Annotated in this window: 63 protein-coding genes (2 of these 63 running past the window's edge); 28 read left to right on the forward strand and 35 right to left on the reverse strand. The window is 65.1% G+C overall.

The window, feature by feature from the left end; translation table 11 throughout:
• Nucleotides 1-561, forward strand: partial view of a dihydroorotase gene (locus tag AUL31_RS02165; protein WP_060600941.1) — the 3' portion only. 771 nt of this gene lie to the left of the window's left edge; 561 of the gene's 1,332 nt are visible here — the last part of the coding sequence; its start codon lies beyond the left edge, outside the window; its stop codon occupies nt 559-561.
• Nucleotides 562-587: 26 nt separating this feature from the next.
• Here AUL31_RS02165 and AUL31_RS20190 read toward each other — a convergent pair whose 3' ends face one another.
• The 4 genes from AUL31_RS20190 to AUL31_RS20770 all read right to left on the reverse strand — a co-directional run bounded on the left by AUL31_RS20190 (nt 588) and on the right by AUL31_RS20770 (nt 2,663).
• On the reverse strand, nt 588-1,430 hold the full coding sequence (locus AUL31_RS20190; RefSeq protein WP_073468971.1) for a hypothetical protein: 843 nt from the start codon (nt 1,428-1,430) through the stop codon (nt 588-590).
• Complete coding sequence (locus AUL31_RS02175) at nt 1,411-1,671, reverse strand: hypothetical protein (RefSeq protein ID WP_039192281.1); 261 nt, start codon at nt 1,669-1,671, stop codon at nt 1,411-1,413. The genes AUL31_RS20190 and AUL31_RS02175 overlap by 20 nt, the downstream gene beginning before the upstream one ends.
• A 127-nt stretch (nt 1,672-1,798) precedes the next feature.
• Nucleotides 1,799-2,209: a TIGR02301 family protein gene (locus AUL31_RS02180; protein WP_073468973.1), complete on the reverse strand. Its 411-nt coding sequence runs from the start codon at nt 2,207-2,209 to the stop codon at nt 1,799-1,801.
• Nucleotides 2,210-2,225: 16 nt separating this feature from the next.
• Nucleotides 2,226-2,663: an NUDIX hydrolase gene (locus AUL31_RS20770; protein ID WP_060600635.1), complete on the reverse strand. Its 438-nt coding sequence runs from the start codon at nt 2,661-2,663 to the stop codon at nt 2,226-2,228.
• Between the two features lie 65 nt (nt 2,664-2,728).
• Between AUL31_RS20770 and AUL31_RS02190 the strand changes: the two genes are divergently transcribed.
• Nucleotides 2,729-3,457, forward strand: coding sequence for an SOS response-associated peptidase (locus tag AUL31_RS02190; protein WP_060600946.1), 729 nt, complete (start codon nt 2,729-2,731; stop codon nt 3,455-3,457).
• A gap of 10 nt (nt 3,458-3,467) precedes the next feature.
• Here the strand turns inward: AUL31_RS02190 and AUL31_RS02195 are convergent, their stop codons facing one another.
• Nucleotides 3,468-3,659: a hypothetical protein gene (locus tag AUL31_RS02195; RefSeq protein WP_060600638.1), complete on the reverse strand. Its 192-nt coding sequence runs from the start codon at nt 3,657-3,659 to the stop codon at nt 3,468-3,470.
• A 274-nt stretch (nt 3,660-3,933) separates the two neighbouring features.
• Between AUL31_RS02195 and cysS the strand changes: the two genes are divergently transcribed.
• The 4 genes from cysS (at nt 3,934) to rarD (ending at nt 7,852) form a co-directional block, all read left to right on the forward strand.
• Nucleotides 3,934-5,364 (forward strand): cysteine--tRNA ligase, encoded by a 1,431-nt coding sequence (gene cysS, locus AUL31_RS02200; RefSeq protein ID WP_060600641.1) that lies wholly within the window; start codon nt 3,934-3,936, stop codon nt 5,362-5,364.
• Nucleotides 5,361-6,335, forward strand: coding sequence for a prolyl aminopeptidase (gene pip / locus AUL31_RS02205; protein ID WP_200801659.1), 975 nt, complete (start codon nt 5,361-5,363; stop codon nt 6,333-6,335). The genes cysS and pip overlap by 4 nt, the downstream gene beginning before the upstream one ends.
• On the forward strand, nt 6,332-6,793 hold the full coding sequence (locus tag AUL31_RS02210) for a GFA family protein (RefSeq protein WP_060600644.1): 462 nt from the start codon (nt 6,332-6,334) through the stop codon (nt 6,791-6,793). The genes pip and AUL31_RS02210 overlap by 4 nt, the downstream gene beginning before the upstream one ends.
• A gap of 114 nt (nt 6,794-6,907) precedes the next feature.
• A complete protein-coding gene (gene rarD / locus AUL31_RS02215; RefSeq protein ID WP_060600647.1) occupies nt 6,908-7,852 on the forward strand; it encodes an EamA family transporter RarD in 945 nt (314 codons plus the stop codon).
• A 4-nt stretch (nt 7,853-7,856) separates the two neighbouring features.
• Here rarD and AUL31_RS02220 read toward each other — a convergent pair whose 3' ends face one another.
• From AUL31_RS02220 to AUL31_RS02240, 5 genes are all read right to left on the reverse strand, one after another.
• Nucleotides 7,857-8,462, reverse strand: a complete 606-nt coding sequence (locus AUL31_RS02220) for an LOG family protein (RefSeq protein ID WP_073468974.1) — start codon at nt 8,460-8,462, stop codon at nt 7,857-7,859.
• Between the two features lie 65 nt (nt 8,463-8,527).
• Nucleotides 8,528-9,115 (reverse strand): energy-coupling factor transporter transmembrane component T family protein, encoded by a 588-nt coding sequence (locus AUL31_RS02225; RefSeq protein WP_060600653.1) that lies wholly within the window; start codon nt 9,113-9,115, stop codon nt 8,528-8,530.
• The gene (locus AUL31_RS02230; protein ID WP_060600656.1) at nt 9,112-9,786 is read right to left on the reverse strand and encodes an energy-coupling factor ABC transporter ATP-binding protein; all 675 of its coding nucleotides are present in this window, start codon (nt 9,784-9,786) and stop codon (nt 9,112-9,114) included. Before AUL31_RS02230 ends, AUL31_RS02225 begins: the two co-directional genes overlap by 4 nt.
• The gene (locus tag AUL31_RS02235) at nt 9,783-10,346 is read right to left on the reverse strand and encodes a biotin transporter BioY (protein ID WP_060600660.1); all 564 of its coding nucleotides are present in this window, start codon (nt 10,344-10,346) and stop codon (nt 9,783-9,785) included. The genes AUL31_RS02230 and AUL31_RS02235 overlap by 4 nt, the downstream gene beginning before the upstream one ends.
• A gap of 90 nt (nt 10,347-10,436) precedes the next feature.
• Nucleotides 10,437-11,294: a D-amino-acid transaminase gene (locus tag AUL31_RS02240; protein WP_060600663.1), complete on the reverse strand. Its 858-nt coding sequence runs from the start codon at nt 11,292-11,294 to the stop codon at nt 10,437-10,439.
• Nucleotides 11,295-11,363: 69 nt separating this feature from the next.
• Between AUL31_RS02240 and xylB the strand changes: the two genes are divergently transcribed.
• Nucleotides 11,364-12,818: a xylulokinase gene (gene xylB / locus AUL31_RS02245; RefSeq protein ID WP_060600666.1), complete on the forward strand. Its 1,455-nt coding sequence runs from the start codon at nt 11,364-11,366 to the stop codon at nt 12,816-12,818.
• 60 nt (nt 12,819-12,878) lie between these two features.
• Here the strand turns inward: xylB and AUL31_RS02250 are convergent, their stop codons facing one another.
• The 6 genes from AUL31_RS02250 to AUL31_RS02275 all read right to left on the reverse strand — a co-directional run bounded on the left by AUL31_RS02250 (nt 12,879) and on the right by AUL31_RS02275 (nt 18,620).
• Nucleotides 12,879-13,991 (reverse strand): branched-chain amino acid ABC transporter substrate-binding protein, encoded by a 1,113-nt coding sequence (locus tag AUL31_RS02250; RefSeq protein ID WP_060600952.1) that lies wholly within the window; start codon nt 13,989-13,991, stop codon nt 12,879-12,881.
• A gap of 160 nt (nt 13,992-14,151) precedes the next feature.
• Entirely contained in the window at nt 14,152-14,502 is a 351-nt protein-coding gene (locus AUL31_RS02255) for a DUF6867 family protein (RefSeq protein ID WP_060600669.1), read from the reverse strand.
• Entirely contained in the window at nt 14,502-15,257 is a 756-nt protein-coding gene (locus tag AUL31_RS02260) for an ABC transporter ATP-binding protein (RefSeq protein WP_060600672.1), read from the reverse strand. The genes AUL31_RS02255 and AUL31_RS02260 overlap by 1 nt, the downstream gene beginning before the upstream one ends.
• Nucleotides 15,254-16,228 (reverse strand): ABC transporter ATP-binding protein, encoded by a 975-nt coding sequence (locus AUL31_RS02265; RefSeq protein ID WP_060600955.1) that lies wholly within the window; start codon nt 16,226-16,228, stop codon nt 15,254-15,256. Before AUL31_RS02265 ends, AUL31_RS02260 begins: the two co-directional genes overlap by 4 nt.
• A 29-nt stretch (nt 16,229-16,257) precedes the next feature.
• Complete coding sequence (gene livM, locus AUL31_RS02270) at nt 16,258-17,712, reverse strand: high-affinity branched-chain amino acid ABC transporter permease LivM (RefSeq protein ID WP_082646742.1); 1,455 nt, start codon at nt 17,710-17,712, stop codon at nt 16,258-16,260.
• A 5-nt stretch (nt 17,713-17,717) separates the two neighbouring features.
• Nucleotides 17,718-18,620 (reverse strand): ABC transporter permease subunit, encoded by a 903-nt coding sequence (locus AUL31_RS02275; RefSeq protein ID WP_060600675.1) that lies wholly within the window; start codon nt 18,618-18,620, stop codon nt 17,718-17,720.
• 289 nt (nt 18,621-18,909) lie between these two features.
• On the opposite strand from AUL31_RS02275, the gene rirA reads away from it, so the two are divergent.
• From rirA to AUL31_RS02290, 3 genes are all read left to right on the forward strand, one after another.
• Complete coding sequence (gene rirA / locus AUL31_RS02280) at nt 18,910-19,392, forward strand: iron-responsive transcriptional regulator RirA (RefSeq protein WP_060600680.1); 483 nt, start codon at nt 18,910-18,912, stop codon at nt 19,390-19,392.
• 158 nt (nt 19,393-19,550) lie between these two features.
• Nucleotides 19,551-20,432, forward strand: a complete 882-nt coding sequence (locus tag AUL31_RS02285) for a WecB/TagA/CpsF family glycosyltransferase (protein ID WP_159439780.1) — start codon at nt 19,551-19,553, stop codon at nt 20,430-20,432.
• Nucleotides 20,390-21,169: a polysaccharide deacetylase family protein gene (locus AUL31_RS02290; protein WP_159439781.1), complete on the forward strand. Its 780-nt coding sequence runs from the start codon at nt 20,390-20,392 to the stop codon at nt 21,167-21,169. Before AUL31_RS02285 ends, AUL31_RS02290 begins: the two co-directional genes overlap by 43 nt.
• Nucleotides 21,170-21,178: 9 nt before the next feature.
• Here AUL31_RS02290 and AUL31_RS02295 read toward each other — a convergent pair whose 3' ends face one another.
• Nucleotides 21,179-22,060, reverse strand: coding sequence for a LysR family transcriptional regulator (locus AUL31_RS02295; protein ID WP_060600689.1), 882 nt, complete (start codon nt 22,058-22,060; stop codon nt 21,179-21,181).
• A 106-nt stretch (nt 22,061-22,166) separates the two neighbouring features.
• On the opposite strand from AUL31_RS02295, the gene AUL31_RS02300 reads away from it, so the two are divergent.
• Nucleotides 22,167-23,663 carry a CoA-acylating methylmalonate-semialdehyde dehydrogenase gene (locus tag AUL31_RS02300; RefSeq protein ID WP_060600692.1) on the forward strand — a complete coding sequence of 499 codons (1,497 nt, stop codon included), beginning with the start codon at nt 22,167-22,169 and terminating at the stop codon, nt 23,661-23,663.
• A gap of 73 nt (nt 23,664-23,736) precedes the next feature.
• On the opposite strand, the gene AUL31_RS02305 is transcribed toward AUL31_RS02300, so the two are convergent.
• A complete protein-coding gene (locus tag AUL31_RS02305; RefSeq protein ID WP_060600695.1) occupies nt 23,737-24,951 on the reverse strand; it encodes an NADP-dependent isocitrate dehydrogenase in 1,215 nt (404 codons plus the stop codon).
• Between the two features lie 167 nt (nt 24,952-25,118).
• Here AUL31_RS02305 and AUL31_RS02310 point away from each other — a divergent pair, with 167 nt between their 5' ends.
• Together AUL31_RS02310 and murI are read left to right on the forward strand one after the other, a co-directional pair.
• A complete protein-coding gene (locus AUL31_RS02310; RefSeq protein WP_060600961.1) occupies nt 25,119-25,886 on the forward strand; it encodes an RNA methyltransferase in 768 nt (255 codons plus the stop codon).
• Nucleotides 25,883-26,668 carry a glutamate racemase gene (gene murI, locus AUL31_RS02315; RefSeq protein WP_060600699.1) on the forward strand — a complete coding sequence of 262 codons (786 nt, stop codon included), beginning with the start codon at nt 25,883-25,885 and terminating at the stop codon, nt 26,666-26,668. Before AUL31_RS02310 ends, murI begins: the two co-directional genes overlap by 4 nt.
• Here the strand turns inward: murI and AUL31_RS02320 are convergent.
• Nucleotides 26,652-27,152, reverse strand: a complete 501-nt coding sequence (locus AUL31_RS02320) for a hypothetical protein (protein WP_060600704.1) — start codon at nt 27,150-27,152, stop codon at nt 26,652-26,654. The two genes, murI and AUL31_RS02320, sit on opposite strands and share 17 nt — an antisense overlap.
• A 98-nt stretch (nt 27,153-27,250) precedes the next feature.
• On the opposite strand from AUL31_RS02320, the gene AUL31_RS02325 reads away from it, so the two are divergent.
• From AUL31_RS02325 to AUL31_RS02345, 5 genes are all read left to right on the forward strand, one after another.
• Nucleotides 27,251-27,433 carry a YqaE/Pmp3 family membrane protein gene (locus AUL31_RS02325; RefSeq protein ID WP_039192349.1) on the forward strand — a complete coding sequence of 61 codons (183 nt, stop codon included), beginning with the start codon at nt 27,251-27,253 and terminating at the stop codon, nt 27,431-27,433.
• A gap of 179 nt (nt 27,434-27,612) precedes the next feature.
• Entirely contained in the window at nt 27,613-28,230 is a 618-nt protein-coding gene (rpsD, locus tag AUL31_RS02330) for a 30S ribosomal protein S4 (RefSeq protein ID WP_060600707.1), read from the forward strand.
• Between the two features lie 155 nt (nt 28,231-28,385).
• The gene (locus tag AUL31_RS02335) at nt 28,386-30,353 is read left to right on the forward strand and encodes a putative bifunctional diguanylate cyclase/phosphodiesterase (protein WP_143190107.1); all 1,968 of its coding nucleotides are present in this window, start codon (nt 28,386-28,388) and stop codon (nt 30,351-30,353) included.
• A 37-nt stretch (nt 30,354-30,390) separates the two neighbouring features.
• Nucleotides 30,391-31,251 carry a tRNA 2-thiocytidine(32) synthetase TtcA gene (ttcA, locus tag AUL31_RS02340; protein ID WP_060600713.1) on the forward strand — a complete coding sequence of 287 codons (861 nt, stop codon included), beginning with the start codon at nt 30,391-30,393 and terminating at the stop codon, nt 31,249-31,251.
• A complete protein-coding gene (locus tag AUL31_RS02345) occupies nt 31,248-32,078 on the forward strand; it encodes an inositol monophosphatase family protein (RefSeq protein WP_060600716.1) in 831 nt (276 codons plus the stop codon). Before ttcA ends, AUL31_RS02345 begins: the two co-directional genes overlap by 4 nt.
• Before the next feature lie 70 nt (nt 32,079-32,148).
• Here AUL31_RS02345 and grxD read toward each other — a convergent pair whose 3' ends face one another.
• The 8 genes from grxD to purC all read right to left on the reverse strand — a co-directional run bounded on the left by grxD (nt 32,149) and on the right by purC (nt 37,733).
• Nucleotides 32,149-32,496: a Grx4 family monothiol glutaredoxin gene (gene grxD, locus AUL31_RS02350; protein ID WP_060600718.1), complete on the reverse strand. Its 348-nt coding sequence runs from the start codon at nt 32,494-32,496 to the stop codon at nt 32,149-32,151.
• Nucleotides 32,493-32,753 (reverse strand): BolA/IbaG family iron-sulfur metabolism protein, encoded by a 261-nt coding sequence (locus AUL31_RS02355; RefSeq protein ID WP_039192366.1) that lies wholly within the window; start codon nt 32,751-32,753, stop codon nt 32,493-32,495. Before AUL31_RS02355 ends, grxD begins: the two co-directional genes overlap by 4 nt.
• Nucleotides 32,754-32,829: 76 nt before the next feature.
• Complete coding sequence (gene purL, locus AUL31_RS02360) at nt 32,830-35,052, reverse strand: phosphoribosylformylglycinamidine synthase subunit PurL (RefSeq protein ID WP_060600720.1); 2,223 nt, start codon at nt 35,050-35,052, stop codon at nt 32,830-32,832.
• Nucleotides 35,053-35,110: 58 nt separating this feature from the next.
• On the reverse strand, nt 35,111-35,533 hold the full coding sequence (locus AUL31_RS02365; RefSeq protein ID WP_143190108.1) for a hypothetical protein: 423 nt from the start codon (nt 35,531-35,533) through the stop codon (nt 35,111-35,113).
• Entirely contained in the window at nt 35,526-35,930 is a 405-nt protein-coding gene (locus AUL31_RS02370; RefSeq protein WP_244489298.1) for a hypothetical protein, read from the reverse strand. Before AUL31_RS02370 ends, AUL31_RS02365 begins: the two co-directional genes overlap by 8 nt.
• A complete protein-coding gene (purQ, locus tag AUL31_RS02375) occupies nt 35,927-36,610 on the reverse strand; it encodes a phosphoribosylformylglycinamidine synthase subunit PurQ (RefSeq protein WP_060600726.1) in 684 nt (227 codons plus the stop codon). The genes AUL31_RS02370 and purQ overlap by 4 nt, the downstream gene beginning before the upstream one ends.
• Nucleotides 36,611-36,658: 48 nt before the next feature.
• Complete coding sequence (gene purS / locus AUL31_RS02380) at nt 36,659-36,901, reverse strand: phosphoribosylformylglycinamidine synthase subunit PurS (protein WP_060600729.1); 243 nt, start codon at nt 36,899-36,901, stop codon at nt 36,659-36,661.
• Nucleotides 36,902-36,968: 67 nt separating this feature from the next.
• Complete coding sequence (purC, locus tag AUL31_RS02385; protein ID WP_039192380.1) at nt 36,969-37,733, reverse strand: phosphoribosylaminoimidazolesuccinocarboxamide synthase; 765 nt, start codon at nt 37,731-37,733, stop codon at nt 36,969-36,971.
• A 215-nt stretch (nt 37,734-37,948) separates the two neighbouring features.
• On the opposite strand from purC, the gene AUL31_RS02390 reads away from it, so the two are divergent.
• Together AUL31_RS02390 and AUL31_RS02395 are read left to right on the forward strand one after the other, a co-directional pair.
• Entirely contained in the window at nt 37,949-38,266 is a 318-nt protein-coding gene (locus AUL31_RS02390) for a DUF1476 domain-containing protein (RefSeq protein ID WP_060600732.1), read from the forward strand.
• Nucleotides 38,266-39,033, forward strand: coding sequence for an HpcH/HpaI aldolase family protein (locus tag AUL31_RS02395; RefSeq protein ID WP_060600735.1), 768 nt, complete (start codon nt 38,266-38,268; stop codon nt 39,031-39,033). Before AUL31_RS02390 ends, AUL31_RS02395 begins: the two co-directional genes overlap by 1 nt.
• A 21-nt stretch (nt 39,034-39,054) precedes the next feature.
• On the opposite strand, the gene AUL31_RS02400 is transcribed toward AUL31_RS02395, so the two are convergent.
• A complete protein-coding gene (locus AUL31_RS02400) occupies nt 39,055-39,624 on the reverse strand; it encodes an RBBP9/YdeN family alpha/beta hydrolase (RefSeq protein WP_060600738.1) in 570 nt (189 codons plus the stop codon).
• Nucleotides 39,625-39,672: 48 nt separating this feature from the next.
• Nucleotides 39,673-41,124, reverse strand: a complete 1,452-nt coding sequence (cls, locus tag AUL31_RS02405; protein ID WP_073468975.1) for a cardiolipin synthase — start codon at nt 41,122-41,124, stop codon at nt 39,673-39,675.
• Between the two features lie 207 nt (nt 41,125-41,331).
• On the opposite strand from cls, the gene AUL31_RS02410 reads away from it, so the two are divergent.
• A complete protein-coding gene (locus tag AUL31_RS02410) occupies nt 41,332-42,108 on the forward strand; it encodes an endonuclease/exonuclease/phosphatase family protein (RefSeq protein WP_060600741.1) in 777 nt (258 codons plus the stop codon).
• Between the two features lie 32 nt (nt 42,109-42,140).
• Here AUL31_RS02410 and purB read toward each other — a convergent pair whose 3' ends face one another.
• The 3 genes from purB to AUL31_RS02425 all read right to left on the reverse strand — a co-directional run bounded on the left by purB (nt 42,141) and on the right by AUL31_RS02425 (nt 45,575).
• Entirely contained in the window at nt 42,141-43,460 is a 1,320-nt protein-coding gene (gene purB, locus AUL31_RS02415) for an adenylosuccinate lyase (protein WP_060600744.1), read from the reverse strand.
• 70 nt (nt 43,461-43,530) lie between these two features.
• Nucleotides 43,531-44,574 carry a P1 family peptidase gene (locus tag AUL31_RS02420; protein ID WP_060600747.1) on the reverse strand — a complete coding sequence of 348 codons (1,044 nt, stop codon included), beginning with the start codon at nt 44,572-44,574 and terminating at the stop codon, nt 43,531-43,533.
• Nucleotides 44,535-45,575: an ABC transporter substrate-binding protein gene (locus AUL31_RS02425; protein WP_060600750.1), complete on the reverse strand. Its 1,041-nt coding sequence runs from the start codon at nt 45,573-45,575 to the stop codon at nt 44,535-44,537. The genes AUL31_RS02420 and AUL31_RS02425 overlap by 40 nt, the downstream gene beginning before the upstream one ends.
• Nucleotides 45,576-45,774: 199 nt before the next feature.
• Between AUL31_RS02425 and AUL31_RS02430 the strand changes: the two genes are divergently transcribed.
• From AUL31_RS02430 to AUL31_RS02450, 5 genes are all read left to right on the forward strand, one after another.
• On the forward strand, nt 45,775-46,275 hold the full coding sequence (locus AUL31_RS02430; RefSeq protein ID WP_060600754.1) for a flavin reductase: 501 nt from the start codon (nt 45,775-45,777) through the stop codon (nt 46,273-46,275).
• A 21-nt stretch (nt 46,276-46,296) separates the two neighbouring features.
• On the forward strand, nt 46,297-46,605 hold the full coding sequence (locus tag AUL31_RS02435; RefSeq protein ID WP_060600757.1) for an XdhC family protein: 309 nt from the start codon (nt 46,297-46,299) through the stop codon (nt 46,603-46,605).
• Complete coding sequence (locus tag AUL31_RS02440) at nt 46,605-47,315, forward strand: XdhC family protein (RefSeq protein WP_060600761.1); 711 nt, start codon at nt 46,605-46,607, stop codon at nt 47,313-47,315. The genes AUL31_RS02435 and AUL31_RS02440 overlap by 1 nt, the downstream gene beginning before the upstream one ends.
• Entirely contained in the window at nt 47,305-47,895 is a 591-nt protein-coding gene (locus AUL31_RS02445) for a nucleotidyltransferase family protein (protein ID WP_073468976.1), read from the forward strand. The genes AUL31_RS02440 and AUL31_RS02445 overlap by 11 nt, the downstream gene beginning before the upstream one ends.
• Before the next feature lie 121 nt (nt 47,896-48,016).
• Nucleotides 48,017-48,295 (forward strand): hypothetical protein, encoded by a 279-nt coding sequence (locus tag AUL31_RS02450; RefSeq protein ID WP_060600766.1) that lies wholly within the window; start codon nt 48,017-48,019, stop codon nt 48,293-48,295.
• Nucleotides 48,296-48,305: 10 nt separating this feature from the next.
• On the opposite strand, the gene radC is transcribed toward AUL31_RS02450, so the two are convergent.
• Genes radC through AUL31_RS02465 form a run of 3 tightly spaced genes read right to left on the reverse strand, consistent with a single transcriptional unit; the run spans nt 48,306 to nt 51,818 of the window.
• Nucleotides 48,306-49,088 carry a RadC family protein gene (radC, locus tag AUL31_RS02455; protein WP_082646746.1) on the reverse strand — a complete coding sequence of 261 codons (783 nt, stop codon included), beginning with the start codon at nt 49,086-49,088 and terminating at the stop codon, nt 48,306-48,308.
• Between the two features lie 11 nt (nt 49,089-49,099).
• On the reverse strand, nt 49,100-49,942 hold the full coding sequence (map, locus tag AUL31_RS02460) for a type I methionyl aminopeptidase (protein ID WP_060600769.1): 843 nt from the start codon (nt 49,940-49,942) through the stop codon (nt 49,100-49,102).
• 58 nt (nt 49,943-50,000) lie between these two features.
• A complete protein-coding gene (locus tag AUL31_RS02465) occupies nt 50,001-51,818 on the reverse strand; it encodes a PHA/PHB synthase family protein (RefSeq protein WP_060600772.1) in 1,818 nt (605 codons plus the stop codon).
• 148 nt (nt 51,819-51,966) lie between these two features.
• Here AUL31_RS02465 and AUL31_RS02470 point away from each other — a divergent pair, with 148 nt between their 5' ends.
• On the forward strand, nt 51,967-52,338 hold the full coding sequence (locus AUL31_RS02470) for a hypothetical protein (RefSeq protein WP_060600776.1): 372 nt from the start codon (nt 51,967-51,969) through the stop codon (nt 52,336-52,338).
• Nucleotides 52,339-52,463: 125 nt separating this feature from the next.
• A protein-coding gene (locus tag AUL31_RS02475) for an LL-diaminopimelate aminotransferase (RefSeq protein ID WP_060600780.1) crosses the window boundary here: on the forward strand, nt 52,464-53,198 show its 5' portion. The gene runs 474 nt beyond the window's last position; the window shows 735 of its 1,209 coding nt (coding positions 1-735); it begins with the start codon at nt 52,464-52,466; its stop codon lies off the right edge, out of view.

The raw sequence follows: 53,198 nt of genomic DNA on the forward strand, positions 1-53,198 counted from the left end.
CATCACCTGACCATGTCCGACGCGGATTATGCCCGCCTCGGCACCCTGCTGCAGATGAACCCGCCTGTCCGCTCCGAAGCGCATCGCCGCGGCATCTGGCATGGCATTGCGCAAGGCATCGTCGACGTGCTCGGTTCCGACCATGCGCCGCACACGCTGGAAGAAAAGGCCAAGCCCTACCCGGCATCGCCCTCCGGCATGACCGGCGTGCAGACGCTGGTGCCCATCATGCTGGATCACGTGGCAAAGGGGCGGCTGAGCCTGGCCCGCTTCGTGGACCTGACATCGGCCGGACCGCAGCGCATTTTCGGGCTGGCGGGCAAGGGGCGGATCGCCGTCGGCTATGATGCCGATTTCACCGTCGCCGACCTCAAGCGGCGCGAGACGATCCGCAATTCGTGGATCGGTTCGCGGGCGCAGTGGACACCGTATGACGGCGTCGAGGTGACCGGCTGGCCGGTCGGCACCATCGTTCGCGGCAAGCGCGTGATGTGGGAGGGCGAGTTGGCCACGCCGTCGCGGGGCGAGGTCGCCCGCTTCGCAGAGGCGTTGCAGGCCTGACGGGCGTCGCGCCTCAGTCCGTTTCGTCAGTCCGCCATCAGGAAGAATTCGAGCCGCCCCTCGGGCGAGATGCCGACACGGTAGAAATCATAAGCGCCGTTTTCGAGCATGCGCTGGTAGTCGCCGGCCGTGACCAGTTCGAACAGCTCGACAAGCTTCGGCTTGTCGAGCGTCTCCAGCGGAACCTGCGTGAAGTAGGGCCAGACGTAGATTTCGCTGTCGCGTCCGGCATCGACGCGCACATGTCCGCTTTCCAGCACTTCCAACAGGATCGCCATCAGCTCGACGCCGTCGCCGTCGCCTGAATTGGCCTTCAGGAATTCGACCGGGTCGCCGTCCAGCGGAAAGACCGACAGGGCCGTGCCGTCTTCGCCCGGCTCCAGATAGGGGCGCAACTTTTCGATGTCGCCGCTGCGTGCAGCATCCAGGAGCCGTTCCCGCAGGTCGCGGACGGGCTTTGGTAGTTCGTCGTCGCCGTAGAAGACGGGAAGGGGGGCGGAATCGTCGCCGGCCAAAGGCAGCGCATCGGGGGCGCCGGACACGTCGTCGTCGGCGGCCGGCCTGCCTGGCGGCGCGTCCTGATCGCGGATGGAGCCGTCCGGCGTATGGGCCGGCCCGCCCGGCGGCGCGGGCGGCATGTCGGATGGTTCGTCGAAATCGCGCCGGGAGGGCTCGACGATCGTTGGTCGCGCGTCGTCCAGCGGCGGCAGGGGCACAGTCACGATGCCGTCCCGGCGCTGGAATATGCCTTCCTCGGGCTGGATCTGCGAAAAGGCTGCCGCGGGGGCCGAGATGGCGGACATCATCGGCAGCGCCCCGGTTGCTACAAGCAGCGCGAGGGCGAAAGACTTATTGAAGATTGCGTTCACCGCGGAACTCGCCGTGCTCGATCCGGGTGCGCAATGTGTCCATCAGCTCCAGCACTTCGGTTTCCCCATGACGGCGGACAAGCTCCGTCAGGGCCGTGGAGATGGCTGTCTCGGCAAGGATCTCGGCTTCGATTCCGTCCGACATGCCGTCGGCCCAGGCTTCGTTATGGTACTCGAAGGCGACCTGCTTCTTTTCGGCGGCCACCGCTTCGTCCAGTTCGGCCCCATGCAGATCGATCATGTACCAAACCCCTTGCGTTTCGATGCGAACACCCCGTTTAAGCCTCTTTGCTTTTGGAAGGAAAGGGCCCGAAGGACACAAGCTGCCATTAATGTTAAGCTTTTCGGCGTAGCGGCCACCATCGCGCTCATGTGCCGTAGCGCGTTGCGATCTCGGTGGAAAGCTTTGCACCTTCTTTCAGGTAGCGGTCGACGGCCAGTTCCGCCGAGGGCGTACACCGCCGGTAGGTGGACTCGAAAGCGCGATAACCGCCGTTGAAATGGGCGACGAGAATCCGCCGCTCGCTGTCGCTTGGCTTCTGCGTGTCCAGGAGGGCGTTCATGCGCTCGCGCCAGCTCTCGGCGTCGTCCGCGCCACACAGGCTGCGCAGGTAGTGGACGGAACCGAGGATCGTCGACAGCCGCTCCAGCGGCTTCATGTAGGCGGCCGGCGCGGCCGGCACTGCCGGCATCGGTGCAGCCTCCTGCGCCTCGCCCGGACCCGCCAGGGCAAGTACGACGAAGATGGCGGGAAGGGCGTCGCGCAGGCTTTGCATCATGGGTGAAGAATGGCCCCTACAGCCCGCCGCTGGCAAGCGTGCCGCCGGACACAGGCAGTCTTTGTTGTGCCATGGTTACGATCTCGATGAGACCCGGTGTCGTGTCCTCGCTCTCGGCCAGCCGGGCCAGGGCAAAACGATCCACCAATTCGGTGGCGGCTGCGTCGCCGCCTGCCTGCGCCGACCGGTCGACCGGTCCGAAGAACACCGCGATCTCGAAACTCCGGACTCCTTCGCCCGCCTCGATCCTGCACAGGAAGGTGAGCGGGCCTGCTTCGATTCCCGTTTCCTCCAGCACCTCGCGGTGGACCGCCTCGGCCAGGCTCTCGCCCGGCTCGACGCGCCCACCCGGCAGGCTCCAGCGTCCGGCATAGGGTGCGTTGCGTCGCTTCACCAGCAAAACGCGGCCTTGCGGATCGAAGAGACAGGCGGATACGGCAAGCCGCGGCGTCATGCATGATCCTTTCACGATTGGGTCGGTCGCTTGACGGATCGCCATTCGGCCGCCATCTGCCACATATGTGCGGACGCTTTTGCCTGACCCATGAGCCCGAAGATGTGAGCCAACGGTTCGACGTCGCGCTGCCGGACGAGTTTCCGGCGCGATACAATATCGCGCCAACCCAACCCGTCCTGGTCGTCATCGGCGGCAGCGAGCACAGGCCCGAAGCCTGGCAGGCCGGCCGGCAGGCGCTGCTGGCGCGCTGGGGCCTGATCCCGGCCTGGACGCGCGACATCGCCTCCATGCCGCTTCTGTTCAACGCACGCTCCGAGACGGCCGCCGTCCGAAACGCCTTTCGACCGGCATTGACGCACCGGCGGTGCATCGTGCCGGCAAGCGGCTTTTACGAGTGGCACAAGCAGGCGACCCGAAAGGCGATTCCCTATTTCATCCGGCCGGCCGACGGGCAGCCTTTCGGCTTCGCCGCCATCATGGAAACCTATCTTGCCCCCGATGGCAGCGAGATCGACACCGTCGCCATCTTGACGCGGGCGGCTGCGGGGCCGCTGGCCGATATCCACCCGCGCGAGCCCGTGACGCTGAAGCGCAATGCCGAGCAGCTCTGGCTGGATTGCCGCCATGTCGCGCCGGATGCGCTGCAACGCATATTCGACGATGTCGAGGGTGCGGATTGGCAGATCGACGCGGTTTCGGATCGCGTCAACTCGGCGGCGGACATGTCGCCGGATATCCAGCGGCCGCGCCCTGCGCCGGAGCCGCCCGCGCAGGGGCGGCTTGCATTCTGACGCGCGAAGCTCAGTCGACGGCTTCGACCAGATGTCCGGCGTGCGGTGCCGGCTGAACGCCTGCCGAAACGCGGCCCATCCGCGAACCTGCGGCAGCCACCGCCGCGATCCCGATTCCCCGGTACTTCTGCACCAGCTTTACTTCGCTCTCGCGCTCGCGCCTGGAGCGGAATGGGTCATGGGTCTGGTTCTGCGTCTTCATCGTTGGTCTCGTTATCTGTTCGTCCCGGCCTTCGTTAAACTGAACAATTGCGACCGGATAACGGCGAGTATCTCAGTAATATTGCGCGTTACAGCTAACAAAAAGTAAAAGGGCTGTAACGAAGCGTGAACGTCGAATCCTGCGGCCATCGCTGCAAGAAACACGCTTTCGTGTTGCTGCGGGCCAGGGGCGCCCGGGCCCGCCACCTCCGAATTGTCATTGCGGAGAAATCCGGTTAGCAATCGCCGCCTGTCATGACGGGGTATGATGCATCATGGACGACGGGTTTCGCGGGCTTTCGCTGACCAATACGCTGACGCGCCGCAAGGAAGAGTTCCGTCCGCTGGACTGGGCGGATACCGGCCGTGCGGCCGATGCGAAGCAAGTGCGCATGTATGTCTGCGGGCCGACCGTCTACGATTTCGCCCATATCGGCAATGCGCGCCCCGTTATCGTCTTCGATACGCTGTACCGCCTGCTGCGCCACCTCTATGGCGAGGCGCATGTGCGCTATGTCCGCAACATCACCGACGTCGACGACAAGATCAACGCGCGTGCGGCGAGCGAGCATCCGGACCTGCAGTTGAATGAAGCCATCGCCCGGGTGACGGCGGGCACGACGCGGCAGTTTCATGCCGACATCGCCGCGCTCGGGGCGCTGCCGCCGGATGTGGAGCCGCGTGCGACCGACCACATCGACGCCATGAAGACCATGATCGAAACCCTGGTCGACAAGGGCAACGCCTATGTGGCCGACGGTCACGTGCTGTTCCATACGCCGTCCATGCCCGATTACGGAGCCTTGTCCGGCCGCAGCCTGGACGAGATGATCGCCGGCGCGCGGGTGGAGGTCGCGTCATACAAGAAAGACCCGACCGACTTCGTTTTGTGGAAGCCCTCCACCATGGAAGAGCCGGGATGGTCGTCGCCGGCGGGGATCGACGGTCGCGGGCGGCCGGGATGGCATATCGAATGCTCTGCCATGAGCGAGGTGCACCTCGGCCCGGTCTTCGACATCCATGGCGGTGGCCTGGACCTGATCTTTCCGCACCATGAAAACGAGATCGCCCAGTCCTGCTGCGCGCACGGCACCGACCGGATGGCGCAGGTCTGGCTGCACAACGGCTTCGTGCAGGTCGAGGGGCGCAAGATGTCCAAGTCGGAGGGCAATTTCGTCACCATCAACGACATTCTGGCAACCACCAGGATCGGGGGCCGTTCGTGGCCGGGCGAGGTCGTGCGGCTGGCGCTCCTGAAGACGCATTACCGCGAGCCCCTCGACTTCACCCAGGCCCGCCTGGAAGAGGCCCTGCGCGAACTGGATCGATGGGAGCGGATGGCCCGTGCGGCGGGCCTGTCGGCCACCCCAGAGGATGCCGCGCCCGACACGCTCTTCCTGGATGCGTTGAAGGACGATCTGGCCCTGTCGGCGGCCTTTGCGCGGGTGCATGAGTTGTTCGACGGCGGAGAGGCCGCTGCGGCGCTTGCCAGCCTGCGCCTGATCGGTATCGAGCCGCTGCGCGCCGACGCTCTCGACGCCGCATCCCTTGAACGGATCGCCGAGCGTCTCGATCTGTTGAAGCGCAAGGAATTTACGGCAGCCGATGCCATCCGCGATGCGCTTGCCGCCGAAGGCATACTCCTCAAGGATGGGCGCGACGCTGCAACGGGCGAGCGGACCACCAGTTGGGAAAGACGCAGATGAAGGACGGAGCGACACTGCTGTTTCCCGCGATCGAGCCATACCGGCAGGGGCGGCTGGATGTCGGCGGCGGCCACCAGCTTTACTGGGAGCTTTGCGGAAACCCGGACGGCATACCGGTGGTTTTCCTGCATGGCGGGCCGGGCAGCGGGTGCGGCCCCGTGCATCGCAGGCTCTTCGATCCCGGCCGCTACCGTATCCTGCTGTTCGACCAGCGGGGCTGTGGCCGCTCGACACCGCTGGGCCGGCTGGAAGACAACACCACGCACGATCTTGTCGCCGACATCGAGCGGCTGCGCCTGCTGACGGGCGCGGAGCGCTGGCTCGTCTTCGGCGGCTCGTGGGGCGCGACGCTTGCCCTGGCCTATGCGCAGGCGCATCCGCAGAATGTGTCGGGCCTGATCCTGCGCGGCGTGTTCACCGGCCGTCGCAGCGAGCTGGACTGGTTCTACCGCGAAGGCGCAAGCCGGCTCTTCCCCGACGCCTGGGAACGCTTCGTGGCGCCGCTGGATATGGAAGAGCGCGACGACCCCATCGAGGCCTATCGCCGCCTGCTGACATCCGACGATCGCACCGTGCGTGCGCGGGCCGCCCGTAGCTGGACGGATTGGGAAGCCAGAACCGTTTCCATGCGCTCCATGCCGCAGCCTTCGAGCCTCGACGGTCAGGCGGGCGAGGCAACCATCGCCTTCGCCCGGATCGAGAACCACTTCTTCGTCCACCGACTGTGGCTGGAAGAGGGGCAGCTCATTGCCAATGCCGGGGCCCTTGCCGACATACCCGGCACGATCGTGCAGGGCCGTTACGATGTGGTGACGCCGCCGGTGACGGCATGGGATCTGCACAAGGCCTGGCCGCGATCCATATTGCGGATCGTGGAGGATGCCGGTCATGCCTTCTCCGAACCCGGCACGCTGTCGAGCCTGGTCGAGGCGACGAACACTTTTGCCGCCGGGCAGGGGGAGCAGGGATGACGCTGGACAACAGGCCGGTGATGAAGGGCGGGTGCCAATGCGGCGCGGTCCGTTTCACGCTGGAAGGCGCGCTTGGCGATGCGTCCATCTGCCATTGCCGCATGTGCCAGAAGGCATTCGGCAATCTTTTCGCGCCTCTTGTTTCCGTCGGGTCGGCGCGCCTGCAATGGACCAAGGCCGGACCCACCCGCTTCCAGTCGTCCAGCCACGTCATGCGTGGCTTCTGCCCGAATTGCGGAACACCGCTGACCTACGAGGCGCCGGACGGTGTCGCCCTTGCCATCGGCGCCTTCGACGACCCGTCGGCGCTGCGGCCCGTGGTTCAGTACGGCACGGAAGGAAAGCTGCCCTATACGGACGACCTGCCGAAGCTTCCCGGCCGCCCGACGGCCGACGATCATGACAGCCTTGGCTGGCTGGCGGAGTTGAGGTCCTTCCAGCATCCCGATCACGACTGACAGCGGGCTTTATCCATCATCGGGCCTGATCGCAGCCATGACGAGAATGCTTGATGGCGCGCCCGGCATAAGTGGTAGAGCTGCCATCCTGAACGATAGGAAGGCGGCAGCCCGATGGAACAGAGAAGCCCGGCTCCGAAAGTGGTGGAGGCGGAATCAAGTCGTGGATACGCTGCCGCGATCAGTGCCTATCTGATCTGGGGCCTGGTGGTTCCGCTCTACTTCAAATCCCTCTCGCATGTTCCGACTGCCGAGATCGTCGCCCATCGCATCGCATGGGCGGTCCCCTTCGTCGCGATCCTTTTGGCCTGGCGCGGGCGCCTTGCGGGCATGCGCGCGTTTCTGACGCCCACCTATCTTGGCCTTGCCGCGCTGACGGCATCCATCATCACGCTCAACTGGGGTACGTATGTCTATGCCGTCATCAATGGACAGGCGGTAGAGGCGGCACTCGGCTATTACATCAACCCGCTGGTCAGCATTCTGCTGGGGGCGGCATTTCTGGGAGAGCGCCCCACGCGCCTGCAATGCGTCGCTATCGCGCTTGCGGCGATCGGCGTGCTGGTGATGACGGTGATGGCCGGTGGCCTGCCCATCGTATCGCTGATCCTGGCCCTGTCCTTCGGCAGCTATGGCCTGCTGCGCAAGCTCATCCCCATCGGCGCGGCGGAGGGCTTCTTTCTGGAAGTGCTGATCCTGCTGTTGCCGGCGCTTGCCGTCTGCATCTGGCTGATCGCCCATGGCGAAGCACGCTTCGGCGCCAGCACCGGCGAAACGCTGCTGCTGATCGGCTCCGGCCCGATCACGGCAATTCCGCTGATCCTGTTCGCCGCCGGCGCCCGCATGCTGAAACTGTCCACCATCGGCATCCTGCAATACATGGTGCCGACGCTGCTGGTCCTGACGGCGGTCTACCTGTTCGGCGAACCCTTCGGGCTTTGGAGGCTCGTTGCCTTCGCCTTCATATGGGTGGCGCTGGCCATCTATACCTGGTCGCTCATTGCCGATGGCCGGCGTCGCCGGCGATCGCGCAAGGCCGACGCCGTGCCGGGCTGCTGAAGCCTCACAGGCGTTCGATGATTTCCTCGCGGCCGGTGTCCGACGTTGTCGCGGCGGCGGCTTCGATGGACGGGAGGATGTCTTCCACGCGGTCGATGACCAGCGGGCGCACCTGATGCGCCGTGTGGATGAAGCCTTCCGCGGTCATATGGTCGAGCAGGGAGGCCAGCGGACGCCAGAAATCGCCGATATTGGCAATGACGATCGGCTTGCGGTGACGGCCGAGCTGGCCCCAGGTCATGATCTCGACAAGCTCTTCCAGCGTGCCGATGCCGCCGGGCAGGGCAACGAAGGCGTCCGAGCGCTCGAACATCTTGTGCTTGCGCTCGTGCATGTCCTCGGTGACGATCAGCTCGTCCAGGCGCTTCAATTCGCGCTCCGTCGCTTCCATGTCGATCAGGAATCGCGGGATGATGCCCGTCACCTGTCCGCCCGCACGGATGACGCCATCCGACACCGCGCCCATGATGCCGCGCGTGCCGCCGCCATAGACGAGGCGGATGCCGGATCGTCCCATGGCCTCGCCGAGGGCGTATGCTGCTTCGAGATAGTGAGGGGCGTTACCTGCGGAAGAGCCGCAATAGACGCACAGGGAGCGAATCTTTGTCATATCGGCAGAGTCCGCCGCAGCGGGGCTGCAAGTCAAGCGTGGTTTTGCAGTGCGGCATAATGCTTTTAGCTGCGCGCTTCGATGGCCTCGGCCACCTCGTCCGTCATCCTGAGGCTACGGACGATCAATGGCACGGCAAGAGCGATCACGCTGCGTTCCAGGCCGCGGGCGCGCTGCGCTTCGCGGATCTCGTCCTTGATGGCTGCAAGAACAGGTATGAAACGCAGTGTCAGGGATATCGCAAGGGCAACCTTGGCGGGTGGAATGATCCGCGAAAACGGGACAAGGCCGCGCTCGATCGCTGCCGTGATGTCCATGCTGCGCGTCGTCAGGGTAACGAGGTTCGCCGCCAGCACCACCACCGTCAGCCGCAGCAGCGGAACGAAGGCCGATCGCCAGTCACCCAGCACGGCGTGTGTCAGCCCGATCAGCAGCAGGATGGGAAGAAGCCCGCGAAACTGCCGCCAGATCGTGCGTGGCCCCAGGCCGGCCACCCCATAGGCCGCAAGGACCGCGCACAGGCCGGCCGTCGCACTGAGCCAGCCGCCGGCGAGGAACAGCAGCGTGCTGCCAAGCGCCAGAACCGCCAGCTTGGGGCCGGCTTCCATCCGGTGGATGGGGCTGTCTCCGGCCATGTACAGGCCCGCGATCATGCCTGCATGTCCCGATACGCTGCCACGACCGCATCCGGCCGGCCGTCATGCACGACGACGCCTTTGTCGAAGCAGATGACCCGGTCGAAACCGGACAGAAGGGAAAGATCGTGGGTCGCCATCACCACCTGCGCCGGAACCTCGTCCAGCGCCCGCATCAGCATTCGCGTGTTGCGCAGGTCGAGCAGGGTGGTGGGTTCGTCCAGAACCAGGATTCGGGGGCGCAGCACAAGCACGCCGGCCAGCGCGACAAGCTGGCGCTGGCCGCCCGACAACTCGTGCACCAGCCGATCCTCGAAGCCGGCAAGCCCGCGCTCCGCCAGGGCGGCGGCGATGCGCGGCTGCATCTCCGCCTTCGCGATGCCCCGGTTTTTCAGGCCGAAGGCAAGATCCTCGCCGACGGTGGGGTAGACGATCTGGTTATCCGGGTTCTGGAAGACGAAACCGACCTCGCGCCGGATGGCCTTTGCGTCTTCGCGCGTGTCGCGGTCGAAAACACGGACATGGCCTGACGTCGGCAGAAGCAGCCCGTTGATCAGCCGGCACAGGCTGCTCTTGCCCGAGCCGTTGGCACCGACGATGCCGATACGCCGTTGCGTCAACTGCAGGCCGACATGCGACAGGACGGTTGCCCCGCCGCGCGTCAGCGTTACGTCGTTAAAGACGATCAATGGCTTGCGGCGACACGGCCCCGGATCAGCGGGTAGGACCGTTTCACCATCACCACGACGGCTGCGGCGATGCCCGCCTTGATGAGATCGCCGGGGATGAACGCCAGAACCGATGTCGTGAACGCGGACACAAGGTCCATCCCGGAGGCCGCCGCATACCACGGCACGCCGACCGCGTAGACGATGCCGATGCCGCCCGCCACGGAGATGAGAAAGGAAGAAACGAAGTTGAGCCTGCTCCAGGCGCGTTCGGTAAGCCAGCCCGCCACGATGGCGGCGGCGAGCCAGCCGTAGATGAAGCCCGACCACGGGCCCATGAGGTAGCCGAGGCCGCCGCGCCCGCCGGACAGGAGGGGCAGGCCGGCGGCGACCAGCAGGATGAACAGCAGCATCGTCAATCCGCCCTTGCGGGCGCCGAGCACACCGCCCATCAGCATCGGGCCCATGGATTGCGCGGTGATGGGGATGCCGATCAACGGCACGGTCAGCGGCGGAAACAGCCCAAGGACGGCCATGATGGCCGCAAACAGGGCAATCTGAACGATGTCACGCGTTTCCATTCGGATGATGCTCCCCTTGGTAGCGGATGTCTGGCCGTGATCTTGCATAGGCGGCGTTCTGTCGCCAGTGACCGCTGATTGACCGCGAAGTCAAATCGCGGTGCGCAGGGCCTCTTCCATGTAGATGCGGCGCAAGGCCCGGGTTACGGGCCCCGGCTTGCCGTCGCCGATGGTGACGCCGTCGATTTCCGTGACGGGCATGACGAAGGCGCCGGCCGAGGTGATGAACGCTTCCGCCGCGTTTCGCGCCTCGTCGGTAGAGAAGGGGCGCTCCTCAACCGTCAGGCCCTGTTCCGCGGCAAGGCGCAGCAGGCTGGCCCGCGTCGTGCCATGCAGGATGGAGTTGGACAGCGCCCGCGTGACGATGTGCCCGTCAGTGCCGATGATGAAGGCATTGTTGGATGTGCCCTCGGTGACCATGCCGTCCTCGACCAGCCAGGCATCGTCCTTGCCTTGCCGCCGGGCTTCCATCTTGGCCATGGACGGCCACAGGAGCTGCACCGTCTTGATATCGCGCCGTCCCCATCTGAGGTCGGGCACGAAGGCCACCTTCAACCCGGTCTCGATCTCGGGCGATTTCGCCTCGTTCCAGCTTTGGGTGAAGACGACCAGCGTCGGCGGCGTGGTCTCGGGCGGAAAGACGAAGTCGCGGTCGGCGACCCCGCGCGAAACCATCATGTAGACGCCGCCTTCGTTGAGGGCGTTTCGGCGCAGAAGCTCGCGATGGATCTCCAGCAGTTGCTGGTCGTCCGCCGGCGAGGGCAGGGAAAGCTCGGCAAGCGAGCGGCGCAGGCGGCGCATATGCCCGGCAAAATCGATCAGCCGTCCATCGAGCACGCTGGTCACTTCATAGACCGCGTCGGCGAAAAGAAAGCCGCGATCGAAAACGGAGACACGGGCTTCGTCCTCGGGCACATAGGTACCGTTGGTGTAAACGATGCGACTCATGATGAACCCTTGAGCTTGCCTTCGGCTCGTCAGGCTATAAACGATGAAGCCGCATCACGGGAGGCGCTGTTGGCATATTATCTCGGGCTCGATCTCGGTACCTCGTCGCTCAAGGCCCTGTTGATCGACGAGCGGCAGACGGCGGTTGCCACCGCGCACGCGCCGCTGTCGGTACAGCGGCCGCATTATGGCTGGTCGGAGCAGGATCCAGCGAGCTGGATAGAGGCGGCGCGCGGGGCAATCGTCGAGCTGGCCCGTCAGGCGCCGCAAGCCATGGCGCAGGTGAGGGGCATCGGCCTGTCCGGCCAGATGCATGGCGCCACGCTGCTGGACGCCGACCATGCGGTTCTGCGGCCCTGCATCCTGTGGAACGACAGTCGGGCTCACGAGGAGGCGCAGGCCCTCGACGACGACGAGTCGCGCGCCATCACCGGCAATATCGTATTTCCCGGCTTTACCGCCCCCAAGCTGGTCTGGGTGGCGCGCCACGAACCGCAGCTGCGCGAGCGCCTGTCGCATGTCCTTCTGCCCAAGGACTATCTGCGCCTGTGGCTGACGGGCGAATTGCTGTCCGACCTGTCGGATTCGGCCGGAACGTCATGGCTCGATACCGGCGCGCGGCGCTGGTCTGCCCGCATGCTGGAAAAGACCGGCCTCGACGAGACCGCGATGCCGGGCCTTGTGGAGGGCACCGAGGTGGCTGGCCGGCTGCGGGATGAGCTGGCGCACGAACTGGGGCTGCCGGCCGGCATCGTGGTTGCCGGCGGCGCGGGTGACAACGCTGCATCCGCATGCGGTGTCGGCGTGACCCAGTCGGGAACGGGCTTCGTATCGCTGGGCACGTCCGGCGTGCTGTTCACGCCTTCGCGCGGCTACGAGCCGGCACCGGAAACCGCGCTTCACACCTTTTGCCATGCCATTCCGGGCCTGTGGCACCATATGGGCGTGACGCTTTCGGCGGCCGGCTCGCTGGAGTGGCTGGCGGGTGTCGTGGGTCAAACCCCTCAGACCCTGGCCGGCGAAATCGAGCAGGCGCCGGACGAGGCTTCGCGCCTTCTGTTCCTGCCTTATCTGGCAGGAGAACGCACACCCCACAACGACGCGGTCGTCAGGGGCGCCTTCGTCGGCCTCTCGGCCGAGACGACACGGCTGGACATGACGCGGTCGGTGATGGAGGGCGTGGCCTTTTCGATGCGCGCCTGCCAGGAAGCCGGAGGTGGGGCCAAGGGCGACGGACCGTTGATCGCCGTCGGCGCAGGGTCCCGCTCGGCTGCGTGGCTGCAGATCCTGGCGGATGTGCTGGGGCGGGATATCGTCCTGCCTGCGTCGGGTGATTTCGGTGCGGCCTTCGGCGCTGCGCGTCTTGGGCTGTGTGCGGCCGAAGGCGCTTCGCCGGATGACGTCATGACGATGCCGCCGGTTGCAAGCCGCTTCTCCCCGCGCGAGGGGCCGGCAAGTTCCTTCGAGGCGGCCTATCGCCGATACCGGCTTGCCTACCCGATCATACGCAGTCTGATGGTCTGAAACGAAAGAACCGGGGCGGCAAGGCCGCCCCGGTCCGGATAGGTCAGCGATAACGTCCGCTTACTGTGCGGACGCGGTCTCGACGTAGTCGTATGCGCCGTTCTTCCACTCGTAGACGACATAGCCGGGCAGCGTGACGTCGCCCTTGTCGTCGAACTTCAGGTCGCCGATGACGGTGGAGAAGTCACCCGAGTCCAGTGCCTCGACGACGGGCTCGTAGTCCGTAGAGCCGGCGGCCTTGACGGCATCGGCCCAGGCCTGGATCGCCGCATAGGTGTAGAGCGCGTAGCCTTCGGCAGACTTGCCTTCGGCTTCGATTTCCTTGACGACCGGCTCGGCGATCGGGTTCTTGCGCGGATCCGGCGAGAAGGTCATCAGGGTGCCTTCGCCGGCGTCGCCGGTGATCGCCCAGTACTCGTCGGTCACGATGGCGTCGCCGGACATGATCACGGCGGTGACGCCCTGTTCCTTCATCTGGCGGGCGATCAGGCCGGCTTCGGTGTGATAGCCGCCGATGTAGACGAGGCCGATGTCAGCCTGCTTCATCTTCGAAACCAGCGCGGTGTAGTCCTTTTCGCCGGCCGTGTAGGCTTCAACCAGCGAAGGCTTCTTGCCGGCCGCCTCGAGGGCCGCCTGCGTCTCGTCGGCCAGGCCCTTGCCGTAGGCCGACTTGTCGTTGAGGATCGCGACGTTCTTGTCGCCGAAATGCTCGGCGATATAGGCGCCGGCGACTTCGCCCTGCTGGTCGTCGCGGCCGCAGACGCGGTAGATGCCGTCAGCCGGACGCTTGTCGGTGAAATCCGGGTTGGTCGAGGCGGGCGAAATCATCACGATTCCTTCCTCGGCGTAGACCTGGCTGGCCGGGATGGACGAGCCCGAGCAGAAGTGACCGGCCACGAAGACGACGCCTTCCGACGCGTACTGGTTGGCAACCGCCACCGCCTGCTTCGGATCGCAGGCGTCGTCGCCGATCGACAGCGTCAGCTGCTCGCCGTTGATGCCGCCGGCCGCGTTGATATCCTTTACGGCCTGCTCGGCGCCGACGCGAAGCTGCTGGCCGAACGTGGCGTACTGACCCGTCATCGGACCGGCAACACCGATCGTGATGTCGGCGAGAGCCGCGCCGGACAGAACGAGATTGAGGGCCACACCGGCCAAAAGTGCTTTCTTCATCATGACCTTCCCATGTTGTTGACGATCCACCCCGGCAGGCTCTCTGAATGCTGGTGCCGCGCGGTGCCCTTGCTGGATTAAAGACCAGTCCAGGGGATTATGAAATGGGAAAGACGCCGCCGGAAGATTAATTCTTGTGCGGCGTCAATCCGTGCCCAGTTCAAGCTTGCTGGTCGAGGAAGCGGTACTGGCGGGCCATCTGCGACGAGCGGGTACGCCAGCGACCTGTGGCGGCGAGCAGGAACAGAACGACGTAGTCGATCGCCGCATAGTGCAGCGCGATCGGCAGCGTTTCGAACGGAAGGAAGAACGTTCCGTGGAACAGGCTGAAGTGGATGAAGCGGACGGCGATCGTCAGCAACAGGACATAGAAGGCCATGAGCCCCCACCCGCTCCAGGTGAGGGCGGTAGACCGGCCGATCATGTAGGCCATGCCGCCGCCGATGATCGCGGTCACCAGCAGGAATTCGAAAAGGGTGACTTCCCAGAGAAGCGTCATTTCCGGCTGCATCAGTGCCTCCCGCCTTCGAGATAGGCGCTGCGGATTTCTTCACGCGCCAGGAGTTCGCGTCCGGTGCCGGACATCGTTATCGAACCGTTGACCATCACGTAGCCGCGATGCGCCAGGCGCAGGGCATGGAAGGCGTTTTGCTCGACCAGGAAAACGGTCAGGCCCTCGTCTCGATTCAACTGGCGGATCGCTTCGAAAATCTGCTTCACGATGATCGGCGCCAGACCCAGCGACGGTTCGTCCAGAAGCAGAAGCTTGGGACGGCTCATCAGGGCGCGGGCGATGGCAAGCATCTGCTGCTCGCCGCCCGACAAAGTTCCGGCCCGCTGCTCGATACGCTCCTTCAACCTCGGGAAGAGGGTGAAGATGCGTTGCAGATCCTCGTCGAAGTGATCCTGCCCGATCAGGGTGGTGCCCATCTGCAGGTTTTCCATCACCGTCATGCGGCCGAAGATGCGGCGGCCTTCCGGAGACTGGGCAATCTGACGCTTCATGATGTCGTGCGTCGGCAGATGGGTGATGTCTTCGCCGCGATAGACGATCTGCCCGGAACGGGCGCGCGGGTTGCCGCACACCGTCATCATGAGGGTGGATTTGCCGGCGCCATTGGCGCCGATAAGCGTGACGATCTCGCCCTCGTGGACGTCCACGTCGACGCCCCGGAGCGCCTGGATCTTGCCGTAGAACGTCTCGACCCCGCGAATGGACAGAAGCGGCGCTGCGGCCGCCGCGGCGTTGGGATTGACGGCGCTCATCGGGCGGTTCCCTGGTCTAGGTTGGCTTCTGCGATGGCCGCGTCGACGTCGCCCTGCTCGAGCTTCTCTTCCACCGCCTCGACCTCTTCGTCGTCGACGCCCAGATAGGCGGCGATGACGTTGGGGTCGTTGCGGACGCTGTCGGGAGTGCCGTCCGAGATTTTCTTGCCGTAGTCCAGAACCACGATGTGATCCGAAATCTCCATGACGACGCCCATGTCATGCTCGATCAGCAGGATGGACACGCCGTCATCGTCGCGGATCGAGCGCAGCAGGTCGTTGAGCTCGGCGGATTCGCGGGGGTTGAGGCCGGCCGCGGGCTCGTCGAGGCACAGGAGCGCCGGCTTCGTGCACATGGCGCGGGCGATCTCCAGCCGGCGCTGGTCGCCGTAGGAAAGATCGGCGGCCGGGTCGTCGGCACGGTCCAGGAGGGCCGTCCGTTTCAACCAGTCGACCGCAAGGTCCTGCGCCTCTTCCCGCGCACGGCGATAGGAGGGCAGGCCGACCAGCCCGGCGAAGGTGAAGCCCGAAGCCACCATCAGCCGGTTGTGCTGGGCGACGAGCAGGTTTTCGAAAACCGTCATGCCGCCGAACAGCCGGATGTTCTGGAAGGTGCGGGCAACGCCGGCGGTGTGGGTGATCCGGAAGTCGGCCATCCGCTCGAGCAGGAAAAGCTCGCCGCCTTCCGCCTTCATGGTCTGGCGGCCGCTGCGCGTCAGTTCCTCGACTGCGCGGGCGGGTATGCCGCGCCCACGCCGCAGGGTGATGCGCCCCTCGGTCGGCTTGTAGAAACCGGTGACGCAGTTGAACACGGTCGTCTTGCCGGCGCCGTTGGGACCGATGAGCGCGGTGATGTCGCCGCGCCCGACTTCGAAGGACAGGTCATCGATGGCCATGAGGCCACCGAAGCGCATCGTCAGATGCTCGACCGTCAGGACGGGGTCTGCCGTCCAACGCTGGCTGGATGCCATTCTTGTATGTTCCGTATTGGCGATCATGGTCAGTGCCCTTCGCCCTGGGCCACCATGTCGGCGCCGATCTTTTTCTTTTCCTTGTAGACCGCCGATGGCGACCGTGACGACACCAGGCCGCGCGGCTTCCAGACCATGATACCAACCATGGCGACGCCGAAGATCAGCATGCGATACTCGGTCGGGTCGAAATTGGCGCCGAACACGGCCTGCAGAACCGTCAGGTTACGCAGGAGTTCGATGCCGCCGATCATGACGATCGAGGCGATCACCACGCCGATCTGCGAGCCCAGCCCACCCAGAACCACGATGGCGAGGATGATCGCCGATTCCAGGAAGGTGAAGCTTTCCGGCGAGATGAAGCCCTGCCGGGTGGCGAAGAACGAGCCGGCGAAGCCGCCGAACATCGCGCCGGTGGCGAAGGCCGTCAGCTTGACGTTGGTGGTGTTGATGCCCAGCGCGCGGCAGGCGATCTCGTCCTCGCGCAGCGCTTCCCAGGCCCGGCCGATGGGCAGCTTGCGCAACCGCATGGTGACGAAGTTCGTCAGGAGGGCGAGAGCCAGGATGATATAATAGAGGTAGATGAAGCGATGGAGCGTCGAAGGCTCCAGCCCGAAATAGTCCGCGAAGGAGCCTTCGCCCCGCCCGAACTCCAGCCCGAAGAATGTCGGACGCGGAATGCCCAGAAGGCCGTTCGGACCGCCGGTGAACTCGCCCCAGTTCAACAGAACGACGCGGATGATTTCGCCGAAGGCAAGGGTTACGATGGCAAGGTAGTCGCCCCGCAGGCGCAGCACCGGAAAGCCCAGCATCACGCCCCACATGGCGGCGAAAAGGCCGGCCATCGGCAGGCAGACCCAGAAGCCCAGGTCGAAGTTGATGGCGAGCAGCGCGAACGAATAGGCGCCGACCGCATAGAAGGCGACATAGCCGAGGTCGAGAAGACCGGCCAGGCCGACCACGATGTTGAGGCCCCATCCAAGCATCACATAGGTGACGATCAGGATGGCCAGGTCGATCATGTAGCGTTCGCGCCCCGGCAGTACGTAGCCGATGACGAAGGGGAACGTCAGGGCCAGCAGGAACAGCACCGCCGCCAGCACCTTGCCGAAGCGGCTTCCGACGCCCGATAGCGCCTTGCCGCCGCCGAAACGCTCCTTGAGGGGCTTTTCGGCCTGGAAGAGGGTCAGGCTGAGGATGAACCGGATGGCGAAGGCAAGGCCGATGCCGATCAGCCACATGTCCCAGCGATACGACAGGACGAGCCCGCCGGGCGCGATATCCGTGCGCAGCAGCAGGAAGAACACGCCGAGGCCCGCCACGACGGCGGCCGTGATGACCGATTCCTTCAATGCCGTCGCGATCTTGCTGCGCTTGACGGGCTGGGTTGAAAAGGGCGGCTCGCCGCGCATTGCGGCGGCGCGCTGCTCGTTGGTGATCTCAGCCGCTTCCGGGCTGACGTCGACGGGTGTGGTACGGGACATGACGGTCAGACCTTCTCGACGGCGGGGCGGCCAAGCAGGCCCGAGGGCAGGAAGATCAGCACGATCGCCAGGATGGAGAAGGCGGCGACGTCCTTGTACTCGACGGAGAAGTAACCCGACCAGAATGTCTCTATCAGGCCGATCAGCAAGCCGCCCAGCATTGCGCCGGGAAGCGACCCGATACCGCCGAGAACCGCTGCCGTGAACGCCTTAACGCCGGCCAGGAAGCCGATGTAGAAATCGATGACGCCGTAATAGAGCAGGTACATCAGGCCGGCGACCGAGGCGAGCGCCGCGCCCATGATGAAGGTGAGCGAGATCGTACGGTCTACGTTGACGCCGAGCAGCGAGGCCATCTTGGCATCCTGCTCGCAGGCGCGCTGCTGGCGGCCCAGCGAGGTGCGGGAGATGATGAGCGAGAAGACCGTCATCAGCACCAGCGTCAGCACGATGATGGTGATCTGCATGTAGGAGATCTGCACGCCCGGCATGAGCTGGATGCTGCCCTGGATCTGCGGCGGCAGCGGCTTGACGCGCGCGCCCTGCGTCACCTGGACGAAGTTCTGCAGAAAGATCGACATGCCGATGGCGGTGATGAGCGGCGCCAGGCGGAACGAGCCGCGTAGCGGACGATAGGCGATGCGTTCGATGGTCCAGCCCCAGAGCGAGGTGAACAACATCGCCACGATGACGATCAGCAGCAGGATGAGCGGCAGGAACGTCAGCCCGAAAGATATGAGGATGAGAAATGTCGTAAGCGCGATGAATGAGCCGATCATGAACACTTCGCCGTGGGCGAAATTGATCATGCCGATAATACCGTACACCATCGTGTATCCGATGGCGATCAAACCGTAGATCGACCCGAGGGTGATCCCGTTGATCAATTGTTGCAGGAAGTATTCCATATTGTTGTTAGTCCCCCTCGGGCGCATCGCGCCCGCTTCCCGGTTGGCTACAGCATCCCATCCGCCTCAAAAAAAGGCACGATTGAAGTAGCATCATTTTTTATGGGGATGATCAACTGGATTTATGGACTTTGCAATATCATCTAAAGTTTAAAATAGGCTGCGTTGAAAATTGAGTTGAAAACTCCAATTTTATAGTCCGGTATGGTTTAGCGGCCTTTCATTAAGATTGGAATTGTTCTAACAGTGTGGAGCGACCCTTACGCCGCCCCGCTTTCGGAGGAAACCGATGCGCCTCACGCGTCAGACGAACTATGCGATCCGGATGCTGATGTACTGCGCCGCCAACCCTGGAAAGTTGAGCCGGGTGGGTGAAATCGCCGCGGCATACTCCGTCTCCGAGCTCTTCCTGTTCAAGATCCTTCAGCCGCTGGTGGTGGCCGGCTTCGTCGAGACGATTCGCGGCCGTAATGGCGGCATACGTCTGGCGCGCCCCGCATCGGAAATCTCGCTCAAGGCCGTGGTCGTGGTGACCGAAGAAAGCTTTTCGCTTGCCGAATGCTTCGAGACCGGCGCTGTCGATTGTCCGCTGGTGGATAGCTGCGCGCTCAACTCCGCGCTCCGCGAGGCGTTGAACGCCTTTCTCGGGGCGCTCGACAAGCACTCGATCGAGACGCTGGTGGGCGACAAGGGCGCCATCCGCCACCGCCTCGGCATCACCGATCTTCCGCCTGCCGTGCGGCGGACAAACGCGGCCGCTCTGGCCGGTTGAAGCCGGTGCCCGAAGGACGGTCGTAAAACTTCTACCAAAGGTGGATGCAGCCCTTAACCCGAAGTGGTCGAGGGCTTCTTGATGCCACAATGCCGCGAATGCGAAACTTCGTCCGGTTCCGAGGCCTTCCGGCCATCGGCCTTTCCGGAGATGTGATCGTGGACCGCTGCCAGATCCTGGGCGTCACCATCGCGAACGAAACGATCGAGGCCGCCTTCCAGCGGATCGCCGCCCTGATCGACGGTGAGGGCCCACGCTCGCTCTATTTCGTCAACGCGCACACGCTCAACAATGCCTGCGAGGACTCGGCCTACCGGGCGATTCTCAACCGCGCCGATGTCGTCTACGGTGATGGCACCGGCGTTCGCTGGGCCGCGCGTGGTCGCGGCGTGACGCTTCTGGACAACGTCAACGGCACCGATCTCGTCCCGATGCTGCTTAGCCGCGGCAGCGGCATACGATGCTACCTCGTGGGCAGTGCGCCCGAGCGCATCGAGACCATTCGTGCCAACGCGCAGACCATGTTTCCCGGGGTCGACTTCGTCGGCGCGCATCACGGCTATATCGACGCGGCCGCCAGTGAGGCCGTCCTGGCCGACATCCGCCGTTGCGGAGCCAATCTCGTGCTGGTGGGCATGGGCAACCCGTTGCAGGAAAAGTGGATCGACAGGCACCGCGCGGCCCTTCCGTCGGCCTTGACGGTGGCGGTCGGGGGGCTGTTCGAATATTGGGGCGGCGGCTTGGTCCGTGCACCGCGCTGGATGCGCAGCTCCGGCATCGAATGGGTGCATCTGATGCTCCGGCAGCCCTGGAAGGCGCGCCGCTATCTGATCGGCAACCCGGTTTTTATGTATCGCATGTTCCGGACCGCAGCGGCAGAGCGGCGCGTCGGAGCCGTCTTCGAGAGGGGCGCCTCATGCCAGGCCACAGCATTGCAACCAGCCGATGGATCGCCAAAAAGGGCGCCCGAGGCCTCGTCGGTGGACTTGGCCGCGTCGTGCCTTCCCGGCGAGTCGCCGGAGTTGAAATCCGCGTCCTGACCTATCATCGCTTCGGCGAGGACCATCATTCGCCCTTCACGGTCTCGGCTGCCCAGTTCGACCGCGAGATGGGGTATCTGGCCAGCACCGGCAAAGCCGTTTCGCTGGCCGATGTCGAAGCATTCGTTGCCGGAAGGAAAGCCTTGCCCGACGGCTCGGTTCTCGTGACGTTCGACGATGGCGATCCGTCGGTACGCACCGTGGCCATGCCGATCCTGCAGAAGCATCGAGTGCCGTCGGTGGCCTATATCCTTGCCGGCCGCCCGTCCGGCTTCGAGCTGATGAGCTTCGACGAAGTGCGTCAGGTGCAGGATGGCGGCATCACCATTGGCTCGCATTCGATTTCGCACCGCTCGCTCGGCGGGCTGCCTCGCCACGAGGCGCTGGCCGAACTGAAGGATTCGCGTCGGCGCCTGGAAGACGAGATGGGCCGCGAGATCCGCTCCTTCGCCTATCCGTTCGGCACCAGAAACGACATGACGCCCGACGTCATCGCCTGCGCCGAGGAGGCGGGTTACACCTTGGCATTCTCCAGCCTGCACGGGCCGGTGGTGGCCGGAGCCACGCGACGCGAGGCGCTGACGCTGCCGCGCGTGAAGGTGGAGTCCGGCGATCCGGCCTGGCTGTTTCCCGCTTTGTGTGCGGGCGCAATGGACCGCTGGCGCATCGTCGACAATCGCCTGTCGGGCATGCAGAAGCCCGCCGAGTCGCAGGTCGTCACCTCGGCCGCCGCCTGACAAGCCGCGTCAGGCGAAGACCGCCCTTTCATCGTTGACGAGATCGCGGATGCCGTCGGCCACATGGCGGACGGCGGCGGGGTTGGCGGTGCTCTGGTGCGTCACCAGCCAATAGGTTCGGGCGATCGCGATCTCCGGCAGCAGCCGCTGCAGATCGGCCCTGCCGCGCGCCATGAAATGGTGCAGGATGCCGATGCCGCCGCCGGCCGCGACGGCCTCGACCTGGCCGACGGCGGATGAAATCTCGTAATCGGCCTGCCAGCGCAGGCCGGCATCCTCGGCATAGTGCAGCGACCGGCTGTAGACGAGGTCGTCGACATGGCCGATCAGCCGATGCCGCGCCAGTGCCTCGGCATCCTTCGGTTCTCCGTGGGAAGCCAGATAGCCCCGCGCGGCGTAGAGGCCGAGGCCATAGGTGACGAGCTTTCGGGACACCAGCCGCCCCTGGTCGGGCTTTTCCACCGTGATCGCCAGATCGGCTTCGCGCCGCGATAGGGAAAAGGCACGCGCCACCGGCACGAGTTGCAGGGTCAGGCGCGGCTGTCCATCCAGCAGCCGCCACAGCCGCGGCGCCAGGAAGGCCGTGCCGAACCCGTCCGGCGCGCCGATACGCACCGTCCCCGTCAATTGGCCGCCGGCGCTGCGTGCGCTGGCCTCGGCAGCCAGCAACTCGGCCTCGACGCGCTCCGCGCGCGGCAGCAGAGCGGTGCCGGCAGCCGTCAACTCGCAGCCGCCGGACCGGCGCAGGAAGAGACGTTCTCCGAGCGTCAGCTCAAGACGGTCGAGACGCCGCGCAACGGTTGCGTGGTTGAGGGCAAGCCGGCGCGCCGCACCCAGGATCTGCCCGTCGCGGGCAATGGCGAGAAATATCTTCAGGTCGTCCCAGTCCATGGCGGTCGACTATAGTTTCCGCACAACGGTTCTGCGAGTGGTGACATTGAAATAAAGTCACAAGCCGATAGGCTGCGCGGCAACAGGAACGGAGGAGTTTTCCCTCATGAGCAGCATCGGCCATTTCATCAACGGCGCCCGCGTTGCCGGTACATCCGGCCGCAGCGCCGACGTGTTCAACCCGTCGACCGGGCAGGTGAGCGCGCAGCTTTCCCTGGCCAACGCCGCTGACCTGCAGGCCGCCGTGGATGCCGCCAAGGCCGCTCAGCCGGCCTGGGCCGCAACCAACCCGCAGCGCCGCGCCCGTGTCTTCATGAAGTACGTTCAGCTTCTGAACGACAACATGCAGGAACTAGCCGAGCTTCTTTCAGCCGAGCACGGCAAGACCGTTGAAGATTCCAAGGGCGACATCCAGCGCGGGCTGGAAGTGTGCGAATTCGTCATCGGTATCCCGCACCTCCAGAAGGGCGAGTATACCGAGGGCGCAGGCCCGGGCATCGACATGTTTTCCATGCGCCAGCCGGTGGGTATCGGTGCCGGCATCACGCCGTTCAACTTTCCGGCCATGATCCCGATGTGGATGTTCGCGCCGGCCATCGCCGCAGGCAACGCCTTCATCCTGAAGCCATCCGAGCGCGACCCGTCGGTTCCGATGCGCCTTGCCGAACTGATGATCGAGGCGGGGCTGCCCAAGGGCATCCTCAATGTCGTCAACGGCGACAAGGAAGCAGTGGACCTCATCCTCCAGCATCCCGATATCGGCGCGGTATCCTTCGTCGGCTCCACGCCGATCGCCGCCTATGTCTATGGCGAGGCCGCGCGCTACGGCAAACGGGCGCAGACCTTCGGCGGCGCCAAGAACCACATGATCATCATGCCCGATGCGGATCTCGACCAGGCGGCCGACGCGTTGATCGGCGCGGGCTACGGCTCGGCCGGAGAGCGTTGCATGGCGATCTCCGTCGCCGTTCCGGTGGGGCAGGCAACGGCGGACGCGCTGATCGAGCGGCTGATTCCGCGCGTCGAGCAATTGAAGATCGCCCCCTATACCGACGCCACCGCCGATTTCGGGCCGGTCGTGACGAAGGCGTCGCAGGAGAAGATCCTGAAGCTGATCGACACGGGTGTCGAAGAGGGCGCGAAGCTGCGCGTCGACGGGCGCGGGTTCAAGCTGCAGGGCTACGAAGACGGCTTCTATGTCGGCGCCTGCCTCTTCGACGAGGTGACGCCCGATATGGACATCTACAAGCAGGAAATCTTCGGTCCGGTGCTGTCGGTCGTGCGTGCGGCCGACTACGAGTCCGCGCTGGCCCTGCCGATGAAGCACGAATACGGCAACGGCGTCGCCATCTACACCCGTGACGGCGATGCCGCCCGGGATTTTGCCGCCCGCATCAATGTCGGGATGATCGGCGTCAACGTGCCGATCCCCACGCCGCTCGCCTACCACTCCTTCGGCGGGTGGAAGCGGTCGTCCTTCGGCGATTTGAACCAGCACGGGCCGGATTCGATCAAGTTCTGGACCCGGACCAAAACGGTGACGACGCGTTGGCCATCGGGCATCAAGTCCGGCGCGGAATTCTCCATGCCGGTCATGCGGTAACGCAGAGGCGGAAACAAAAAAAGGGGCGTCCCGGCCTGGCCGGGGCGCCCCTTGTCGTTTCAGGCGGCCTTGGTCAGGCAGCCATCGCCTTGGCGAGGTTTTCGTCGATCTTGTCCAGGAAGCCTGCCGTGGACAGCCAGGGCTGATCCGGACCGATCAGCAGCGCCAGGTCCTTGGTCATGTGGCCGGCTTCCACGGTCTGGACGCAGACGCGCTCGAGCGTTTCGGCAAAGGTCTTCAGCTCGGCATTGTCGTCCAGCTTGGCGCGATGCGCGAGGCCGCGCGTCCAGGCGAAGATCGATGCGATCGAGTTGGTCGACGTCTCCTGCCCCTTCTGGTGCTGGCGGTAGTGGCGCGTGACGGTGCCGTGCGCGGCTTCCGCTTCCACCGTCTTGCCGTCCGGCGTCATCAGAACCGAGGTCATCAGGCCGAGCGAGCCGAAACCCTGCGCCACGATGTCGGACTGCACGTCGCCATCGTAGTTCTTGCAGGCCCAGACATAGCCGCCCGACCACTTGAGCGCCGAGGCGACCATGTCGTCGATCAGGCGATGCTCGTACCAGATCTTCCGCTTCTCGAACTCGGCCTTGAACTCGGCTTCGTAGACTTCCTGGAAGATGTCCTTGAAGCGCCCGTCATAGGCCTTGAGGATGGTGTTCTTGGTGGACAGGTAGACCGGATAGTTGCGCATCAGGCCGTAGTTCAGCGAGGCACGCGCGAAATCGCGGATCGAATCATCCAGATTGTACATGGCCAGCGCGACGCCGGAGGAGGGCGCCTTGAACACCTCGTGCTCGATCGTCTCGCCGTCGTCACCGACGAACTTGATCGTCAGCGTGCCCGAGCCGGGAAACTTGAAGTCGGTGGCGCGGTACTGGTCGCCATAGGCATGGCGGCCGACGACGATGGGCTGCGTCCAGCCCGGAACCAGGCGGGGCACGTTCTTCATGATGATCGGCTCGCGGAAGATCACGCCGCCCAGGATGTTGCGGATCGTGCCGTTGGGCGAACGCCACATCTTCTTGAGGCTGAATTCTTCCACACGCGCCTCGTCAGGCGTGATCGTGGCGCATTTGACGCCGACACCATGCTTCTTGATGGCGTTCGCCGCGTCGACGGTGACCTGATCGTTGGTGGCGTCACGGTTCTCGACCGAGAGATCATAATACTCCAGGTCGATATCGAGATAGGGGTGGATCAACTTGTCCTTGATGAAGTGCCAGATGATCCGTGTCATCTCGTCGCCGTCGAGTTCGACGACCGGGTTCGCAACCTTGATTTTCGCCATCGATGCCATTCCTCCGGTTGGATGCGGCCGTGCCTTGGGCGGCAGGCGGCCGGGAAGCGTCGGGGCGGCTATAGCAAGAAGCTTCGCATGTGCAAAGCAAGGCGGCGCTTTTCCGTTGCGTCGCGACAGGCTATCAGGCGGCGTCGTGGATGTATGAAGAGGTCGACGTGGCTGGAACCGACAGGACGGTCGAGACGATGAGCGGTGGGCCGGCGATCGTGCTGGTAGAGCCGCAACTGGGCGAGAATATCGGCATGGTCGCGCGGGCCATGGCCAATTTCGGGTTGTCCGACCTGCGGATCGTCAACCCTCGGGACGGCTGGCCCAATGAAAAGGCGGTCGCTGCTGCCTCCAGGGCGGATCATGTGATCGAGGCGGCGCGCATCTTTGCGACGGTGCAGGAGGCGGTCGCCGATCTCACCTATGTCGCCGCGACGACGGCGCGCCCCCGCTATTCCACCAAGCCGGTGCGGGGCCCGGACGAGGCGTCCGCGCAGATGCGCCTGCGGGTCGAGGCCGGGCAGGGCTGCGGCATCCTATTCGGCCGGGAGCGCTTTGGCCTTTCCAACGAAGAGGTGGACCTGGCGGACGAGATCGTCACCTTTCCCGTCAACCCGGCCTTCGCCTCGCTGAACATCGCCCAGGCGGTCCTGCTGATGAGCTACGAGTGGATGCGCTCGGGCAATCCGTTCGAGGGGCGGCCGCGCTTCTACGCACCGGACCTCAGCCCGGCCCCCAAGGACGATCTCTACCGCCTGTTCGACCATCTGGAAGACGCGCTGGAGACGACGGGATACTTCTTTCCGCCCGAAAAGCGTGACGTGATGGTGCACAATCTGCGCACCATGCTGACGCGCGCAGCCTTCACCGAACCGGAGATCCGGGCGTTGCGCGGCGTCATCCGCGCGCTGCAGAAAGGCGCCCCGCAAGCATGAGCGAAAAGCCCATCCTGGTTTTCGACAGCGGCATCGGCGGGCTGTCGGTCCTGCGGGAGCTGCGGGCACGCATGCCCGACCGGCGCTATGTCTACATCGCCGACGACGCCGGCTTTCCCTATGGCGACTGGGAAGAGGCGGCGTTGCTGGACCGCATCGTCGGCATGTTCGCCGGCCTTCTTGCCACGCATGATCCGGCTCTGGTCGTCATTGCGTGCGGCACCGCCTCGACGCTGGTCCTGCCCGAGTTGCGGGCGCGCTTCGATGTTCCGTTCGTGGGGACGGTCCCCGCCATCAAGCCCGCGGCGGAACAGACGCGCTCCGGCCTCATAAGCGTTCTGGCCACGCCGGGCACCGTACGGCGAGACTATACGCGCGGCCTCATCGACAGCTTCGCCCGCGACTGCGAGGTGCAACTGGTCGGATCGCCCCGGCTGGCCGCCATGGCCGAGGCGCATATGCGCGGCGACCGGGCCCAGCCGGACCTGTTGCTGGCCGAGATAGCCCCGTGCTTCGTCGAACGCGACACGCGGAAAACCGACATCGTCGTCCTGGCCTGCACCCACTATCCGTTTCTGGTGGGCGCGTTCCGCAAGGTGGCTCCGTGGCCGGTCGACTGGCTCGATCCGGCCGAGGCGATCGCCCGGCAGGCCGAGCGGCTGATGGCCGACACGCCATCCACCCTGCCGGAAGGGTTCGACCGCGCCGTGTTCACGGCGGGACAGCCGGTCTATGCCGTACGCCGGCTTGTCCACGGCTTCGGGCTCACCGCCGCAGGCTGATCGCCGATGTCTGGGCGGATCGGCCGTCGATCCGGTCGGTGACCACCATGGACAGGCCGCCATCGCCGGCATTGGTGATGGTCATCGTGGCATTGCGGTCGCCGTAGATCGGCTTTGCGTACGTGACGGCAAGGGTGAGGGCATTGCCGCTCAGCCGCCCGTTGGACAATTGCGCCGGGCCTGTGGTGGAGGCGTCGTATGTTCCGGAGAAACGGTCGGTCGCAGGGTCGTAGCGGATCGTTGCGGCAACCGGACGGGTAAAGATCACGGCGGCGCGGCAGCTGCCCTTGATGGACAATGCGTTCGGGCCCGAAAGCGAGCCGGTCAGCCTGCAGGTGACCTTGCGCGGCTGCGGGTCGACGTCGCGCTGGATCGTGCCGCCGCCGCTGAAGCGCCCCTCGAAGCGCTGGAGGAAGGCCGCATCGGCCAGCGCCGGGCCGGCGGCGATGCACCAGACGGCCAATGTCACCAGGGTTCGGTTCATGGCGGTTCCCCTTCGTGGCGGGTTTCCCTTACGGGAACGGAAGGGATGCCTCGGCGTTTCGGTTGCATCAATGAACGCATCAATGTGGAAAGCGGTCCATGGATCTTCTGCGCATCATCATCGCAATCTTCATTCCCCCTCTTGCCGTCTTCCTCACCACCGGTCTCGGAAAGCATTTCTGGGTGAATCTGATACTCACTCTGCTCGGCTACATTCCGGGCGTCGTCCATGCGGTCTGGTTCATCTCGCGCCGTTCCGGCGAGCGTCAGCACCTGGGTTGACGCTTCGGCCCTGCTCGTTTAAGGAAGCGTTCATCGGCGGGCCGCAAGGTCCGCCGGTTTTTTTACGTGTCCCGTGAACGGCCCTAGGCCGCTCTGTCGGCCCGCAATGCGGGCAAAGGAGGGCGCGTTTCCTGAGCCCGGCGAATGGTTCGTCCGGGCGAACGCTCTAGGGAAATGCGATGAGCAAGCGCGAATCCGCGAAATACAAGATCGACCGACGCCTTGGTGAAAACATCTGGGGTCGTCCGAAGTCTCCGGTCAACCGCCGCCAGTACGGCCCGGGCCAGCATGGCCAGCGCCGCAAGTCCAAACTTTCCGACTTCGGCACGCAGCTGCGCGCCAAGCAGAAGCTGAAGGGCTATTATGGCGACGTCTCCGAGAAGCAGTTCCGCCGCATCTATGAAGAGGCTGCCCGCCGTCGTGGCGACACCTCCGAAAACCTGATCGGTCTTCTGGAGTCCCGTCTGGACGCCATCGTCTATCGCTCGAAGTTCGTGCCGACGATCTTTGCCGCACGGCAGTTCGTCAACCACGGCCATGTCAGCGTCAACGGCGTGCGTACCAATATCGGCTCGTACCGCTGCAAGCCGGGCGATGTCATCGAAGTGCGCCAGAAGTCCAAGCAGCTCGTCGTCGTCCTCGAGTCGGTTCAGCTCGCAGAGCGCGACGTGCCGGACTACATCGAGGTCGATCACAACAAATTGGTCGCGACTTTCGCTCGCGTGCCGGGTCTCGGCGATGTGCCGTACCCGGTTCAGATGGAGCCGAACCTGGTCGTCGAGTTCTACTCGCGCTAAGGAATCGGCAATCGCCAAACGGAAAGGGCCGTCCTTCGGGGCGGCCCTTTTTCCTTTAAAGTTAGTCCTGAGATAGACCGATGGTTGTGGTATCAATTCCACAACTTTGGATGTAAGTTGGCGGCACAGTCACCACGACCGAAGCCCGCGTTCCTTTGTCCAGTCTCTCCGGCCGTAATTCATCTCTCCACGACATGATCCAGGCCGATCGCCTGACAGCGGTCCGACGCGGCCTGCGGCGTGCCATCCCGGTCAACGGCATTCTCGGTCTGGCCGTCCTTGCCGTCGCTTATCGGGGCGGTCTCCCGGCACTGGGCCTCGCGTGGTTCGCCGCCTCGCTGACCGTCAATGTCGCGCGCTACGTTTTGAGCCGCATGCCGGTCTGGCCCCTCGACGTAAACGAGCCGGGGTCCGTCGCCTGGCACCTGATGATGCATCGTTTCGCTGCATTCTCGTCCGGCATCGTGTGGGCGCTGGTCGCCCTGCTTTCATCCGGCTTCACGACGCCGGACTCGATCTTCTACCTGAGCGTCCTGTGCGGCATCACCGCCGGTGCGATAACGCATGGCGCGTCCTATTCTCCGGTGCCGACCCTTTTCATTACCCCGCCACTCGTGGTGGTCATCGGCTGTCTCCTTTGGCAGGGCGACTTCAATGCCGTCCTGCTGGGTATCACCGTTACGATCTACCTGATCGCGCTGCTGCTTGCGGCGCGGGAGGGCGATCTTGCCTTTCGCGACTTTTCAAGGTTGACGCACGAGGCGCGCGAGATGGCCCAGTCGCTCGAGATCGCCAATGCGAGTTCCGACGCCAACGCCCGAGAAATGCTCCATCGCGCGACGCATGATGCGCTGACCGGGCTTCTGAACCGCAGCGGCATCCTGCGCAGCCTGGAGGCCGCACTGCAGGCATCGAGCCGGCCCGTGTGTCTGATGTTGCTTGATCTGGATGACTTCAAGGCCGTCAATGACGTCTTCGGCCATGCGACAGGCGACCGGGTGCTGCAGAAGGTGGCGCGGCGACTGTATGAATCCACGCCGGCCGGCACATCCATCGCCCGGCTGGGCGGCGATGAATTCGCCCTGCTGCTGGAACTCGACGATGAAAGGCAGGAGCCGGTCGAGGCGCTGGCGTCCCGTATCCTGTCCACCGTATCGGCACCTTTCGAAACCTTCGAGTCCAGCCGCGTCAGCGGCAGCGTCGGCATCTGCATTGCCGCAGAGGGCAGCGTCGGGGAGTTGCTCGCACGGGCCGATGCGGCGCTGTATGCCGCCAAATCCGCCGGAAAGAACCGCCATGCCGTGTTCGACGGTTCTCTCCAGAAGCGCATCGAACTGGAGCGCGATCTGGAGCGCGACTTGGGCGATGCACTGGAGAAGCCGGCGGTCGAGGTCTGGTTCCAGCCCATCTACCATCGCTCGGGTCGCCTCGACACGCTCGAAGCCCTGTTGCGCTGGACGCATCCGGTGCATGGACCGATCAATCCTGCGCTGATCGTCCGGACGGCCGGTCGGATCGGGCAGGCGGAAAACCTGTTCTGCCGGGTGGTCGACAACGCGTTGTCGATGCTGCTCCAACTGGATCAGCTAGGTGCAAATACGGTCCGGGTCGCCGTCAATCTGTCCCCGCGTGAGGCCGCCAAGATTCCGGCCGACGAGATCCTTCTGGAGCTCTGCGCGCGCAGGGGGGTGGCGCCCGACAGGATCGAGGTCGAGATCACGGAGGAAACCGCGCTCGACCTGAACGTGATCCAGAGCCGGCTGATGCCGTTGTCCACGGCCGGTGTGCGCATCGTCATCGACGATTTCGGCGAGGGCTATGCGTCGCTTCAGTCGATTCGCTACCTGCGGGTCAGCCGTCTGAAGATCGACCGCAGCTTCGCAGCCGACCTCGGCACGGGCGAGAGTGTCGTGCGCCTGCTGCGCGCGCTGGTGGGGCTTGGTCACGCGCTGGACATGGAAGTCGTCGCCGAAGGGGTGGAAAGCGCCGAGGCAGCCCGCACGCTTGCCGATATCGGCTGCGATTACCTGCAAGGCTACTACCTGTCGCGTCCGATGACGGCCAGTGCCGTCATGAAACTGCCCTTTGAAACAGGGGCGGGGTTCCGTTCCGACACGGCCTGACGTATTGCCTTGGCATGATCCCGGACGAGGGCCGAACATGCTGGACGAGGCTGGCGACACGCAGGACCTGACACAGGAAGGCGAGGGCGCGCACACGCTGTTCGAAGATGCGCCCGACAGCGTTTCCTTCCGCAAGCTTCGCAAGCGCCTGCTGCGCGAAGTGCGCGAAACCATGAGTGCGCACGCCATGGTGCGGCCAGGGGCGCGCTGGCTGGTGGGCATTTCCGGCGGCAAGGACTCCTACACCTTGCTGTCCCTTCTGGTGGACCTGCAATGGCGCGGGTTGCTGCCCGTCGACATTCTTGCCTGCAACCTCGACCAGGGGCAGCCCGGCTTCCCCAAGCATGTCCTGCCGGATTTCCTCAAATCCAATGGCATCGCCCATCGGATCGAGTATCGCGACACCTATTCGGTGGTGAAGGCCAAGGTTCCCGCCGGAGGTACCTATTGCGCCCTCTGCTCGCGGCTGCGACGCGGCAACCTCTACCGGATTGCCCGGGAGGAGGGCTGCGAAGCGCTGGTACTCGGCCATCACCGGGACGACAGCCTGGAAACCTTCTTTCTCAACATGTTCCACGGTGGCAAACTGGCGGCCATGCCGGCCAAGCTGCTGAACGACGATGGCGACCTTCTGGTCCTGCGGCCGCTGATCGCCTCGTCCGAGGGCGATATCGCGCGCTTTGCCGCCGCCATGCGCTTCCCGATCATTCCCTGCGATCTCTGCGGCAGCCAGGATGGGCTGCAGCGCAACGCCATGAAGGCGTTCCTTGCCGACATGGAACGCAACAACCCCGGACGCAAGGACGTGATCGCCAAGGCGCTCGGCAACATCAGCCCGAGCCACCTGCACGACGCGCGCCTGTTCGACTTTGCCGCCCTTATGCCGAAAGACCGATGAAAGGAACGCTCGTGACGCAATTCGATACGGACAAGCTCGCAGACATTCTCCGGCAGGCGGCGCGGTCCGAGATCATGCCCCGCTTTCGCCGGCTGTCCGCCGGCGATATCCGCGAGAAGACATCCGCCGTCGACCTTGTCACCGAGGCCGACGAAGCCGCGGAGCGCGCCATAGAGGCAGCGTGCCGGCAGGCATTTCCGGATGCGGCCTTCGTCGGGGAAGAGGGCGTGGCCGCAAACGCCGGCCTTATCGACAAGGTGGCCGGCGCCGACCTGGCCATCGTCGTCGATCCTATCGACGGGACAGCCAACTTCGCCAGTGGCGCGCCCATGTTCGGCGTCATGGCGGCGGTGGTGCGCAAGGGCGAAACGATTGCCGGCGTCATCTACGACCCGCTCGGCGACGATGCGATGGTGGGCGAAAAGGGCGGCGGCGTCTTCTTCAAGAGCGGCGACGAAGCGGCCAAACGCATGCAATATGCCGGGCCCGTGCCACTGGCCGATATGGTCGGGGCCGCGGCAACCAGCCAGCTTCCGCTGGAGCAGCGCAGGCGCACGCTGGCCGGTTTCGGGGAAACCCGCATCCTGTCCAGCTTCCGCAGCGCTGCGCAGGAGTATCGCCTCGCGCTGTCGGGTGCGCTCCACTACCTCTATTACGTCAAGCTGATGCCGTGGGATCATCTGGCCGGAGCCATGATGTGCCAGGAAGCGGGGGCCTATGTGCGGCGGCTCGACGGGTCGGTCTACCTGCCCGGACATGTCGCCGGCGGCCTTCTGGTGGCCCCGGACGAGGCCGGCTGGCACGATCTGCGCGCCGTCATCGGCTGATTGCGGAATAAAAAAAGGGCGGGGCGCCGGCGCCCCGCCCTTTCTTCGATCGGTTTCGACGGCCCGCCGGTCAGGCGGTTGCCGCGCTCCGGTCCTCGGTCGCGATGCCCTTGTCGGCAAAAAACTGCTGCAGTTCGCCGGCCTGGAACATCTCCCGCAGGATATCGCAGCCGCCGACGAATTCGCCCTTCACATACACCTGCGGAATGGTCGGCCAGGAGCCGTATTCCTTGATGCCGTTGCGCAGCTCGTCGGATGAAAGGACGTTGACGCCCTTATAGTCCACGCCGAGATAATCGAGGATCTGCACCACCTGGCCGGAAAAGCCGCATTGCGGAAAGGCCGGCGTGCCTTTCATGAAGACGATCACGTCGTTCGTCTTCACCTCGTTGTCGATCCAGTCCTGAATTCCGCTCATGTCAAACTCCGCTGTTCCTGGTCGTGGGCGGGCGCGCTCGTCTGCAATGCGAGCGCATGGAGGATGCCGCCCATATTTCCTTGAAGGGCCTGGTAGACCATCTGGTGCTGCTGCACCCGTGTCTTGCCCCTGAAACTCTCCGCCACCACCTCGGCGGCATAGTGGTCGCCGTCGCCGGCCAGATCGCGGATCGTCACGACCGCGTCGGGAATGCCGTCCTTGATCATCCGTTCGATGTCTTGGGCGTTCATCGGCATGAAGTGCAACTCCTTGTCACGGCACCGTAGGACAAAAGGATAGGGTCTGTGCGGCCCAACCGCAATGAGGCCCCGTCTATTCGGCCGCCTGCAGGGATGGCAGTTCGCCGGCCATGTAGGCCGGGAACCAGCCTTCGTGCCGGCTCTTCAGGGCCGCCACGGAAACCTGCAGAACGTCGGACACCTCCAGCATGGCGCCTCCGGCTTCGCCGATCAGGCGTGCCGGCACGCAGGCGGCGGGCGCCGCCGCCAGGATGGAGGCCGCTGCATTGCGCGGAACGGCAATCAGATACCGGGCCTGGTCCTCGCCGAACAGCTCGGCATGGGCCGGGCCGCCTGCGGTGTCAATGCGCGCGCCGATGCCGGAGGCCATGCACATTTCCGCCAGCGCGACGACAAGCCCGCCGTCCGACAGGTCATGGCAGGTCCTGACCGTGCCGTCGGCGATCAGGCCGCGCACGAAGTCGCCGTTGCGCTTTTCGGCGTCAAGGTCCACCGGCGGCGGCGCGCCAGCCTCGCTGCCCGCGATCTCGCGCAGATAGATGGATGCGCCGAGATGCGTGCCGTCACCCCCGATCAGAAGGATCACGTCGCCATCCGCCAGCGTATCGGTGCGCGCGCACCGCGCCCTGTCGGCAATCAGGCCGACGCCTCCGATGGTGGGCGTGGGCAGGATGCCTTGTCCCTGCGTCTCGTTGTAGAGCGAGACGTTGCCGGACACGATCGGGAAGCCGAGTGCCTCGCAGGCGGCGCCGACGCCTTGTACGGCCTTGACGAACTGGCCCATCGCTTCCGGCTTTTCCGGGTTGCCGAAATTCAGGTTGTCGGTTGCCGCGAGCGGCAGCGCGCCGACGGCGGTCAGGTTGCGCCAGCACTCCGCCACAGCCTGCGCGCCGCCCTGATAGGGGTCGGCCTCGCAGTAGCGGGGCGTCACATCGGACGAAAAGGCAAGCGCCTTCGTGGCGTGCCCATCCACGCGGACGACGCCGGCATCGCCGCCGGGGCGCTGCAGCGAGTTGCCCTGGATCAGGGTGTCATACTGTTCGAAGACCCAGCGGCGCGAGGCGATGTCCGGCGAGCCGATCACCCGCAGCAGCGCCTCCGAATAGTCAGCCGGTTCGGGCACGTCCTGCGCGGACAGCACTTCGGCCGGGCGCGGCTCCAGCCACGGACGGTCGTATTCGGGCGCTTCGTCACCGAGCTCCTTGATGGGCAGGTTCGCCACTTCCTTGCCGTCGAACAGGATGCGGAATCGCAGATCGTCGGTCGTGCGACCGACCACGGCGAAATCCAGCCCCCATTTACGGAAGATGCCTTCGGCCACTTCGCGCTTGGATGGCTCCAGAACCATGAGCATGCGCTCCTGGCTTTCCGAAAGCATCATCTCGTACGGGGTCATCGCCTCTTCGCGCACCGGCACGGCGTTCAGATCCAGTTCGATGCCGAGGTCGCCTTTGGCGCCCATCTCCACCGCCGAGCAGGTCAGGCCGGCCGCGCCCATGTCCTGGATGGCGATGACGGCGCCCGTCTTCATCAGCTCAAGGCACGCTTCCAGAAGGCACTTTTCGGTGAAAGGATCGCCAACCTGTACGGTCGGGCGCTTTTCCTCGATCTTCTCGTCGAACTCGGCAGAGGCCATGGTGGCGCCGCCCACCCCGTCGCGCCCGGTCTTGGCGCCAAGATAGACGACCGGCAGGCCGACGCCCTCCGCCTTGGAATAAAAGATCGCGTCGGTCCGGGCGATGCCGGCTGCGAAGGCGTTGACCAGGCAATTGCCGTTGTAGCGCGGGTGGAAGTTGACTTCGCCGCCCACCGTCGGCACCCCGAACGAGTTGCCATAGCCGCCGACGCCGGCCACGACGCCCGCCACCAGATGCCGGGTCTTTTCGTGGTCCGGGTCGCCGAAGCGCAGCGCGTTCATGGCCGCGATAGGCCGTGCACCCATGGTGAAGACATCGCGCAAAATGCCGCCGACACCGGTGGCCGCGCCCTGATAGGGCTCGATGTAGGAGGGGTGGTTGTGGCTCTCCATCTTGAAGACCACGCAGTCGCCGTCGCCGATGTCCACCACGCCGGCATTTTCACCGGGGCCCTGGATCACCTGCGGCCCCTTGGTGGGCAAGGTCCGCAACCAGCGCTTGGAGGATTTGTACGAGCAATGCTCGTTCCACATGGCCGAAAAGATGCCGAGCTCGGTAATGCTAGGCTCGCGGCCGATCAGATCGAGAATGCGCTGGTATTCGTCGGGCTTCAGCCCATGCGCGGCGATCAGGTCGGGGGTGATGGCGATCTCGTTCATCGTCGGCGGTCCTGAGGCGGTGTCCGCCGGATGGCGGACGGGAAGGGGTTCAGATTTGTTATCGCGCCGGAAGCCAGAAACCGGCCTCCGCCGCGCGGGCGCGGCATGCCGCAACCTCCGATGCGCTCCGCAGGATGAGCGCGTCGTCGGCCGCTTGCGAGATATAGTCATCGGTGACGCGTCTTTGCAGCACGATCAGCGTATAGTCGCCGCCGGTGACGGACCCTGCGGGGGAACGGACACAGGCGCCGTGCGCGCCGGCCGGCCCGGACACGAAACGCGCCGCCCGCTCTACCGTGGCGCCGCGATACAGAGTGCGCGCCGTCTGCGCGACATAGTCGGCCTCGACCCGGCTCAGCGCCTCGCCGTTCGGTTGCAGGGCTGCGGCCATCGCCGGCGGTGCCGTTCGCGCCACGGCGCAGCCGCACAGGAGCACGGCCGAGGCCAGCCCGAGCAGCCCGAGCTGCACAGGCTTATGCATTGGCGCAGGTACGGTCGCCGCTTTGCCAGCGGGCGACGTCGGAAGCGATCCGTGATCCGTTCGGCCCATTCAGCAACGGGCCGAACGTCTGGATGCGTGCAGGCTTGCCCTGGCCCTCGACGACGAGAAGCGGCAACCCGCCGGGGTTGGACCGCGGCACCACCAGGATGCGCGGCCGTCCGGAATGGGAATCCAGTTCCGGCGCCATGCTGTAGCCGGCAAAGGCCGTATCGCGGCCACGGAACCAGCAGTCGCGGGCGGCCAGCGCCACGCGCTCCATCACCTTCAGCGCCGGTTCGCCGCTTGTTTCGATCGACGCTTCCTGCGGCTTGCCGCTGCATCCGGCCAGGACGCCCAAAACCACCGCAAAGGCACCGAGGCGCAGAGACGGCCTCACGCGGCCAGCCCCCTGTCGGTAAGACCCAGCGCGCTTTCGAAGATGCCGCGCCCGTCGGTGCCGCCATGCTCCGGCTCGATGAGGTTTTCCGGATGCGGCATCAGCCCCAGAACGTTGCCGCCGTCATTGACGATGCCGGCAATGTCGTTGACCGCCCCGTTGGGGTTGGTGCCTTCGGCATAGCGGAAGACGACCTGGCCTTCCCCCTCGATGCGGGCAAGCGAGTCGGCATCGGCGAAATAGTTGCCGTCATGGTGGGCCACAGGGCACCGGATAACCTGTCCGGGGCTGTAGGCCGTGGTGAACCGGGTTCCGGCGTTCGCCACTTCAAGCTTCACTTCGCGGCAGACGAAGTTGAGGCTGCGGTTGCGCATCAGCGCACCGGGCAGAAGCCCGGCCTCGCACAGGATCTGGAAGCCGTTGCAGACGCCCAGAACGGGTACGCCGGCGCGGGCCTTGTCGGCCACGGCGCGCATGACGGGAGACCGCGCCGCAATGGCCCCGCAGCGCAGATAATCTCCGAAAGAGAAACCGCCGGGAATGACGATCAGGTCAACCGGCGGAATGTCCGTTTCGGTCTGCCAGACGGTCAGGGGCTCCTGCCCGCTGATCGTGCGGAGGGCGGCGATCATGTCGCGGTCCCGGTTGAGGCCTGGCAACAGGACGACGGCGGATTTCATAAGGTTCAGCTCCGGACCGTGGATGGGGCGGGCGGGCCCGCCGCGACGTCAACGGATTTCGACGGCGTAGTTCTCGATGACGGTGTTGGCGAGCAGCTTCTCGCACATGGCCTTGACCTTCGCCTCGGCGGCGGAAGCGTCGTCGCCGTCGATTTCGACGTCGAAGACCTTGCCTTGCCGCACGCTGCCGACGCCATCGAAGCCGAGGGTGCCGAGCGCACCCTCGATGGCCTTGCCCTGCGGGTCGAGAACGCCGTTCTTCAACGTAACGACAATACGCGCCTTGATCACTGTTTCAGCCTGCCTTGCGAATATACGAGTTTGAGAGCCGGCGCCGGTCGCGACGCAGGACTTTGCGTCACTTTACCAACACCGGCCCGGAAGGGCGGGGCGGATCGTTTTCGTTCATGATGCCAAGGCGCCGGGCGACTTCCTGGTAAGCCTCGACGAGGCCGCCCATGTCGCGGCGGAACCTGTCCTTGTCCAGCTTGTCCTGGGTCTGCACATCCCAGAGGCGGCACGAATCGGGCGAGATCTCGTCGGCGACGATGATCCGCATCATGTCGCCCTCGAACAGGCGGCCGGTTTCGATCTTGAAGTCCACGAGCTGGATGCCGACGCCCAGGAACAGGCCGGTCAGGAAGTCGTTGACGCGGATGGCGAGCGCCATGATGTCGTCGATTTCCTGCGGGCTGGCCCAGCCGAACGCGGTGATGTGCTCTTCCGAGACCATCGGATCGTCCAGCGCGTCGGCCTTGTAGTAGAACTCGATGATCGAGCGCGGCAGCACGGTGCCTTCCTCGATGCCGAGGCGCTTGGCCAGCGAGCCGGCGGCCACGTTGCGCACCACCACCTCCAGAGGGATGATCTCCACTTCCTTGATCAACTGCTCGCGCATGTTGAGCCGGCGGATGAAGTGCGTGGGAATGCCGATCCGGTTGAGATGGCTGAATATGTACTCGGAAATACGGTTGTTGAGGACGCCCTTGCCGTCCACCACTTCGTGCTTCTTCTTGTTGAAGGCGGTGGCGTCGTCCTTGAAGAACTGCACCAGCGTGCCGGGTTCCGGGCCTTCGTAAAGAATCTTGCCCTTGCCTTCGTAGATACGGCGGCGACGTGTCATTGCGTGTGCTCGATCGTGCTGGAGCGCCAGGGTGGGAGGCCCGGGCGGGAAAAAACTCTGCTCTCTGCCGGGTCAATAGACCAAATGGCGCATTTTCACAATCGTTACCCCGAATTTCCTGCCTTCCGTCCGGACGGTGCGCGCCGACGCTTCAAATGTGCAAGGTGATGTTCTACACACCACGCGTTGAGGCCCGAAATGGAAGAGGCAGCCCGATGACATTCGACGACCGCAAGCAGGAATTCGAGAGCCGTTACGCCCACGATCAGGAGTTGCGGTTTCGGGTCGAGGCGCGGCGCAACAAGCTTCTCGGACTCTGGGCGGCGGAAAAGCTCGGCCGCAGCGGCGCCGAGGCCGACGCCTACGCGATGGAGGTCGTCAAGGCCGACCTGCAGAAAGAGGGCGATGAAGACGTCGTCGCCAAGATCATGGCCGACTTCACCGCTGCGGGCGTCGCCCAGTCCGAGCATCAGCTTCGTCGCCGGATGAGCGAATTGCTGATTGAGGCGGAATCCCAGGTCAAGAGCGCCTGATGGCGGCGCCCGATCTGCGCGGCCGGCTGGAAGCGCGCGGTTTCCTGATATCCGCGTGGTCCAGCCTGACGCAGCCCGAATTGCTGGAGCGGATGCTGCAAGGTGGCTTCGATCTGGCGACATTCGACATGCAGCACGGCATGCATGACGAGGCCAGCGTCGGCCGGGGCATCGCCACCGCGTCGCATATGGGCATGGCTTCGCTGGTGCGTGTGCCCGTGGGCGGCTATGCCACGGTGTCGCGGGTTCTGGATTACGGCGCCACCGGCGTCATCCTGCCGATGATCGAATCGGCCGACGATGCCCGTGCGCTGGTTGCGGCGGCGAAGTACCCGCCGCTCGGCCAGCGGTCCTATGGGCCGACGCGCGCGGTGATGCTGCATGGCTACGGCAGCGGCAAGGCCTATTTCGAGGCAGCAAACCGCGAAACCCTGGCCTTTGCTATGATCGAGACGCCGGCGGCCTACGCCGCGCTGGACCAGATCCTGGCCGTCGAGGGGCTGGACGGCGTCTTCATCGGCCCGTCGGACCTGTCGATCGCCTTGACCGGGGGGCGCCTCAGCCATGATGGACCCGAGGTCACCGCTGCCATCCAGACCATCGCCGCCAAGGCGCGGGCCTGCGGCAAGTTCACGGCGCTCTACGTCTTCGATGCGGACGAGACCGCAGGGGCCCGGAAGATGGGCGTCGACCTGGTGACCCTGTCGTCGGACATGGCGATATTCAATGCCGGTCTTGCCGCGCTGCGCGCCTCGACCGGGCGCTGACGGCCATGACGCTTCGCCGCATCAATGATGATGCGGCGGAGCCTTCAGCCGGGCAAGGAACTTGCCGAAGGTCAACAGGCCCTCGGGCCAGGGCCCGTGTCCGCTGTCGGCGTTCAGATGTCCGCTCTCGCCGGCATCGATGAACAGCGATCCCCAGGCCGCGGCGATATCTTCCGATGCTTCGAAGCTCGAATAGTGATCGTTGCGGCTGGCCACCACGACCGACGGAAACGGCAGCGGCTCGCGCGGGTAGGGGCCGAACGTCATCAGATGCCGGGGGCGGATCGCCTCGTTCGACACGTCCGGCGGCGCCACGAAGAAAGCGCCGGCAATCGGAGTCTTGAACAGCGGTATCGCCTGCACGACGCTGGCGACGCCCAGCGAATGGGCCACGATGACGCAAGGCTTGGTGGTGGCGTTGACGGCATCGGCAACCGCCTTCGTCCAATCCTCGCGGACGGGCTTGGTCCATTCCGCCTGCACGACGCGGCTGGCGGTGGACAGCTTGCGCTCCCATCGGCTTTGCCAGTGCTGGTCTGAGGCCCCGGTATAGCCGGGAACGATGAGGATATCGGCTTCTGATACGCGCATGGCTGCCAGATGTGCGGTCCCGTCATTCTTGTCAAGTTCGGCGGGCGTCTACATCAGGGGACTGATCAGCCGCATGATGTTTTCGCCGAGCTGCGTGGCGAAACCGCGCTTCTCCCAGCTCTCGACGTCCAGGCGCTCGCTGCTTGCCCGGTATTCCTGTTCGATGCCGCGCAATCTGCGGACCATGTCGGCGTCGTAGATCAGCAGCGTCACTTCGGAATTCAGCTCGAAGGAGCGGCGATCCATGTTGGCCGAGCCGATGATGGCGATATCCTCGTCGATCGACAGGTGCTTGGCATGCAGGAACCGCTCCCGGTACAGCATGACTTCTACCCCGGCCGACAGGAGGTCGTCGTAGTAGGAGCGCTGCGCGTGATCGATCAGCACCGAATTGGTGGTGTAGGTTACGAACAACGAAACGGTCACGCCCTTGGCGACGGCGGTGCGCATGGCCTGCAGCAGCGGCTCGTTGGGAATGAAATAGGGCGTCGCCAGCACGACCCGGTCCCGCGCGTTGTGGATGAGATCGGTAAACAGCGTATCCACTTGGGCCCCGGGGTAATCCGGGCCCGTCGGCAGAAGCTGGGCCAGCGCACCGCCCTCCGCGTCGGCGAAATCGGTGACGGGCATCAGGTCCGGCGAGCCGATATCCTCTTCCGTTTCCAGGTACCAGTCACCGATGAAGACGGCCTGCATCTCCAGCACCACCGGGCCCACGACGCGGGCCATGACCTCGCGGTAGAAAGTGTTCGGTTCGTATTCGTTGCGATGCATGTTCTGCGAACCGACCCAGCCCACATGCCCGTCGACCACCACGATCTTGCGATGGTTGCGCAGATCGGCCCGCGTCGCCCGGTTCCAGAAGCGCAGCGGCAGTATGACCCGAAGTGCGACACCCGATCCGTCCAGGCGGCGGGCGATGCGCCGCCGGTCGGTGGACGAGCCCACCGCGTCGATCAGGAGGCGGCAGGTGACGCCGCGCCGCGCCGCGCGCTCCAGCGCCGCCAGAACCTTGTCCCCGGCCTCGTCCATCATCAGGATGTAGAACAGCATGTGGACGTGGTTCTTGGCATCGTCGATATCGGCGACGATGCGGTCGACCACGCGGTTGTAATCCGCATCCAGATCTATCTGGTTGCCGGGCAGGCATGGCTGGCGGCCCAGCCGCTGCACCAGCCGCGCCGCCATGGCGTAACGCGGCGCAAGCGCCTCCTCGTGCCCGCTGCGCTGTTCGAGCGTCAGGTCGCCCAGGGCGCGGCTGAGAACGGCGGGAAGGCGCTTTAACCGGTCCTTGCGCCAGCGCGGATGTTCCGCATGGCCGAGCGCCAGATAGATCAGCAGCGCGGCGATGGGCAGAAAGAAGAACAGGATCATCCATGCCTGGGCCGCCGCAGGCGAGCGCCTAAACGGAATGTAGATCAGCGCTCCGAAGATGATTCCCCAGTTGAGTATCCCCGTCGCGACCGACCAGGTCGTCCAGAAGGCGGCGTCGAGTTGCATTGCGGCAGGCATCCATGTGCTGTGGTTCGACCGCAATTAGAACAGATCGGTCGAAAGTGGAAACGCATCCGGTGCACCATGCCGGCGCGGTGACGCGATGTTGAATTTGCGCTGCCGAAAGCCAATATCCATGCCGGAATTTCGCCCGATGGGGCACGCATCTATGTCGCGCGGGCCGACAGGCCGCTTCGTCGGAAAGGGTACGAGTTGCGGATCGTTTACGCCAATCTCGGATATGCGCGCGATATCGACGGGTCTCTCAAGCACCATATCGGGCGGGCCCACCACCACATCTACACGCCCCGTCAGGCACAGATGCGGGCGCTCAATTTCCTGAAAGACAGGCTGCGGGAGTTGCAGCCCGACCTGTCCTGCTTCCTGGAGATCGACCAGGGCTCCGTTACCAACGGCTTTTTCGACCAGTTTCCCGTGCTGTGCGAAGACCATCACCGCACGGTGCGAATCGATGGCAAGTACAGCGCCGGCAAGCGGTTCCGCCGCCTGTCGGTGTCGCGCGGCAAGTCCAGCGCGTTTCTTGCAACGGGCGATCTTCCGTTTACGGCGCGGTATCTGGACGATGGCAAGAAGCGCCTGGTCTACGACATCGACCTGCCGGGCGTCCGTGTGCTTCTGGCGCACTGCTCGCTGTTGCGGCGGGTACGCCACCGCCAGTTGGAACAGCTTGCAAGCTGGGCGCGGGAGCGCGAGACGCCCACCATCATCACCGGCGATTTCAACATGTTCGGCGGCGCGCAGGAGCTGACGCCGCTGCTGGCCGATGGGCGCTTCACCTATCTCAACGGCAAGATGGCGCCCACCTTCAGGCTTGGGCCCTGGAAGGCCAGCCTCGACCCCTGCATCGTATCGGGCGATCTCATGGGGCGCTGCCGGATCGAGATCATCGACATGCCGTTCTCGGACCACCAGATGCTGATGATCGACGTGGACACGGCAATGGACGCCCGCCTGCGCAAGGCAGGCTGACGCCGCATCGCCTAAGCCGGGTTACTCCGGCGTCACGCCGCCGGGACTGCATCCTTGAAGACGCGGCGGAAGATCGTGTCGACATGCTTGGTGTGATAGCCAAGGTCGAACTTCTCGCGCAGCTCCTCTTCCGACAGTGCCTCGCGCACTTCCGCGTCCGCCAGGAGCTCTTCCAGGAAGTCCGCGCCCTGTTCCCAGACCTTCATGGCGTTGCGCTGCACCAGACGATAGGCATCCTCGCGCGATTTTCCCGCCTGGGTCAGCGCAAGCAGCACGCGCTGCGAATGGACCAGCCCGCGGAACTGGTTGAGATTGCGGTCCATCCGCTCGGGATAGACGAGCAGCTTGTCGATGACGTTCGTCAGGCGGGCAAGCGCGAAGTCCAGCGTGATGGTGGCGTCCGGCCCGATCATCCGCTCCACCGAGGAGTGGGAGATATCGCGCTCGTGCCAAAGAGCGACGTTTTCCATCGCCGGGAAGGCATAGGAGCGCACCATGCGGGCAAGGCCCGTGAGGTTTTCGGTCAGCACCGGGTTGCGCTTGTGCGGCATCGCCGACGAGCCCTTCTGGCCGGGCGAGAAATACTCCTCGGCCTCGAGCACTTCGGTGCGCTGCAGATGGCGGATTTCCACGGCCAGCCGCTCCACCGACGAGGCGATGACCGCAAGCGTCGCAAAATACATGGCATGCCTGTCGCGCGGGATCACCTGCGTGGAGACCGGCTCCACCTTCAGGCCCATAGCCTCGGCAACATGCTCCTCGACGCGCGGGTCGATATTGGCGAACGTGCCGACCGCGCCCGAGATCGCCGCGGTGGAGATTTCCTCGCGCGCGGCCACAAGGCGGGCGCGCGCCCGCTCGAACTCGACATAGGCCAGCGCCATCTTGACGCCGAAGGTGGTCGGCTCGGCATGGATGCCATGGCTGCGGCCGATGGTGACGGTGTCCTTGTGCTCGAAGGCGCGGCGCTTCAGGGCCGCCAGCAGCGCATCCAGATCGGCCAGCAGCAGGGTGCTGGCGCGCTGCAGTTGCACGTTGAAGCAGGTGTCCAGCACGTCGGACGAGGTCATGCCCTGATGCACGAAACGGGCATCCGGCCCGACGAATTCGGCCAGATGCGTCAGGAAGGCGATCACGTCGTGCTTGGTCTCGCGCTCGATCTCGTCGATCCGGTCGACGTCGAAGGTTGCCGCACCGCCCTTTTCCCAGATCGTCCGGGCCGCTTCCTTCGGTATCACGCCCAGATCCGCCAGGGCGTCCGCCGCGTGCGCCTCGATCTCGAACCAGATGCGGAACTTCGTTTCCTGCGACCAGATCGATACCATTTCGGGGCGGGAATAACGGGGGATCATCGGCTCTGACTTTCGGCGCTGTGGCTGGAGGAGAAGCGCCCCTTTAACAGACGCGCTGCCGCGCCTCAATCTAAAGCGTGCTCCAGGCCGGCACCATGTCGCCCGGGTCGGGCCGTGCGGCATGTACGCCCCGCGCTATGGCGCGCGCCATGACGGAGGCCGCCGCCGCGCCAAGGTCGATGCGGGCGACGGGGTCCGGCGCGATGCCGCTGCCGCCGGTTGCCACGCCGAAGACGAGATCGCCGTCGAAGTCGGTATGGGCCGGCCACAGGGCATGGGCAAAACCATCATGTGCCGCGACGGCAAGCCGTTTGGCGGCGGCCTTGTCCAGTACGGCGTCGGTGGCAATGACGGCGATCGTGGTGTTGCCGCCGGGCGTCGGGTTCAACTTGGTGGCGGGTGGGGTGCTGTCCGTCGGGGTGCGCGGCGGAAAGCCGAGCCCGCCGAACTCGCCATCCATCTCGTAGGCGGCGGCGCGGAAATGCCGTGTGCCGGCAAAGAGGGGAGAGCCGACCGCGTTCACCGCCACCAGCGCCGCCACGGTAATGCCGCTGGGCAGCACGCAGGACGCCGTTCCGAGACCGCCCTTGCACGTCGCCGTCGTCGCTCCGAAGCCGGCGCCTACGGTGCCCAGCCGCCGGTCGTCGCCGGCGGCCAATGCTGCGGCATGGCCGAGGTCCCGGTACGGGGAGTGCAGGCCCCAATCCTTGTCGCCGCCATTGATAAGGTCGAACAGGATGGCGCCCGGTACGATCGGAACGCGCATTCCGGCAACCTCGAAGCCACGCCCCTGCGCGCGCAGGGCCGCCTGCAGGCCAGAGGCGGCGTCGAGCCCGAATGCCGATCCGCCGGACAGCGAGATGCCATCGATGCCCGTAACGAGGTTCTCCGCATCGAGAAGGGGCGTTTCCCGCGTGCCGGGCGCGCCGCCATGGATGGCGACGGAAGCGACCGCCGGCGTGTCGAACAAGATGGCCGTCACGCCGCTGCGCAACCGCGCATCCTCCGCGTGCCCGACCTTGATGCCCGCAATGTCCGTCAACGCATTCCGCGTGCCCGCCCGCCACGCCACGATCAACCCTCCGGCTGCACGACGAAACGCCCGTCCTGCCATTCCACCACATCGTAGCCTGGCATGTCGGATTCTCCCTCGGGGTCGAAGCGTACCGGCCCGGCGACGGTATCGAATGTCTGTCCGCTCAACGCCGCGCCTGGGGCCTGCCCGGCGGCCAGGGCAGAGGCGGCGATCTGGCCCGCTGCCTGGCCATCCAGGAAATAGCCTTCCCGGCGCGGCGCCGCCGCGTCGGCATCGGCGACGGCGAAGCCTTTGGATGCAATGGCGCGTACGCCGTCGGGCAAAGCGGGTTCGCCTGCCTCGTCGATCAGGTTTTCGCCGCCCAGCACCGCAAGATCGATGTTCAGCGACGCCGCATCGCGCAGGATGATGGCCGTGTCGGCCACGCTGCCCAGGGCCACGATCCGCGTGAGGCCGCTTTGCCCTATACGCCGCACCAGTGCGAATTGCCGGTCTTCGGCGGGGCGGTAATTGTCCACCAGCGCAGGCTCCAGCCCCCGCAGGGCCAGGGCGGCGCGCAATTCGTCGGCCAGGCTGCGCGCGCGCACCGATCCGTCTTCGACGATGCCGAAGGGCTGGCCCGGCCACAGATCGGCGATGGCGGTGGCGAGCGCCTGCGCCTCGCCTTCGGGCCGGGGCGCCAGGCGCCAGACCTGCCGCTCTTGCCCACGTCGGACATCCGTCAGCCGCGCGCTGCGTGCACCCACCACCAGCACAGGCACGCCGGCTTCGGTCAGGGCAGGCAGGGCCGCCTCGGCGGATGGCGTGCAGAGAAAGCCGGTGGCCAGCGTGATGTCGGCGGCAATGAACGCCAGTGCCGTATCGCGGCCGCCTTCCGGGGTGCACGGCGTATCCCGCTCGGTGATGGAAAGGGTGGGCGCCCCCGCACGAACGCCGTCCAGAAACTGCCGTCCGAGCGTTTCGTAAGGCCCGCTCAACGGCGCGGCGACCCCCAGTGTCGGCTGCTGCGCCAGCACCGGATGGGCCAGGAGCGCCAGACAGACCACAGGGCCGAACAGCCACCTCGAATTGCGGATCATCACCCTCTGTATGCTCCTGACACTGGATTCCCGCGAACGTATATGCTGAAAGCATGAGGCCGCAAGCGACGGCGATGAATGGCGCTCACCCGAATGGGCAGGTTGTGTAACCGCGCATGATGCTTAACTTCTACCCTGAGGACGTGGATCGTCCGATCGCCGCAAGGCGATACGGCGCATGTGCCGGGGAGATTTGGACATGGATTTGCTGACAGGGCCGTTGATCGATCGCCTCGACTTCCGCAACGCGATGAGCCATTTCGCGGCGGCTGTCCATATCGTCACGACGGATGGTCGCTTCGGCTTGCGCGGCACGACGGTCACTTCCGTCTGCTCCGTTTCGGACGATCCACCGACGCTTCTCGTCTGCCTCAATCTGTCCAGTGCCGGCAATGACCGCTTCTCGGAAAATGGCGCTTTCGCCGTCAATGTGCTGGAAGCCGGGCAGGAGGCCGTTGCACGTGCATTCGCCGGCGAGGGAAAGCTGCCCGTGGAGGAGCGCTTCGCCATGGCCGGCTGGGAAACCGCCGCCACCGGCGCGCCGATGCTGAAGGGCGCGCTTGCCAGTTTCGACTGTCGCGTTACCGATTCGCGCATCGTGGCGACCCACCGGGTCATTATCGGCGAGGTCGTGGGGCTCAAGGTTGCGCCTGCCGCGCCTAGCCTTCTCTACAAAGAGCGCCAGTTTCATAGCCTGTAAGGGCAATGAAAGGTGGGTAGCATGGACGTTCTCGAACTGGCCGAAGCCTGGACGGGCGAGGGGCGTCCGGCGGCGCTTGCCACCGTCGTCGAAACATGGGGCTCGTCGCCGCGACCGGTCGGCAGCCATCTTCTGATCGCCTTGGACGGCGCATTCGAGGGCTCCGTCTCGGGCGGGTGCGTCGAGGCGGATGTGATTGCGCAGGCGCAGGACGTGATCGCCGATGGACGGCCGCGCATGCTGGAGTTCGGCGTTTCCGACCAGCGCGCCTGGCAGGCAGGCCTGTCGTGCGGCGGGCGCATAAAGGTTCTTGTCGAGCGGATCGCCTGATGGATCGCGTCAATCTGGCCGCGCTCAACGAAGAGCGCCGCACCCGGCGCCCCGTGGCGTTGGTAACGGACACCGCTTCGGGCGACAGCCGCCTGATCCTCGCCTCCGACTTTGCCGGCGACACCCTCAGTGCTGAAATCGCGCAGGCGATGGGTAGCCGCTCCGCCTGCCTCCATTTGCCCGAGCGCGGCCTCTTCGTGAAAGTCTATCTGCCGCAGCCGAGGCTGATCATCATCGGCGCGGTGCATATCGCCCAGTCGCTTGCCGCAATGGCCGCCATGGCCGAGCTGGACGTCGCCATCGTGGACCCGCGCGGGGCCTTCGCCTCGGTCGCCCGTTTCGACGGCTTCGAGATCCATGAAGCATGGCCGCAGGATCATCTGGCCGGCCATCCGCTGGATGCCCGGTCGGCGCTTGTCGCGCTGAGCCACAATCCGGATATCGACGATCCGGCCCTGCTTGCCGCCTGCAAGTCGCCGGCGTTCTACATCGGCGCGCTGGGCAGCCGCAAATCGCATGCCGCGCGCAGCGAGCGGCTGGCCAAAGCGGGCCTTTCAGCCACCGACATCGCACGGATAGAAGCGCCGATCGGCCTCGACATCGGCTCAGTGACACCGCCGGAAATCGCGGTATCGATCCTTGCGTCTCTCATCGCCGCACAACGTCGCACCGTGCGCGACCTTGCCACGGGCGGGTCCGTTGCCGCCTGAGGTGGTGGCGGTCGTGCTGGCGGCGGGGCGGTCCAGCCGCACGGCGCCGCACCACAAGCTGCTGGCCACGTATGACGGCGTTCCTCAGATCGTGCGGATCATCCGTCGCCTCGCTGCCAGCCGCCTTGCCGGCATCACAACCGTTGTCGGGCATGATGCCGATCGGCTGAGGCCGCTGATCGAAGCGCTGCCGACGCGTGTGCTGGTGAACCCCGATCACGATGGCGGGCTGGCGGGCTCGGTGAAGATGGGCTTTGCGGCCGGCATGCCGGCCGATGGCGTGATGATGGTGCCGGCCGATATGCCGCTGCTCGAGACGGCCCATATCGACGCGCTCATCGCCGCCTTCGTACCCGGATCGCTCGTCGTCGCCACGGACCAGGGCGCAATGCGCAATCCCGTCATTCTGCCGGCGTCGATGGCGGCAGCCGTCGACACGCTGTCCGGCGATACCGGCGCAAGACGGCTGGTGCGCGATTGCGAGTCGGTCCGGCTGGTGGAACTGGGGGCGGCAGCCAGTTGCGACATCGATACGACGGAGGCGATCCTGTCTACCGGAGGGCACTTGCCGAAAGACTGAAACTTTGGGAAGATTCTTGCGCTGCACCTGATGGTGCGCGGCTTGGCCGAAACGGTTGGGCGCAGCATCCCTGAAGTGCGGCCCAAAGGTCCGCAACTTTGCGCCAAGGAGTGTTGCGTCCATGATCAGTCGCGTTGCAGATCCTGCGTTCCAGAAGATGCTGTCCGGTTTTTCCGCCACCACGGCGGAGGTTCTCTACCATATGCCCGACCATCCGGATTTCCTGCAGAGCTTCCTTTGGCAGTTCGAGGATATCGCCCCCCAGTTTCCGCGCCTGCACAGGTTTCTCGACCATTGGCGCACGGAGGTCGAGGCCACCATCCATTCCGTCAGCGTCATGCATCAGGGGTTGATCCGCCCGCGCGAGCTTCGGTTCGGCTCGGAACACCGGCTGCAGTAACCGGGGGCGGTCAGTCGATATAGCGTTCCGTGCGCATCGACAGGCTTTTGCCGCGCCCCACGATGATATGATCGTGGACCCGTATGCCAAGCGGCGTCGCCATGCCGATGATCTGCCGGGTCATGTCGATATCGGCGAGGGACGGGGTCACGTCGCCTGACGGGTGGTTGTGGCAAAGCACGATGGATACGGCGTCCAGCTCCAGCGCGCGGCGCATGATCTCGCGCGGGGTGACGGGCGTATAGTCCACCGTGCCCTCATGCTGCACCTCGTCGGCGATAAGGCCGTTGCGATTGTCGAGAAACAGGATGCGGAACTGTTCGCGGCCGAGTTGCCCCATCGATGCGCCGAGATAATCGACCACGCTGGCGATGGATGACAGCACATCGCGCCGCGCCACATCGGCCTTCATCGCACGGCCGGAAAAGGCTGCGATGATGCGAAGGTCCAGCGCGGTCGCGTGCCCGATCCCGTCAACTTCCATCAGCCTCGAAACGCTGGCCCCTGCAATGTCGGCAATGCTGCCGAAACGCCGGATCAGCGCCTTGGCCAGTGGCTTCACGTCGCGCCGGGGAATGGACCGGAAGAGGACGAGTTCGAGAAGCTCGTAATCGGGCAGCGCGTCGGCGCCTGCCGCCTCGAAGCGCTCGCGCAGGCGGTCCCGGTGCCCGGCATAATGAGGTGTATCCGGCAGCGCCGGAACGGGGATCGCTTCGTGCGGCGTCGGCCCGCCATGCCGCGCCAGCCCGAAACCCGCCGCTTCGCCGAGGCCGCGCCGCCCACGCTTGACCATGCAGGATCGTCTCAGAGATTGATGGGGTCGAGGACGATGCCGGGCGTATCGAGCCCGCCGGGCGAGAAGGTGAACACCTCGCAGCCCGTATCGGTCACGCCGACCGTATGCTCGTACTGCGCCGTCAGCGAGCGATCGCGGGTGACGGCCGTCCATCCGTCCGACAGCACCTTCACATGCGGTCGCCCGAGATTGATCATCGGCTCGATGGTGAAGATCATGCCGGGCTTCAGCTCAGCCCCTTCGCCCCGGCGGCCGTAATGCAGGACGTTCGGCGCGTCATGGAAGATCTTGCCGACGCCATGGCCGCAGAAATCACGCACCACGGAGCAACGCTCCGCTTCCGCGTAATCCTGTATGGCGGCGCCGATATCGCCGAGATGCGCGCCGGGCTTCACCTCTTCGATGGCCAGAAGCAGCGAGCGGTAGGTGATCTCGCACAGCCGCTCGGCCGCGCGCTTGACCCGGCCCACCGGATACATTCTGGAGGAATCGCCATAGAAGCCGTCGACGATCAGCGTCACGTCGATATTGACGATGTCGCCTTCCTTCAGCGGCTTTTCGTTGGGGATGCCGTGGCAGACGACATGGTTGATCGAGGTGCAGGTGCTTTTGGTGTAGCCGCGATAGTTGAGCGTTGCGGGCAGCGCGCCGTTGCGCATGGCGAAATCGAAGACGAAATCGTCCAGCACCTGCGTCGGCACGCCCGGCGCCACCAGGCCGGCCAGTTCGTCCAGGCATCGGGCGGTGAGCTGACAGGCCTTCCGCATGCCGGCAAAGGCCGCTTCGTCGTAAAGACGGATGCTGCCGGTATTGCGTTGCGGATTGGCTTCCGCTTCCAGGTAGGTTGTCATGGGCGCTGCACTTGCAAGAATTTAGCTGCCCCTCATGTCGCACCTTGGGGCACGCTCTTCAAGCCCCGCGTACATAGCGCCCCGGCGCCGGTTCGATGGTCTTGCCGCCAATGCCGGGCTCGCGTGCCTTGACGCGCTTGCCGGCATGCGCCTCGATCCAGCCTTGCCAATGCGGCCACCACGAGCCGGGCGTCATATCCGCCGCCTGCGCCCATGCATCGAAGCTCGTGCCGGCATCGGGCGCCGGGCCCGTCCAGTATTGGTACTTGCCCTTTGCCGGCGGGTTGACCACACCGGCGATGTGGCCCGAGCCGCCCAGCACGTAGGTGACGTCGCTGCCGAAGGCCATGGCGCCGGTATAGACGCTGCGCGCCGGCGCGATATGGTCTTCTTTGGTTGCGAGGCTGTAGACCGGAATGGTCACCGAAGACATGTCGATGACCGTGCCGTCCAGTTCCATCCGCCCCTGCGACAGGCGATTCTCCAGATAGCAATTGCGCAGGTAAAACAGATGGTTGGCGCGCGTCATGCGCGTGGCGTCCGAGTTCCAGTACAGAAGGTCGAAGGGCGGCGGCTCGCGGCCCTTCATGTAATTGCCGACCACATAGGGCCAGATCAGGTCCTGCGACCGCAACAGGTTGAAGGCCGTCGCCATATGGCCGCCGTCGAGTGTTCCGGATGCCGCCATGGCCGTGTCCAGCGCCGCGATCTGCCGCTCGTCCACGAAGACCTGCAGTTCGCCTGCATCGGTAAAGTCCACCTGGGTGGCCAGCAGCGTCGCCGTCCTGATGCGGTCGTCGCCCCGCGCGTGCAGAAGCGCCAGCGCCGCCGACAGCAGCGTCCCGCCGACGCAATAGCCCATCGCGTTCACCTCGGACTGGCGCGTCGCCTTGCGGATCGTGTCGAGCGCGAAGACGATCCCCTCGTCGATATAGGAAAGCCAGTCCTTGTCGGCATGACGCTCGGTCGGGTTGACCCACGAGATCACGAAGACCGTGTGCCCCTGCTCGACCAGCCAGGCAATGAAGCTTTTGCCGGGTGCAAGGTCCAGGATGTAGAACTTGTTGATCCAGGGCGGGCAGATCAGCAGCGGCCGCTTGAAGACCGTTTTCGTGGTCGGCGTGTACTGGATAATCTGGCAGATGTCGTTTTCCGCCACCACCGCGCCGGGCGTCAAAGCAAGATTGCCACCCACCGAGAAGCCGTCGCCGCCGGTCTGCCGCAGCCGCAGCGTGCCGGCTCCGCGCGCCATGTCCTCGGCGAACATCGTCATTCCACGGACGAGGTTCTCGCCGTTTTCGGCCACGGTCTGCCGGTAGAGCTCGGGATTGGTCGGCACGAAGTTGGACGGCGAAATCGCATTCAGGATCTGCCCGACATAGAAGCGGGCCCGCTGGCGGGTGCCGGCATCCAGCCCCTCCGCTTCCGTCACCATGTCCTGCGCCCATCGCGCGGTCATGAGATAGGCCTGCCGCAGAAAGTCGAAGAACAGGTTCTTCTGCCATTCCGGGTCGGCGAAGCGCTTGTCGGGAGCACCGGCCGGCGCGTCGTTGGCCGCATGCTCGGCCGCGGCCAGCCGTTGCGCCGCCGCCGTCCACAAACCCAGATAGCCAGCCATCAGCCGCGTCTGTGCCTGAAAGGCGCGGGCAGGCTCCGAAAGCCAGTAATTCGCAACCTGCGAAAGCGAGGCCGCCATCTCCCCATGGATGGCGCCGGCCGGGTCGGCCATCGTGCCGTTCTCGCGCGGGGCCAGCCATGCCGACGCCGCCTTGCCTGCCTGTTCCACGGCGCGCGCCATATTGAGCGCGAAGGTTTCGGGGTCCTTCACGGCATAGGCCGCAAATCCTTCCTCGGCCGTGTCGGCAGTGCGGCTCATCGGCGTCTCCCTGGCGCTTCCGATGGTTAGTATAGCGCCGATTCGGGCGGTGAACACGCAGGCGTGCCAGACCGCCTTCACGAAATTTGCGCTTTCCTGCTTCGCGCATGGCGATTATGGAAGGATGTAGGACGTGAGGGGAAACGCAATGGCGCAGATGGCAAAGGGCAGGGCTGGTGCAATGGCGCTACTGGCGTGTCTGCCTCTCGTCGCGGCCTGCCAGAGCTATCTTCCGCAGAACGACGCGCCGCTGCGCGTCTCGCCCGTGCTGGACCGGATCGATCCCGGCCCGTCCAGCCAGCGCCTCGACAAGAACGGCTATCCGGTCATCGGAGCCTATCCGACCGCCGCGACCACCCAGGTTGGCGACGAGACGGTGGCCGAAACGCGGGCGCGTTATGCCGACGCCGCGACGCGCGGTGCCGCCCCCTCCAGTGCCGGCCGCTATCAACAGAGCGTGGCCGAGTTGCAGGCTACCGCGGCCCGTGTGCGGGCAGCCGGTCCGGCCCAGACGAACTGAGGGGAGCGCCCGCAAACGACACCGTCGACGCGAGCTGCCCCGGACGATTTCCCGGTCATGCTCGTTGTTGCCGTCCTTCGGGTGGCCGGGTCGAAGAACCCCAAATCGGCGCAAGGACAATCACGATGGAAGAGTTTCACAAGGTCCGCAGGCTTCCGCCCTACGTCTTCGAGGAGGTCAACCGCAAGAAGGCCGCGGCGCGGGCGCGCGGGGTGGACATCATCGATCTGGGCATGGGCAACCCGGACCTGCCGACGCCGGCCTTCGTGGTGGACAAGATGTGCGAGGCGATTCGCGATCCGCGTACCCACCGCTACTCGGCGTCCAAGGGCATTGCCGGTCTGCGCCGCGCCCAGGCCACCTATTACGAGCGCCGCTTCGGCGTGAAGCTGAACCCGGATACGCAGATCGTTGCCACGCTGGGCTCCAAGGAAGGCTTCGCCAACATGGCGCAGGCGATAACCGCGCCCGGCGATGTCGTATTGTGCCCCAACCCGACCTATCCCATCCACGCCTTCGGCTTCCTGATGACGGGCGGCACGATCCGCTCCATCCCGGCGCGCCCGGATGAAGAGTTCATGCGGGCCATCGACCGCGCGGTGCGGCACTCGATCCCCAAGCCGATCGCCATCATCCTCAATTATCCGGCCAACCCCACGGCCTACCAGGCCGATCTCGACTTCTACCGCGAGGTGGTGGACTTCGCCCGGCGCAACGAGATCATCATCCTGTCGGACCTCGCCTATGCCGAGATCTACTTCGACGGCGCCCCGCCGCCGTCGGTGCTGCAGGTGGAAGGGGCGATGGACGTTGCGGTGGAGTTCACCTCCATGTCCAAGACCTTCTCCATGCCGGGTTGG

The sequence above is a fragment of the Aureimonas altamirensis genome (assembly GCF_001463885.1).
GTDB classification, from domain to species: Bacteria; Pseudomonadota; Alphaproteobacteria; order Rhizobiales; family Rhizobiaceae; genus Aureimonas; species Aureimonas altamirensis.

What these genes read in the sequence shown, in the direction of transcription:
- rpsD (WP_060600707.1), top strand. Translation starts at nt 27,613, where the DNA reads ATGAGCAAGCGCGAATCCGCGAAATACAAGATCGACCGACGCCTTGGT.
- AUL31_RS02435 (WP_060600757.1), top strand. Translation starts at nt 46,297, where the DNA reads ATGGACGTTCTCGAACTGGCCGAAGCCTGGACGGGCGAGGGGCGTCCG.
- AUL31_RS02180 (WP_073468973.1), bottom strand. Translation starts at nt 2,209, where the DNA reads ATGATGCAAAGCCTGCGCGACGCCCTTCCCGCCATCTTCGTCGTACTT.
- AUL31_RS02235 (WP_060600660.1), bottom strand. Translation starts at nt 10,346, where the DNA reads ATGGAAACGCGTGACATCGTTCAGATTGCCCTGTTTGCGGCCATCATG.
- AUL31_RS02300 (WP_060600692.1), top strand. Translation starts at nt 22,167, where the DNA reads ATGAGCAGCATCGGCCATTTCATCAACGGCGCCCGCGTTGCCGGTACA.
- AUL31_RS02420 (WP_060600747.1), bottom strand. Translation starts at nt 44,574, where the DNA reads ATGGCAGGACGGGCGTTTCGTCGTGCAGCCGGAGGGTTGATCGTGGCG.
- AUL31_RS02240 (WP_060600663.1), bottom strand. Translation starts at nt 11,294, where the DNA reads ATGAGTCGCATCGTTTACACCAACGGTACCTATGTGCCCGAGGACGAA.
- AUL31_RS02345 (WP_060600716.1), top strand. Translation starts at nt 31,248, where the DNA reads ATGAAAGGAACGCTCGTGACGCAATTCGATACGGACAAGCTCGCAGAC.
- AUL31_RS02450 (WP_060600766.1), top strand. Translation starts at nt 48,017, where the DNA reads ATGATCAGTCGCGTTGCAGATCCTGCGTTCCAGAAGATGCTGTCCGGT.
- AUL31_RS02325 (WP_039192349.1), top strand. Translation starts at nt 27,251, where the DNA reads ATGGATCTTCTGCGCATCATCATCGCAATCTTCATTCCCCCTCTTGCC.
- AUL31_RS02355 (WP_039192366.1), bottom strand. Translation starts at nt 32,753, where the DNA reads ATGCCGATGAACGCCCAAGACATCGAACGGATGATCAAGGACGGCATT.
- rarD (WP_060600647.1), top strand. Translation starts at nt 6,908, where the DNA reads ATGGAACAGAGAAGCCCGGCTCCGAAAGTGGTGGAGGCGGAATCAAGT.
- AUL31_RS02175 (WP_039192281.1), bottom strand. Translation starts at nt 1,671, where the DNA reads ATGATCGATCTGCATGGGGCCGAACTGGACGAAGCGGTGGCCGCCGAA.
- AUL31_RS02390 (WP_060600732.1), top strand. Translation starts at nt 37,949, where the DNA reads ATGACATTCGACGACCGCAAGCAGGAATTCGAGAGCCGTTACGCCCAC.
- AUL31_RS02305 (WP_060600695.1), bottom strand. Translation starts at nt 24,951, where the DNA reads ATGGCGAAAATCAAGGTTGCGAACCCGGTCGTCGAACTCGACGGCGAC.
- AUL31_RS02220 (WP_073468974.1), bottom strand. Translation starts at nt 8,462, where the DNA reads ATGACAAAGATTCGCTCCCTGTGCGTCTATTGCGGCTCTTCCGCAGGT.
- purB (WP_060600744.1), bottom strand. Translation starts at nt 43,460, where the DNA reads ATGATCCCCCGTTATTCCCGCCCCGAAATGGTATCGATCTGGTCGCAG.
- purQ (WP_060600726.1), bottom strand. Translation starts at nt 36,610, where the DNA reads ATGAAATCCGCCGTCGTCCTGTTGCCAGGCCTCAACCGGGACCGCGAC.
- AUL31_RS02275 (WP_060600675.1), bottom strand. Translation starts at nt 18,620, where the DNA reads ATGGAATACTTCCTGCAACAATTGATCAACGGGATCACCCTCGGGTCG.
- map (WP_060600769.1), bottom strand. Translation starts at nt 49,942, where the DNA reads ATGACAACCTACCTGGAAGCGGAAGCCAATCCGCAACGCAATACCGGC.
- AUL31_RS02465 (WP_060600772.1), bottom strand. Translation starts at nt 51,818, where the DNA reads ATGAGCCGCACTGCCGACACGGCCGAGGAAGGATTTGCGGCCTATGCC.
- AUL31_RS02295 (WP_060600689.1), bottom strand. Translation starts at nt 22,060, where the DNA reads ATGGACTGGGACGACCTGAAGATATTTCTCGCCATTGCCCGCGACGGG.
- murI (WP_060600699.1), top strand. Translation starts at nt 25,883, where the DNA reads ATGAGCGAAAAGCCCATCCTGGTTTTCGACAGCGGCATCGGCGGGCTG.
- AUL31_RS02260 (WP_060600672.1), bottom strand. Translation starts at nt 15,257, where the DNA reads ATGAGCGCCGTCAATCCCAACGCCGCGGCGGCCGCAGCGCCGCTTCTG.
- AUL31_RS02210 (WP_060600644.1), top strand. Translation starts at nt 6,332, where the DNA reads ATGACGCTGGACAACAGGCCGGTGATGAAGGGCGGGTGCCAATGCGGC.
- AUL31_RS02400 (WP_060600738.1), bottom strand. Translation starts at nt 39,624, where the DNA reads ATGCGCGTATCAGAAGCCGATATCCTCATCGTTCCCGGCTATACCGGG.
- purC (WP_039192380.1), bottom strand. Translation starts at nt 37,733, where the DNA reads ATGACACGTCGCCGCCGTATCTACGAAGGCAAGGGCAAGATTCTTTAC.
- AUL31_RS02195 (WP_060600638.1), bottom strand. Translation starts at nt 3,659, where the DNA reads ATGAAGACGCAGAACCAGACCCATGACCCATTCCGCTCCAGGCGCGAG.
- AUL31_RS02365 (WP_143190108.1), bottom strand. Translation starts at nt 35,533, where the DNA reads ATGCATAAGCCTGTGCAGCTCGGGCTGCTCGGGCTGGCCTCGGCCGTG.
- cls (WP_073468975.1), bottom strand. Translation starts at nt 41,124, where the DNA reads ATGCAACTCGACGCCGCCTTCTGGACGACCTGGTCGGTCGCGACGGGG.
- AUL31_RS02190 (WP_060600946.1), top strand. Translation starts at nt 2,729, where the DNA reads ATGTGCGGACGCTTTTGCCTGACCCATGAGCCCGAAGATGTGAGCCAA.
- AUL31_RS02250 (WP_060600952.1), bottom strand. Translation starts at nt 13,991, where the DNA reads ATGAAGAAAGCACTTTTGGCCGGTGTGGCCCTCAATCTCGTTCTGTCC.
- AUL31_RS02255 (WP_060600669.1), bottom strand. Translation starts at nt 14,502, where the DNA reads ATGCAGCCGGAAATGACGCTTCTCTGGGAAGTCACCCTTTTCGAATTC.
- pip (WP_200801659.1), top strand. Translation starts at nt 5,361, where the DNA reads ATGAAGGACGGAGCGACACTGCTGTTTCCCGCGATCGAGCCATACCGG.
- cysS (WP_060600641.1), top strand. Translation starts at nt 3,934, where the DNA reads ATGGACGACGGGTTTCGCGGGCTTTCGCTGACCAATACGCTGACGCGC.
- radC (WP_082646746.1), bottom strand. Translation starts at nt 49,088, where the DNA reads ATGGTCAAGCGTGGGCGGCGCGGCCTCGGCGAAGCGGCGGGTTTCGGG.
- AUL31_RS02320 (WP_060600704.1), bottom strand. Translation starts at nt 27,152, where the DNA reads ATGAACCGAACCCTGGTGACATTGGCCGTCTGGTGCATCGCCGCCGGC.
- ttcA (WP_060600713.1), top strand. Translation starts at nt 30,391, where the DNA reads ATGCTGGACGAGGCTGGCGACACGCAGGACCTGACACAGGAAGGCGAG.
- rirA (WP_060600680.1), top strand. Translation starts at nt 18,910, where the DNA reads ATGCGCCTCACGCGTCAGACGAACTATGCGATCCGGATGCTGATGTAC.
- AUL31_RS02395 (WP_060600735.1), top strand. Translation starts at nt 38,266, where the DNA reads ATGGCGGCGCCCGATCTGCGCGGCCGGCTGGAAGCGCGCGGTTTCCTG.
- AUL31_RS02225 (WP_060600653.1), bottom strand. Translation starts at nt 9,115, where the DNA reads ATGATCGCGGGCCTGTACATGGCCGGAGACAGCCCCATCCACCGGATG.
- AUL31_RS02425 (WP_060600750.1), bottom strand. Translation starts at nt 45,575, where the DNA reads ATGATCCGCAATTCGAGGTGGCTGTTCGGCCCTGTGGTCTGTCTGGCG.
- grxD (WP_060600718.1), bottom strand. Translation starts at nt 32,496, where the DNA reads ATGAGCGGAATTCAGGACTGGATCGACAACGAGGTGAAGACGAACGAC.
- AUL31_RS02430 (WP_060600754.1), top strand. Translation starts at nt 45,775, where the DNA reads ATGGATTTGCTGACAGGGCCGTTGATCGATCGCCTCGACTTCCGCAAC.
- AUL31_RS20770 (WP_060600635.1), bottom strand. Translation starts at nt 2,663, where the DNA reads ATGACGCCGCGGCTTGCCGTATCCGCCTGTCTCTTCGATCCGCAAGGC.
- livM (WP_082646742.1), bottom strand. Translation starts at nt 17,712, where the DNA reads ATGTCCCGTACCACACCCGTCGACGTCAGCCCGGAAGCGGCTGAGATC.
- AUL31_RS02440 (WP_060600761.1), top strand. Translation starts at nt 46,605, where the DNA reads ATGGATCGCGTCAATCTGGCCGCGCTCAACGAAGAGCGCCGCACCCGG.
- purL (WP_060600720.1), bottom strand. Translation starts at nt 35,052, where the DNA reads ATGAACGAGATCGCCATCACCCCCGACCTGATCGCCGCGCATGGGCTG.
- AUL31_RS02470 (WP_060600776.1), top strand. Translation starts at nt 51,967, where the DNA reads ATGGCGCAGATGGCAAAGGGCAGGGCTGGTGCAATGGCGCTACTGGCG.
- AUL31_RS02265 (WP_060600955.1), bottom strand. Translation starts at nt 16,228, where the DNA reads ATGGCATCCAGCCAGCGTTGGACGGCAGACCCCGTCCTGACGGTCGAG.